The 55739-nt window shown below is 72.4% G+C and carries 53 protein-coding genes and 4 tRNA genes (1 of these 57 only partly in view); 34 read left to right on the top strand and 23 right to left on the bottom strand.

Annotated elements, in window-relative coordinates; all coding sequences use genetic code 11:
- Positions 1 to 771, bottom strand: partial view of a metallophosphoesterase family protein gene (locus RIN80_RS03495; RefSeq protein ID WP_309093967.1) — the 5' portion only. 795 nt of this gene lie to the left of the window's left edge; only the first 771 of its 1566 coding nucleotides appear in the window; the start codon lies at positions 769 to 771; the stop codon falls past the left edge of the window.
- Between the two features lie 186 nt (positions 772 to 957).
- Between RIN80_RS03495 and RIN80_RS03490 the strand changes: the two genes are divergently transcribed.
- Positions 958 to 1215: a hypothetical protein gene (locus tag RIN80_RS03490; protein ID WP_031130491.1), complete on the top strand. Its 258-nt coding sequence runs from the start codon at positions 958 to 960 to the stop codon at positions 1213 to 1215.
- A 12-nt stretch (positions 1216 to 1227) separates the two neighbouring features.
- A complete protein-coding gene (glmS, locus tag RIN80_RS03485) occupies positions 1228 to 3045 on the top strand; it encodes a glutamine--fructose-6-phosphate transaminase (isomerizing) (RefSeq protein ID WP_309093966.1) in 1818 nt (605 codons plus the stop codon).
- A gap of 156 nt (positions 3046 to 3201) precedes the next feature.
- Here glmS and RIN80_RS03480 read toward each other — a convergent pair whose 3' ends face one another.
- Both RIN80_RS03480 and RIN80_RS03475 read right to left on the bottom strand, forming a co-directional pair.
- Positions 3202 to 3762: a GPR1/FUN34/YaaH family transporter gene (locus RIN80_RS03480; RefSeq protein ID WP_309093965.1), complete on the bottom strand. Its 561-nt coding sequence runs from the start codon at positions 3760 to 3762 to the stop codon at positions 3202 to 3204.
- A gap of 120 nt (positions 3763 to 3882) precedes the next feature.
- Positions 3883 to 4410 (bottom strand): universal stress protein, encoded by a 528-nt coding sequence (locus tag RIN80_RS03475; protein WP_031114250.1) that lies wholly within the window; start codon positions 4408 to 4410, stop codon positions 3883 to 3885.
- A gap of 353 nt (positions 4411 to 4763) precedes the next feature.
- Here RIN80_RS03475 and RIN80_RS03470 point away from each other — a divergent pair, with 353 nt between their 5' ends.
- The 4 genes from RIN80_RS03470 to RIN80_RS03455 all read left to right on the top strand — a co-directional run bounded on the left by RIN80_RS03470 (position 4764) and on the right by RIN80_RS03455 (position 7885).
- The gene (locus RIN80_RS03470) at positions 4764 to 5096 is read left to right on the top strand and encodes a hypothetical protein (RefSeq protein ID WP_309093964.1); all 333 of its coding nucleotides are present in this window, start codon (positions 4764 to 4766) and stop codon (positions 5094 to 5096) included.
- A 377-nt stretch (positions 5097 to 5473) separates the two neighbouring features.
- Positions 5474 to 6718 carry a helix-turn-helix domain-containing protein gene (locus tag RIN80_RS03465; protein ID WP_309093963.1) on the top strand — a complete coding sequence of 415 codons (1245 nt, stop codon included), beginning with the start codon at positions 5474 to 5476 and terminating at the stop codon, positions 6716 to 6718.
- 376 nt (positions 6719 to 7094) lie between these two features.
- Positions 7095 to 7697, top strand: coding sequence for an oligoribonuclease (orn, locus tag RIN80_RS03460; protein ID WP_309093962.1), 603 nt, complete (start codon positions 7095 to 7097; stop codon positions 7695 to 7697).
- 115 nt (positions 7698 to 7812) lie between these two features.
- Positions 7813 to 7885, top strand: a tRNA-His gene (locus tag RIN80_RS03455).
- Positions 7886 to 7998: 113 nt separating this feature from the next.
- On the opposite strand, the gene RIN80_RS03450 is transcribed toward RIN80_RS03455, so the two are convergent.
- Positions 7999 to 9054, bottom strand: a complete 1056-nt coding sequence (locus RIN80_RS03450; protein ID WP_309093961.1) for a LacI family DNA-binding transcriptional regulator — start codon at positions 9052 to 9054, stop codon at positions 7999 to 8001.
- 411 nt (positions 9055 to 9465) lie between these two features.
- Between RIN80_RS03450 and RIN80_RS03445 the strand changes: the two genes are divergently transcribed.
- The 4 genes from RIN80_RS03445 (at position 9466) to RIN80_RS03430 (ending at position 14282) form a co-directional block, all read left to right on the top strand.
- Positions 9466 to 10788, top strand: coding sequence for an extracellular solute-binding protein (locus RIN80_RS03445; protein ID WP_309093960.1), 1323 nt, complete (start codon positions 9466 to 9468; stop codon positions 10786 to 10788).
- A 5-nt stretch (positions 10789 to 10793) separates the two neighbouring features.
- Positions 10794 to 11807, top strand: a complete 1014-nt coding sequence (locus RIN80_RS03440; RefSeq protein WP_309093959.1) for a sugar ABC transporter permease — start codon at positions 10794 to 10796, stop codon at positions 11805 to 11807.
- Between the two features lie 12 nt (positions 11808 to 11819).
- Positions 11820 to 12725 (top strand): carbohydrate ABC transporter permease, encoded by a 906-nt coding sequence (locus tag RIN80_RS03435; RefSeq protein ID WP_309093958.1) that lies wholly within the window; start codon positions 11820 to 11822, stop codon positions 12723 to 12725.
- Positions 12726 to 12845: 120 nt separating this feature from the next.
- A complete protein-coding gene (locus tag RIN80_RS03430; RefSeq protein WP_309093957.1) occupies positions 12846 to 14282 on the top strand; it encodes a GH1 family beta-glucosidase in 1437 nt (478 codons plus the stop codon).
- A 106-nt stretch (positions 14283 to 14388) separates the two neighbouring features.
- On the opposite strand, the gene RIN80_RS03425 is transcribed toward RIN80_RS03430, so the two are convergent.
- Positions 14389 to 15774, bottom strand: a complete 1386-nt coding sequence (locus tag RIN80_RS03425; protein WP_309093956.1) for a HAMP domain-containing sensor histidine kinase — start codon at positions 15772 to 15774, stop codon at positions 14389 to 14391.
- The gene (locus RIN80_RS03420; RefSeq protein WP_309093955.1) at positions 15771 to 16475 is read right to left on the bottom strand and encodes a response regulator transcription factor; all 705 of its coding nucleotides are present in this window, start codon (positions 16473 to 16475) and stop codon (positions 15771 to 15773) included. The genes RIN80_RS03425 and RIN80_RS03420 overlap by 4 nt, the downstream gene beginning before the upstream one ends.
- 133 nt (positions 16476 to 16608) lie before the next feature.
- On the opposite strand from RIN80_RS03420, the gene RIN80_RS03415 reads away from it, so the two are divergent.
- Positions 16609 to 17133 (top strand): hypothetical protein, encoded by a 525-nt coding sequence (locus tag RIN80_RS03415; RefSeq protein ID WP_309093954.1) that lies wholly within the window; start codon positions 16609 to 16611, stop codon positions 17131 to 17133.
- A gap of 15 nt (positions 17134 to 17148) precedes the next feature.
- On the opposite strand, the gene RIN80_RS03410 is transcribed toward RIN80_RS03415, so the two are convergent.
- Both RIN80_RS03410 and RIN80_RS03405 read right to left on the bottom strand, forming a co-directional pair.
- Entirely contained in the window at positions 17149 to 18018 is an 870-nt protein-coding gene (locus tag RIN80_RS03410) for a fused MFS/spermidine synthase (RefSeq protein ID WP_309093953.1), read from the bottom strand.
- A gap of 285 nt (positions 18019 to 18303) precedes the next feature.
- A complete protein-coding gene (locus RIN80_RS03405; RefSeq protein ID WP_309093952.1) occupies positions 18304 to 18699 on the bottom strand; it encodes a hypothetical protein in 396 nt (131 codons plus the stop codon).
- Between the two features lie 300 nt (positions 18700 to 18999).
- Here RIN80_RS03405 and RIN80_RS03400 point away from each other — a divergent pair, with 300 nt between their 5' ends.
- Positions 19000 to 20451: a hypothetical protein gene (locus RIN80_RS03400; RefSeq protein ID WP_309093951.1), complete on the top strand. Its 1452-nt coding sequence runs from the start codon at positions 19000 to 19002 to the stop codon at positions 20449 to 20451.
- 40 nt (positions 20452 to 20491) lie between these two features.
- On the opposite strand, the gene RIN80_RS03395 is transcribed toward RIN80_RS03400, so the two are convergent.
- A complete protein-coding gene (locus RIN80_RS03395; protein WP_309093950.1) occupies positions 20492 to 21085 on the bottom strand; it encodes a histidine phosphatase family protein in 594 nt (197 codons plus the stop codon).
- A gap of 189 nt (positions 21086 to 21274) precedes the next feature.
- Here RIN80_RS03395 and RIN80_RS03390 point away from each other — a divergent pair, with 189 nt between their 5' ends.
- The 7 genes from RIN80_RS03390 (at position 21275) to RIN80_RS03360 (ending at position 27489) form a co-directional block, all read left to right on the top strand.
- Entirely contained in the window at positions 21275 to 22228 is a 954-nt protein-coding gene (locus RIN80_RS03390; RefSeq protein ID WP_309093949.1) for a phosphatase PAP2 family protein, read from the top strand.
- Positions 22179 to 23300, top strand: a complete 1122-nt coding sequence (locus RIN80_RS03385) for a hypothetical protein (protein WP_309093948.1) — start codon at positions 22179 to 22181, stop codon at positions 23298 to 23300. The genes RIN80_RS03390 and RIN80_RS03385 overlap by 50 nt, the downstream gene beginning before the upstream one ends.
- Positions 23291 to 24883, top strand: coding sequence for a hypothetical protein (locus tag RIN80_RS03380; protein ID WP_309093947.1), 1593 nt, complete (start codon positions 23291 to 23293; stop codon positions 24881 to 24883). The genes RIN80_RS03385 and RIN80_RS03380 overlap by 10 nt, the downstream gene beginning before the upstream one ends.
- The gene (locus tag RIN80_RS03375) at positions 24880 to 26214 is read left to right on the top strand and encodes an AAA domain-containing protein (protein WP_309093946.1); all 1335 of its coding nucleotides are present in this window, start codon (positions 24880 to 24882) and stop codon (positions 26212 to 26214) included. Before RIN80_RS03380 ends, RIN80_RS03375 begins: the two co-directional genes overlap by 4 nt.
- A gap of 122 nt (positions 26215 to 26336) precedes the next feature.
- On the top strand, positions 26337 to 26687 hold the full coding sequence (locus tag RIN80_RS03370; RefSeq protein WP_309093945.1) for a hypothetical protein: 351 nt from the start codon (positions 26337 to 26339) through the stop codon (positions 26685 to 26687).
- Between the two features lie 141 nt (positions 26688 to 26828).
- On the top strand, positions 26829 to 27425 hold the full coding sequence (locus RIN80_RS03365) for a bifunctional DNA primase/polymerase (protein ID WP_309093944.1): 597 nt from the start codon (positions 26829 to 26831) through the stop codon (positions 27423 to 27425).
- Positions 27416 to 27489 (top strand) — tRNA-Lys (locus RIN80_RS03360). The genes RIN80_RS03365 and RIN80_RS03360 overlap by 10 nt, the downstream gene beginning before the upstream one ends.
- A gap of 68 nt (positions 27490 to 27557) precedes the next feature.
- Here the strand turns inward: RIN80_RS03360 and RIN80_RS03355 are convergent.
- Positions 27558 to 28823, bottom strand: a complete 1266-nt coding sequence (locus tag RIN80_RS03355) for a M6 family metalloprotease domain-containing protein (protein WP_309093943.1) — start codon at positions 28821 to 28823, stop codon at positions 27558 to 27560.
- A 307-nt stretch (positions 28824 to 29130) separates the two neighbouring features.
- Here RIN80_RS03355 and RIN80_RS03350 point away from each other — a divergent pair, with 307 nt between their 5' ends.
- Positions 29131 to 30996, top strand: coding sequence for an EAL domain-containing protein (locus RIN80_RS03350; protein ID WP_309093942.1), 1866 nt, complete (start codon positions 29131 to 29133; stop codon positions 30994 to 30996).
- Here the strand turns inward: RIN80_RS03350 and RIN80_RS03345 are convergent.
- Together RIN80_RS03345 and RIN80_RS03340 are read right to left on the bottom strand one after the other, a co-directional pair.
- On the bottom strand, positions 30966 to 32084 hold the full coding sequence (locus RIN80_RS03345; RefSeq protein ID WP_309093941.1) for an LLM class flavin-dependent oxidoreductase: 1119 nt from the start codon (positions 32082 to 32084) through the stop codon (positions 30966 to 30968). The two genes, RIN80_RS03350 and RIN80_RS03345, sit on opposite strands and share 31 nt — an antisense overlap.
- Positions 32085 to 32179: 95 nt before the next feature.
- Positions 32180 to 32449: a hypothetical protein gene (locus RIN80_RS03340; protein ID WP_309093940.1), complete on the bottom strand. Its 270-nt coding sequence runs from the start codon at positions 32447 to 32449 to the stop codon at positions 32180 to 32182.
- 266 nt (positions 32450 to 32715) lie between these two features.
- Between RIN80_RS03340 and RIN80_RS03335 the strand changes: the two genes are divergently transcribed.
- Both RIN80_RS03335 and RIN80_RS03330 read left to right on the top strand, forming a co-directional pair.
- Positions 32716 to 32910, top strand: coding sequence for a hypothetical protein (locus RIN80_RS03335; protein ID WP_309093939.1), 195 nt, complete (start codon positions 32716 to 32718; stop codon positions 32908 to 32910).
- The gene (locus RIN80_RS03330) at positions 32910 to 33179 is read left to right on the top strand and encodes a hypothetical protein (RefSeq protein WP_309093938.1); all 270 of its coding nucleotides are present in this window, start codon (positions 32910 to 32912) and stop codon (positions 33177 to 33179) included. The genes RIN80_RS03335 and RIN80_RS03330 overlap by 1 nt, the downstream gene beginning before the upstream one ends.
- A 24-nt stretch (positions 33180 to 33203) precedes the next feature.
- Here RIN80_RS03330 and RIN80_RS03325 read toward each other — a convergent pair whose 3' ends face one another.
- Positions 33204 to 33935 carry a decarboxylase gene (locus RIN80_RS03325; RefSeq protein WP_309093937.1) on the bottom strand — a complete coding sequence of 244 codons (732 nt, stop codon included), beginning with the start codon at positions 33933 to 33935 and terminating at the stop codon, positions 33204 to 33206.
- On the bottom strand, positions 33932 to 34417 hold the full coding sequence (locus RIN80_RS03320; RefSeq protein WP_309093978.1) for a hypothetical protein: 486 nt from the start codon (positions 34415 to 34417) through the stop codon (positions 33932 to 33934). The genes RIN80_RS03325 and RIN80_RS03320 overlap by 4 nt, the downstream gene beginning before the upstream one ends.
- Before the next feature lie 196 nt (positions 34418 to 34613).
- On the opposite strand from RIN80_RS03320, the gene RIN80_RS03315 reads away from it, so the two are divergent.
- From RIN80_RS03315 to RIN80_RS03280, 8 genes are all read left to right on the top strand, one after another.
- Entirely contained in the window at positions 34614 to 35561 is a 948-nt protein-coding gene (locus RIN80_RS03315) for a D-2-hydroxyacid dehydrogenase (protein WP_309093936.1), read from the top strand.
- A 26-nt stretch (positions 35562 to 35587) separates the two neighbouring features.
- Positions 35588 to 36991: an amidase gene (locus RIN80_RS03310; protein WP_309093977.1), complete on the top strand. Its 1404-nt coding sequence runs from the start codon at positions 35588 to 35590 to the stop codon at positions 36989 to 36991.
- Positions 36992 to 37096: 105 nt separating this feature from the next.
- On the top strand, positions 37097 to 38038 hold the full coding sequence (gene ehuB / locus RIN80_RS03305; protein ID WP_309093935.1) for an ectoine/hydroxyectoine ABC transporter substrate-binding protein EhuB: 942 nt from the start codon (positions 37097 to 37099) through the stop codon (positions 38036 to 38038).
- On the top strand, positions 38035 to 38736 hold the full coding sequence (gene ehuC / locus RIN80_RS03300; RefSeq protein ID WP_309093934.1) for an ectoine/hydroxyectoine ABC transporter permease subunit EhuC: 702 nt from the start codon (positions 38035 to 38037) through the stop codon (positions 38734 to 38736). Before ehuB ends, ehuC begins: the two co-directional genes overlap by 4 nt.
- A complete protein-coding gene (gene ehuD / locus RIN80_RS03295) occupies positions 38733 to 39383 on the top strand; it encodes an ectoine/hydroxyectoine ABC transporter permease subunit EhuD (protein ID WP_309093933.1) in 651 nt (216 codons plus the stop codon). The genes ehuC and ehuD overlap by 4 nt, the downstream gene beginning before the upstream one ends.
- Entirely contained in the window at positions 39373 to 40170 is a 798-nt protein-coding gene (gene ehuA, locus RIN80_RS03290) for an ectoine/hydroxyectoine ABC transporter ATP-binding protein EhuA (RefSeq protein ID WP_309093932.1), read from the top strand. Before ehuD ends, ehuA begins: the two co-directional genes overlap by 11 nt.
- A gap of 197 nt (positions 40171 to 40367) precedes the next feature.
- Positions 40368 to 41126 carry an IclR family transcriptional regulator C-terminal domain-containing protein gene (locus RIN80_RS03285; RefSeq protein WP_309093931.1) on the top strand — a complete coding sequence of 253 codons (759 nt, stop codon included), beginning with the start codon at positions 40368 to 40370 and terminating at the stop codon, positions 41124 to 41126.
- Positions 41127 to 41222: 96 nt separating this feature from the next.
- Positions 41223 to 41296: transfer RNA gene (locus RIN80_RS03280), tRNA-Lys, on the top strand.
- A 163-nt stretch (positions 41297 to 41459) separates the two neighbouring features.
- On the opposite strand, the gene RIN80_RS03275 is transcribed toward RIN80_RS03280, so the two are convergent.
- The 4 genes from RIN80_RS03275 to RIN80_RS03260 all read right to left on the bottom strand — a co-directional run bounded on the left by RIN80_RS03275 (position 41460) and on the right by RIN80_RS03260 (position 45348).
- Positions 41460 to 41921 (bottom strand): hypothetical protein, encoded by a 462-nt coding sequence (locus tag RIN80_RS03275; protein ID WP_309093930.1) that lies wholly within the window; start codon positions 41919 to 41921, stop codon positions 41460 to 41462.
- Between the two features lie 104 nt (positions 41922 to 42025).
- Complete coding sequence (locus RIN80_RS03270) at positions 42026 to 42631, bottom strand: lytic polysaccharide monooxygenase (protein ID WP_309093929.1); 606 nt, start codon at positions 42629 to 42631, stop codon at positions 42026 to 42028.
- Positions 42632 to 42732: 101 nt separating this feature from the next.
- Positions 42733 to 43854 (bottom strand): SPFH domain-containing protein, encoded by a 1122-nt coding sequence (locus tag RIN80_RS03265; protein WP_309093928.1) that lies wholly within the window; start codon positions 43852 to 43854, stop codon positions 42733 to 42735.
- Positions 43855 to 44040: 186 nt separating this feature from the next.
- Positions 44041 to 45348, bottom strand: coding sequence for a peptidoglycan-binding protein (locus RIN80_RS03260; RefSeq protein WP_309093927.1), 1308 nt, complete (start codon positions 45346 to 45348; stop codon positions 44041 to 44043).
- Between the two features lie 199 nt (positions 45349 to 45547).
- Here RIN80_RS03260 and RIN80_RS03255 point away from each other — a divergent pair.
- The 4 genes from RIN80_RS03255 to RIN80_RS03240 all read left to right on the top strand — a co-directional run bounded on the left by RIN80_RS03255 (position 45548) and on the right by RIN80_RS03240 (position 50732).
- Positions 45548 to 45621 (top strand) — tRNA-Lys (locus RIN80_RS03255).
- Positions 45622 to 45759: 138 nt separating this feature from the next.
- Positions 45760 to 46473 carry a FadR/GntR family transcriptional regulator gene (locus RIN80_RS03250; protein ID WP_309093926.1) on the top strand — a complete coding sequence of 238 codons (714 nt, stop codon included), beginning with the start codon at positions 45760 to 45762 and terminating at the stop codon, positions 46471 to 46473.
- Between the two features lie 324 nt (positions 46474 to 46797).
- Complete coding sequence (locus RIN80_RS03245) at positions 46798 to 48795, top strand: glycosyltransferase family 2 protein (RefSeq protein ID WP_309093925.1); 1998 nt, start codon at positions 46798 to 46800, stop codon at positions 48793 to 48795.
- On the top strand, positions 48792 to 50732 hold the full coding sequence (locus RIN80_RS03240) for a kelch motif-containing protein (RefSeq protein WP_309093924.1): 1941 nt from the start codon (positions 48792 to 48794) through the stop codon (positions 50730 to 50732). Before RIN80_RS03245 ends, RIN80_RS03240 begins: the two co-directional genes overlap by 4 nt.
- 79 nt (positions 50733 to 50811) lie before the next feature.
- Here the strand turns inward: RIN80_RS03240 and RIN80_RS03235 are convergent, their stop codons facing one another.
- The 5 genes from RIN80_RS03235 to RIN80_RS03215 form a co-directional block, all read right to left on the bottom strand.
- On the bottom strand, positions 50812 to 51852 hold the full coding sequence (locus tag RIN80_RS03235; protein ID WP_309093923.1) for a glycoside hydrolase family 6 protein: 1041 nt from the start codon (positions 51850 to 51852) through the stop codon (positions 50812 to 50814).
- A 331-nt stretch (positions 51853 to 52183) separates the two neighbouring features.
- Complete coding sequence (locus tag RIN80_RS03230) at positions 52184 to 52855, bottom strand: class F sortase (protein WP_309093922.1); 672 nt, start codon at positions 52853 to 52855, stop codon at positions 52184 to 52186.
- 2 nt (positions 52856 to 52857) lie between these two features.
- Positions 52858 to 53679: a hypothetical protein gene (locus RIN80_RS03225; protein ID WP_309093921.1), complete on the bottom strand. Its 822-nt coding sequence runs from the start codon at positions 53677 to 53679 to the stop codon at positions 52858 to 52860.
- A gap of 123 nt (positions 53680 to 53802) precedes the next feature.
- Positions 53803 to 54582, bottom strand: coding sequence for an HAD-IIA family hydrolase (locus tag RIN80_RS03220; protein WP_309093920.1), 780 nt, complete (start codon positions 54580 to 54582; stop codon positions 53803 to 53805).
- 134 nt (positions 54583 to 54716) lie between these two features.
- Positions 54717 to 55508, bottom strand: coding sequence for a hypothetical protein (locus RIN80_RS03215; RefSeq protein WP_309093919.1), 792 nt, complete (start codon positions 55506 to 55508; stop codon positions 54717 to 54719).
- Positions 55509 to 55739: the final 231 nt, after the last annotated feature.

Here is a 55739-nt window from a genome sequence, read left to right as displayed (position 1 = left end):
CACCGACTTGGCGACGGACTCGGTCTGGGCGAGGAACTGGTCCCACACCCGCGCGTCGAAGCCGGTGTCGTCGGCCCTGCCCTGCCCGGCCGGGTCGCCGTAGGCGATGTCGCCGGCGTGCAGGTGGAAGGCCGGGTTCTGGCCGAGCAGCAGGCTGTTGTTGGCCAGCGCGTGGTAGCTGACACCCTCGTCGCCGAAGGCCGTGAAGGTGAACGGCTTCTTGTGGGCGGGAGCGGTGGTGAAGGTGCCGAGGGTGCCCAGCAGGTGCGGCTCGGCCGGGTCGAAGCCCTGGTGGCCGACGCCGTAGTAGTAGGTCCGGCCCGGGCGCAGGTGGGTCAGCTTCGCGTGGACGTAGTACTGGGTGTGGTTCCCGCCGACGCCGACGCCGGCGGGGGTGAAGAGGGTGCGGACCTCGGCGTCGATCCTGCGGGAGAGGTCCGTGGGGTGGGTGCCGATCCGGATGAACGGCTTCCTCACTGCGACCGGGACCTGCCAGGAGACGGTCATCTCCGTGCGCGGGTCGGTGCCGTAGGCGAGGTGGCGGCCGAAGGGGGCGACGAGCGCTCCGTCGACGGCCTCGGTGGCGGGTGCGGTGCGGGCGGTCGGCACGGCGGCCCGGGCGGTGGCGCCGGGCACGAACGCGCCACCCGTGACGGCGCCGAGCGTCACGGCGCCGCCTGCGATCACCGTGCGCCGGGAGAACCGGGCGCGCAGGTACTCGTGCTGCTCGGCCATGGTCATGCGCTCGGCGAGCCGCTCGGGTACGCCCATACGAGGAGTGTCCATGGCGTCCAAAAATCGACGCCTCGGGCAACGGGGTGCGGGACGTCCGGTGGACGCCTCACGAACAGGCCCTCATGACCGGTTCAACGTTCTCCCAAAGAACCCCCACAGTCGCTTGCCCGAATCCGGGCAGAATTCTTGCGAAAGCGTCGCCGGTACCCCAGGATCTAGCGAGTGCACGACGAACTCGTAGATCATCTGACGCGGTCCACCGCCCTCAGCCGGGGCGAGGCGCTGCGCGTGATCCAGGACGTGCTCGCCTACTTCGACGAGACGACCGAGGAGTACGTCCGTCGCCGCCACCGCGAGCTCCAGGCCCAGGGCCTGGTCAACGCGGCGATCTTCGAGCGGATCGAGGCGGACCTCAAATACCGCGCGGTGGCCCCGCCGGAGCTCTCGCTCCGGCAGCTGCGGCGCATCGTCTACGGCTAGGAATACGTATACATGTGCGGAATCGTCGGTTACATCGGGAAGCGTGACGTCGCGCCCCTGCTCCTGGAGGGCCTGCAGCGCCTGGAGTACCGCGGCTACGACTCCGCGGGCATCGTCGTCACGTCCCCGAAGACGTCCGGCCTGAAGATGGTCAAGGCCAAGGGCCGCGTCCGCGACCTGGAGGCCAAGGTCCCGGCCCGCTTCAAGGGCACCACCGGCATCGCCCACACCCGCTGGGCCACCCACGGCGCCCCGTCCGACGTGAACGCCCACCCGCACCTGGACGCCGAGGGCAAGGTCGCCGTCGTCCACAACGGCATCATCGACAACGCCTCCGACCTGCGCCGCAAGCTGGAGGCGGACGGCGTCGAGTTCCTCTCCGAGACCGACACCGAGGTCCTGGTCCACCTCATCGCCCGCTCACAGGCGACCAAGCTGGAGGACAAGGTCCGCGAGACCCTCCGGCTCATCGAGGGCACGTACGGCATCGCCGTGATGCACGCCGACTTCCCCGACCGCATCGTCGTCGCCCGCAACGGCTCCCCGGTCGTCCTCGGCATCGGCGAGAAGGAGATGTTCGTCGCCTCCGACATCGCCGCGCTGGTCGCCCACACGCGGCAGATCGTCACCCTCGACGACGGCGAGATGGCCACCCTCAAGGCCGACGACTTCCGCACCTACACCACCGAGGGCACCCGCACCACCGCCGAGCCCACCACCGTCGAGTGGGAGGCCGCCTCCTACGACATGGGCGGCCACGACACCTACATGCACAAGGAGATCCACGAGCAGGCCGACGCCGTGGACCGCGTGCTGCGCGGCCGCATCGACGACCGCTTCTCCACCGTCCACCTGGGCGGCCTCAACCTGGACGCCCGCGAGGCCCGGCGCATCCGCCGCGTGAAGATCCTCGGCTGCGGCACCTCGTACCACGCGGGCATGATCGGCGCCCAGATGATCGAGGAGCTGGCCCGCATCCCCGCCGACGCCGAGCCCGCCTCCGAGTTCCGCTACCGCAACGCGGTCGTCGACCCCGACACCCTCTACGTCGCCGTCTCCCAGTCCGGCGAGACCTATGACGTGCTGGCCGCCGTGCAGGAGCTCAAGCGCAAGGGCGCCCGCGTCCTGGGCGTGGTGAACGTGGTCGGCTCGGCGATCGCCCGCGAGGCCGACGGCGGCATCTACGTGCACGCCGGCCCCGAGGTCTGCGTCGTCTCCACCAAGTGCTTCACCAACACCACGGTCGCCTTCGCCCTCCTCGCCCTGCACCTGGGCCGCACCCGCGACCTGTCGGTCCGCGACGGCAAGCGGATCATCGAGGGCCTGCGCAGGCTGCCCGCGCAGATCGCCGAGATCATGGAGCAGGAGGAGGACGTCAAGAAGCTGGCCCAGCAGTTCGCCGACGCCCGCTCGATGCTCTTCATCGGCCGCGTCCGGGGCTACCCGGTGGCCCGCGAAGCCTCCCTGAAGCTCAAGGAGGTCTCGTACATCCACGCCGAGGCCTACCCGGCCTCCGAGCTCAAGCACGGCCCCCTGGCCCTGATCGAGCCGGCCCTGCCCACGGTCGCCATCGTCCCCGACGACGATCTGCTGGAGAAGAACCGCGCCGCCATGGAGGAGATCAAGGCCCGCAGCGGCAAGATCCTCGCGGTCGCCCACCAGCACCAGGAGAAGGCCGACGAGACGATCGTCGTCCCGAAGAACGAGGACGAGCTGGACCCGATCCTGATGGGCATCCCGCTCCAGCTCCTCGCCTACCACACGGCGTTGGCCCTGGGCAGGGACATCGACAAGCCCCGCAACCTGGCCAAGTCGGTGACGGTGGAGTAACCGACCTGCCCCCCTGAAGGGGCGCGGGGAACTGCGCGATCGGCCCCTCCCGCACCAGCACAGGCCGGACAACAGGACGGACCCCCACGCGCCGCCAGGGTACGCGGGGGTCCGTTTTCATCGCCGGGGAGCCGCCCAACTCCCCGGCCGGCGCGGCTAACCGGTGGCCGTCACACCCCGGCCCGCAGCGCGTCGCGGAAGCGCCGTCGGCCAGTGCGCCAACGCCGCCGTCGCGGCGTACCAGGCCACCGCACCCGCGGCGACGGCGAACCAGCCCGAGACCTTCGCGAGCCCGTCGTTCTCCGCGAACGCGGCGACCGCGAGGAGCAGCAGCGACACGAAGAACAGCCCGTACACGCCCCGGCCGAGCCGATCCCCGCCCGCCAGTGTGAGGGACAGCGCCACCAGGGCGAACAACAGCAGGAACAGCCCCGCCTCGTTACCGGAGGCGACCTCGGTCACGGCCCAGGTGAACCACAGTGCCCCGAGTACGGAGAACGCCGTACCACCGGCGACGTCACCCTCGCGCAGGGCCACCAGTCCGGCGACGAAGAGGGCGACTCCGCCCACGTACTGGGCGACTGACGCCACGTCAGAGGCTGACACCCCGTCGATCACGGCGGTGTTCCCCAGCCCGAAGGCCAACAGGGTGATGGCGAGGGCGAGTCGACCGGCCACGGTCGTGATGCCGCTTCCCGCAAAGACGTCTTTGTCCACGGCGGGCTCCCTTCGTGCAGTGGTGCGGTGTCCCATATATGCCCTTCACAAGAGCACAAACACCTCTACGCGTGAGGAGATTCACGCGTCGCACAAGGGAGTTGGCCGACTGCGGCGAGATCAGGGGATGACGACCACGGGCCGCTGCGCCCGCTTGGCGAGCCGTCCGGCGACGGAGCCGAAGATGCGGCCCACGATGCCGTGCGTGGACCCGACGACGATCGCGTCGGCCTCGTACTCCCGCCCGACCTCTTCGAGTTCGTGGCAGATGTCGCCGCCGCGCTCGACGAGGATCCAGGGCACCTCGGCGAGGTAGTCCGCACAGGCGAGTTCCAGACCGAGCACCTCCGTGCGGTGGTCCGGGACGTCCACGAACACCGGCGGCTCGCAGCCGGCCCACACCGTGGTGGGCAGCCGGTTGGCGACGTGGACGATGATCAGGCCCGACCCGGAGCGATGAGCCATGCCGATCGCGTAGGCCAGGGCGCGCTCGCTGGAAGTGGAGCCGTCGAAGCCGACCACGACCCCGTGCTTGAAGGCGGGATCGCAGGAATGGCGTGGCTCTTCCGCCGCCAGGGGCTCGGCCGCCGTGGGATCGGCGACGGGCCGCTTGCGGTCCGCGGGTTCGAAGAATTCGTGACCGGCCATGGCTGTCTCGGCGTTGTGATCCTTTTATGGGTGGCCCGCGAGCGGAGCTCGCTGACGAGTGCAGCGGTGAGCGGCGGAGCTGTGTCCGGGAATGGTCTTCCCAAGCCCATACCCCCAAGGGTACGGCGGCACGCCTCCTTAGCCCAGATCCCGCCCGCCGTGCGTGCGGGTTCCAGGGAGCATGCACGAGCCGACGCCCGTAACGCAATGGTTGCTGCGCTGTACAGGCGGTTTGCACGGGATTCACTTACCCGCGGGGGTGATCCGGTACCCGCGGGGGTGATCCGGCCGCACAGTGACCGACGCCCCGGCCGCGCGTTGAACCCCATGAGCCACGCCACAGGGAGCCCACCATGTCCGGACCCCGTCCCGCCTCCGAGGCGGGCCGCGCGACCCCGCCGCCGCGGGACAGCGCCACGGAGGTGGTCCGCTGGGCGGCCTTCAGCTGCCTGCTCGTCCCGGTCGTGCTCCTCGCCTACGGCACCTCGCTCGCGGGCGCCGTCGGCACGGCCCTCGGGCTCGCCGCCGTCACGGGCGCCTGCCGCGTCCTGCTGCGCCAGTCCGAGCGCGGCGCCGCCCGTCTGGCCGCCGAGGACCGGGCGCCCCACCGGGGCCGGCACCACCGCACCGGCACGGGGTCGCACCGGGGCGGACGGCACACTGGAGGAGATACACCGGTCGGTTGACCGGTTTCCGTGCACGCGCGCGTCGGTTTTCAGCCAACTTCCGGCACCCCCGCATCCCCCTGCCGAAACACCCCCCATCCCCCGTTCGACCTGCACGGAAAGGGCCTCAAGGGCCCTGCGCACCCTACGTGGATTGGCCACCGCGACAAGGCGCACTTCCCTGCACGCCCCACGAGTGCAACGCTTCGTGATCGAATGCTTCACGCCAAGTTGCCAAGTCGACAATGTGCCGAGTGCCGAACCGGCCACTTCGGCACGACGGGACACAGTAGATTCGATCTTGACTGTCTACGGCGGGGGACTCGTGCAGGACCGAGGGGAAACGTGCAGGAGCGACACAACCGAGGAGCCGCGACCACCGAGGGGGGCTTAGCAGTATGAGCCACGACTCCACTGCCGCGCCGGAAACCGCGGCCCGGAAACTCTCCGGGCGACGCCGCAAGGAGATCGTCGCGGTGCTGCTGTTCAGCGGCGGCCCCATCTTCGAGAGTTCCATACCGTTGTCGGTGTTCGGGATTGACCGCCAGGACGCCGGCGTGCCGCGCTACCGACTGCTGGTGTGCGGCGGCGAGGACGGCCCACTGCGGACCACAGGGGGCCTGGAACTCACCGCACCGCATGGCCTGGAAGCGATCTCGCGCGCGGGCACGGTCGTCGTGCCGGCCTGGCGCTCGATCACTTCTCCGCCACCGGACGAGGCGCTCGACGCGCTGCGCCGCGCCCACGAGGAGGGTGCCCGCATCGTCGGGCTGTGCACCGGCGCCTTCGTCCTCGCGGCGGCGGGCCTGCTGGACGGCCGCCCGGCGACGACACACTGGATGTACGCGCCGACGCTGGCCAAGCGCTACCCGTCCGTGCACGTCGATCCACGGGAACTCTTCGTGGACGACGGCGACGTGCTCACGTCGGCGGGCACGGCGGCCGGAATCGATCTCTGTCTCCACATCGTGCGGACGGACCACGGCAACGAGGCGGCCGGGGCCCTGGCCCGCCGCCTGGTGGTCCCACCGCGCCGGTCCGGCGGGCAGGAGCGCTACCTCGACAGGTCTTTACCCGAGGAGATCGGCGCCGACCCGCTCGCCGAGGTCGTCGCCTGGGCGCTGGAGCACCTCCACGAGCAGTTCGACGTGGAGACCCTGGCGGCACGCGCGTACATGAGCCGGCGTACGTTCGACCGCCGCTTCCGCTCGCTGACCGGGAGCGCGCCGCTGCAGTGGCTGATCACGCAGCGGGTGCTCCAGGCGCAGCGCCTGCTGGAGACGTCGGACTACTCGGTGGACGAGGTGGCGGGCCGCTGCGGCTTCCGCTCACCGGTGGCTCTGCGCGGCCACTTCCGCCGTCAGCTGGGCTCGTCCCCGGCCGCGTACCGGGCGGCGTACCGCGCCCGGCGCCCGCAGGGCGAGCGGCCCCAGGACACCGAGGCCGCCCCGGGCGGCTCCGGGCCCGGCATGCAGGGCCACCCGGGGCACGGCGGGCACCCCGGCCAGTCCGGTCAGCCACCGGCGCCGCTGCATCCGGAGCACCCGGTCCCGCTCCAGTCCCGCCGCACGGCGGCCGCGAGCGCGGTCGGAGCGTCCCCGGCCCTGTCGGCCAGCCTCCCGGGCCAGCGCAGCGCGACGTGAACGGCCGATGGGGCCCGCGAGGAGCACACCTCCTCGCGGGCCCCGCGGCTTCTCCCTGCCCGGCTCCGCGCAGTCGCGGGCGGATCGCGGCGACGCACCTCTGCCGACACACGCCCACCGGACCTACCGGATCTCACGGCCCGCCCCCGCCCGGCCCCTCCCGCCGGCACCACCGCGCCACGCGGCCCCGCGCCGTTCCCGGCCGACCTTCCCGGCCGACCTTCCCGGCCCGGCCCCGCCCACGATCCCGGGCGGCCATTCCCGGCCCGGCCCGCACCCGCACCCGGCGCGGCCCGCCACACCGCCCCCACCACCCCCGCCCGTCATTCCCGCACGGCCGGTTCAGCCCGCGCCAGGGCGCCGTAAGGTTAGGGACATGAACGATCGCATGGTGTGGATCGACTGCGAGATGACCGGCCTCTCGCTGTCGGACGACGCGCTCATCGAGGTGGCCGCCCTCGTCACGGACTCCGAGCTGAACGTGCTCGGCGACGGCGTGGACATCGTCATCCGGCCGCCGGAGCGGGCGCTGGAGACGATGCCGGAGGTGGTGCGTCAGATGCACACCGCGTCCGGACTGCTCGACGAGCTGCCCAACGGCACGACGCTCGAGGACGCCGAGGAGCAGGTCCTGGCGTACGTGAGGGAGTTCGTCAAGGAGCCGGGCAAGGCCCCGCTGTGCGGCAACTCCGTCGGCACCGACCGCGGCTTCTTGCTGCGCGACATGCCCACGCTGGAGGACTACCTCCACTACCGGATCGTCGACGTGTCGTCGATCAAGGAGCTGGCCCGCCGCTGGTACCCGCGGGCGTATTTCAACAGTCCGCAGAAGAACGGCAACCACCGCGCGCTCGCCGACATCCGCGAGTCCATCGCCGAGTTGCGCTACTACCGCGAGGCCGTCTTCGTCCCGCAGCCCGGGCCCGACTCCGACACCGCGAAGACGATCGCGGCGAAGCACGTCCTGCCCGCTCAGTAGGTACGCGAGGGGCCCGTCGGGGGCCGCCCGGAAAGCCGGGCGCGAGCACCCCTTCGGACCCTGTACACTTTTTCTCGGCCGGTCGGGGAACACACTGATCTCCAAGCCGGTCATGGTGGGTGTAGCTCAGCTGGTAGAGCACCTGGTTGTGGTCCAGGATGCCGCGGGTTCGAGTCCCGTCACTCACCCTCGATGACGAAGGGGCCGACCCGGGAGACCGGGTCGGCCCCTTCGTCGTGTCCTCCCTGCGGCAACCCCGCCCGGTACAGGCGCCGTTGGCCCCACCGGCGGCGCGCCGGCCTCACGACGACGCCCGCGGCACCAGCTCCGTGGCCAGGACCAGCTGCCTGCGCTCCAGCCCCCGGGACGCGAGCGGGCGGCGGTCGGCGATCTCCGTGAGCAGCAGGTCGATCATCCGGCGCCCCATCTCCTCGATGGGCTGGCGGACGCTGGTCAGCGGCGGGTCCAGGTGGCGCGCTATGGCCGAGTCGTCGTAGCCGACGAGCGCCACGTCGTCCGGGATGCGGCGCCCCGCCTCGCGCAGCGCCTGGCGCGCACCGGCCGCGGTGACGTCCGAGGCCGCGAACACCGCGTCCACGTCCGGCCGGCGCTCCAGCAGCGCCGCCATCGCGCGGCGGCCGCCCTCCTCCGTGAAGTCGCCGCCCTCGATCAGCGACTCGTCCACCTCGTGTCCCGCGTCGCTCAGCGCCGCGCGGTAGCCGTCGACACGGCGCTGGGCACCGTAGACGTCCCGGCGGCCGGTGATGTGGGCTATCCGCCTCCGGCCGCGGGACAGCAGGTGCTCCACGGCCTGGCGGGCGCCCCCGTAGTTGTCCGAGTCGACCGACGGCAGGCTCTCCGCCGCCGAACGCGGGCCGCTGATCACCGCGGGGATCTCCAGCTGCGCCAGCAGGTCGGGCAGCGGATCGTCCGCGTGCACCGAGACCAGCAGGACGCCGTCCACCCGGTGGGCCGCCAGGTACTGCGCGAGACGCTGCCGCTCCCGGTCGCTGCCCGCGAAGATCAGCAGCAGCTGCATCTCCGTCTCGGACAGTTCCGAGCCGACGCCCTTGAGCATGTCGGAGAAGTACGGCTCGGCGAAGAACCGGGTCTCCGGCTCGGGCACGACCAGCGCGATCGCGTCCGTGCGGTTGGCGGCCAGGGCGCGCGCCGCGGTGTTGGGCACGTAGCCGAGCTCCGCGACCGCCGCCTCGACGGCCGCGCGCGTGGCGTCGCTGACCCGGGGCGAGCCGTTGATCACCCGGGAGACCGTGCCGCGGCCGACACCGGCGCGCGCCGCCACCTCTTCGAGGGTGGGCCGGCCACCGCTTCGGCCCCGCGCTCCGTGGCTTGCCATGGGCTCCGCCTTCCCGTACAGACCCGCACTCTGCGGCTGGCCTGGAATTTAACAGGCTCGTAGGCTCCGGTGACCCGTACCGGCGGCTTGCCGCCCCGGGCCTTCCGCTTCCGGCCCGCACACCGGTGCCCCCGACACCCCGACTGGCTCGATACTGCCGACCAGGCACCCAAAGGACCCCCGCCCCGGTCCAGTTAACGTCCCGATAACTGAACGCATCTCTCCCTGTCCGGTCCCTTGACACCCCCGCTCCGACCCGCGAACCTTCAACACATCACTGGTGGGAGCGCTCCCACAGTACCTGACACATACACAACCCGCACGTTCCCCGCCCGAGCCGCAGCGAGTCAAAACGGGTCCAACAATGCAGTTGGCCGGGGGGTCGGCACGTCAGGGCAACAGGAGGACGACATGCGAGCACGCATCCGAACCGCCCGCAAGGCGCTGGCCCTCGCGGCCGTCGCGTCGTTGGGCACCGGACTGCTGGCCGGCTGTGCCGACGACGGTGGAGACGACAGCTCCGGCTCGTCGTCCGGCGGCAAGGGCAAGACCACGATCACGCTGGGACTCTTCGGCACCATGGGCTTCAAGGAAGCCGGTCTCTACGCCGAGTACGAGAAGCTCAACCCGAAGATCAAGATCGCCGAGAACGTCGTCGAGCGCAACGAGAACTACTACCCGGCGCTGCTGAACCACCTGACCACCAACAGCGGCCTGCAGGACGTCCAGGCCGTCGAGGTCGGCAACATCGCCGAGATCGTCAACACCCAGTCCGCCAAGCTGGAGGACCTGTCCAAGGTCTCGGGCGTGAACAAGGCCGACTGGCTGGACTGGAAGTGGCAGCAGGCCACCACCAAGGACGGCCAGACGATCGGCCTCGGCACCGACATCGGCCCGATGGCGATCTGCTACCGCAAGGACCTGTTCGAGAAGGCCGGTCTGCCCAGCGACCGCGCGGAGGTCGGCAAGCTGTGGGCGGGCGACTGGAGCAAGTTCGTCGACGTCGGCGAGCGGTACAAGAAGAACGGCCCCGAGGGCACGACCTTCATGGACTCCCCCGGCGGTCTGATCAACGCGATCCTCAGCAGTGAGAAGGAGAAGTTCTACGACTCCTCCGGCAAGGTCATCTACAAGACCAACCCGGCCGTGAAGAACGCCTTCGACCTGACCGCCGAGGCCGCCGAGAAGGGCCTGGTCGGCGCGCAGACCCAGTTCCAGCCGGCCTGGGACCAGACGATCGCGAACAACAAGTTCGCCGCGATGGCCTGCCCGCCGTGGATGCTCGGCTACATCAAGGGCAAGTCGCAGCCCGACGCCAAGGGCAAGTGGGACGTGGCCGTGGCGCCCAAGTCCGGCAACTGGGGCGGCTCCTTCCTGTCCGTGCCGAAGAACGGCAAGAACGTCGAGGAGGCCAAGAAGCTGGTCGCCTGGCTGACCGCGCCGGAGCAGCAGGCGAAGCTGTTCAAGGTGCAGGGCAGCTTCCCGAGCGCGCAGGCCGCCTTCGACAGCCCCGAGGTCACGGGCGCCAAGAACGACATGACCGGCGACGCGCCGATCGGTGAGATCTTCGCCGAGGCCGCGAAGCAGATCCCGGTCCAGGTGATCGGCCCGAAGGACCAGATCATCCAGCAGGGTCTGACGGACAACGGCGTCATCCTCGTCACGAAGGGCAAGTCCGCCGAGGAGGCCTGGGAGACGGCGACGAAGACCATCGACAACAACCTGGACCAGTGACCCGCATGGCCACCCGTCACGACACCGCCGCGCCCCCCGCCAAGGAGGGGGGCGCGGCCCCGGGCCGCCCGCCCGCCGCCCCCGTCTCCGAGCAGGAGCAGCGCCACCGGGCCAAACTCTCCCGCCGCTGGCAGCGGGACGTGCGCTGGAGCCCGTACGCCTTCGTCTCGCCGTTCTTCCTGCTCTTCGTGGCCTTCGGCCTGTTCCCGCTGATCTACACGGGATGGGCCTCGCTGCACCAGGTGGAGCTGACCGCCCCCACCGACATGAACTGGGTGGGGCTGCGCAACTACACCCGGATCTTCGACGACGAGTTCTTCTGGAACGCGGCGAAGAACACCCTGACCATCGGCATCATCTCCACGGTCCCGCAGTTGCTGATGGCGATGGGCATCGCCCACATCCTCAACTACAAGCTGCGCGCCTCGACCTTCTACCGGGTCGCGATGCTCGCCCCGTACGCCACCTCGATCGCCGCCGCCTCCCTGGTGTTCGTGCTGCTCTTCGGGCGGGACTACGGCATGATCAACTGGGCGCTGGACTTCGTCGGCATCGACCCGGTCGACTGGCAGGGCGACAAGTGGCCCTCGCAGATCGCCGTCTCGACGATCATCATCTGGCGGTGGACCGGTTACAACGCGCTGATCTACCTGGCCGCGATGCAGGCGATCCCGCAGGACCTGTACGAGTCGGCGGCGCTGGACGGCGCCAGCCGCTGGCAGCAGTTCCTGCACGTCACCCTGCCGTCGCTGCGCCCGACGATCCTGTTCACGGCCGTGGTGTCGACGATCGGGGCCAGCCAGGTCTTCGGCGAGCCGCTGCTGTTCGACGCCAACAAGGGCGCCTCCGGCGGCGCGGAGCACCAGTTCCAGACGCTCGGCCTGTACCTGTACGAGCAGGGCTGGGTGAACCAGCACCTGGGCCGTGCCTCGGCGATCGCCTGGACGATGTTCCTGATCCTGATCGTCATCGGCATCGTCAACTACGTCATCTCGCGCCGGCTGCGCGCCAGTAGTTAAGGAGTTGTGGCCGTGACGACGACTGTGACGCCCCCCGAGACCACACCCGCCCGGCAGACCAGGCGTTCGCGCCTGCCGAAGTCGGCGCGGGCCGGCGGAACCCTGCACGGCGGTCCGATCGCGTACGCGATCCTGATCCTGTTCACCCTCGTGTCGCTGTTCCCGCTGGTGTGGACCGCGATCGCCGCCTCCCGTGACAACCAGCGCCTGGCGCAGACCCCGCCGCCGTTCTGGTTCGGCTCCAACCTGTTCAAGAACCTGGAGATCGCCTGGACGGACGCCAATCTCGGCGAGGCGTTCCTCAACACCACGATCGTGGCGGGCATCTCGGCGCTCACCATCGTCGTGCTGTCGACGATCGCCGGGTTCGCCTTCGCCAAGCTGCGCTTCAAGGGCCGCAACGCGCTGATGCTGATCGTCATCGGCACGATGATGGTGCCGCCGCAGCTGAGCGTGATCCCGCTGTACATGATGGTCGCCAAGCTGGACTGGACCGACCAGCTCCAGGCGGTGATCTTCCCGTCGCTGGTGAGCGCGTTCGGCGTGTTCTTCATGCGGCAGTACCTGCTGCAGGCGCTGCCGGACGAGATCATCGAGGCCGCCCGGGTGGACGGCGCGAGCAGCTGGCGGGTGGTGTGGCACGTGGTGTTCCCCGCCGCCCGGCCCGCGATGGCGGTGCTCGGCATGCTGATGTTCGTGCAGACCTGGAACGACTTCCTGTGGCCGTTCCTGGTGCTCACCCAGACCGGCAACCCGACCGTGCAGGTCGCCGTGGCCGGTCTCGGCCGCGGCTACACGCCCGACCAGTCCCTGATCATGGCGGGTGCGCTGCTGGGCACGCTGCCGCTGCTGCTGGTCTTCGCGATCTTCGGCAAGCAGATCGTGGGCGGCATCATGCAGGGCGCGGTCAAGGGCTGACGCCCTGGCTCCAGGGGCCGGGCCGACGCCGCTCCGGCCCCTCCTCTCCCTTCTCCTCCCCTCTTCCTCTTCTCCTCCCCCTCCACCGTCGGTCTCCACGACCCCAATGGGAGCGCTTCCATGCCTGACTCCGAGAACCCGGCCACTCCGGTGACCTTCCCTCCCGCCTTCCTCTGGGGCGCGGCGACCTCCGCGTACCAGATCGAGGGCGCGGTGCGGGAGGACGGCCGTACGCCGTCGATCTGGGACACCTTCAGCCATACGCCGGGCAAGACGGCCGGCGGTGACCACGGTGACATCGCTGTCGACCACTACCACCGCTACCGCGAGGACGTGGCGCTGATGGCGGAGCTGGGCCTGGGCGCCTACCGCTTCTCCGTCTCGTGGTCGCGGGTGCAGCCGACCGGCCGGGGCCCGGCCGTGCAGAAGGGCCTGGACTTCTACCGCCGGCTGGTGGACGAGCTGCTGTCCAAGGGCATCAAGCCGGCCGTCACCCTCTACCACTGGGACCTGCCGCAGGAGCTGGAGGACGCGGGCGGCTGGCCGGAGCGTGACACGGCGTACCGGTTCGCGGAGTACGCGCAGATCGTCGGCGAGGCGCTGGGCGACCGGGTGGAGCAGTGGATCACGCTCAACGAGCCGTGGTGCAGCGCGTTCCTGGGCTACGCCTCCGGGGTGCACGCGCCGGGCCGGACGGATCCGGCGGCGTCGCTGCGTGCCGCGCACCACCTGAACCTGGCGCACGGGCTGGGCGCCTCCGCGCTGCGGTCGGCCATGCCGGCCCGCAACTCGGTGGCCATCAGCCTCAACTCCTCGGTGGTGCGCCCGCTCTCGCAGGACCCGGCGGACCTGGCGGCGGCCCGCCGCATCGACGACCTGGCCAACGGCGTCTTCCACGGGCCGATCCTGCACGGTGCCTACCCGGAGACGCTGTACGCGGCGACGGCCGGCCTCACCGACTGGGACTACGTCCTGGACGGCGACCTGGCGCTGATCCGGCAGCCGCTGGACGCGCTGGGCCTCAACTACTACACGCCCGCCCTGGTGTCCGCGGCGGACGCGTCGGCGAAGGCGCCGCGGGCCGACGGGCACGGGTCGAGCGAGCACTCGCCGTGGCCGGCCGCGGACGACGTCGCCTTCCACCAGACGCCCGGCGACCGCACCGAGATGGGCTGGACGATCGACCCGACCGGCCTGCACGAGCTGATCATGCGCTACACCCGGGAGGCGCCGGGCCTGCCGCTGTACATCACCGAGAACGGCGCGGCCTACGACGACAAGATGGACTCCGACGGCCGGGTGCACGACCCGGAGCGGGTCGCCTACCTGCACGGCCACCTGGCGGCGGTCCACCGGGCGATCTCCGACGGCGCGGACGTCCGGGGCTACTTCCTGTGGTCCCTGATGGACAACTTCGAGTGGGCGTACGGCTACGGCAAGCGCTTCGGCGCGGTGTACGTCGACTACGCGACGCTGGAGCGCACCCCGAAGACCAGCGCCCACTGGTACGCGCAGGCGGCGCGGACGGGGACGCTGCCGGAGATCGACGCGGTCTGACCGGGAGGCCGGGGGCGCGGGTGCCGCGCCCCCGCCGAGGAGTCAGCCTCGGTCGTCAGTACCGTCGGCGGCTCGCTGCCCTGGGCGCACCGGTGGACGCCCGCCTTCAGGACTGTCTGGAGGCGGCCGGCCTGCCGCGCCGTCGGCGCCGCAGCTGCCGGTGGCCTCCGCCGGACGGGGCTCTCCCGTCCAGCTGGATCCAGATCCGCACCTCGGTCCCGCCGAGCACCGAGGAGCCGATGCGGACGTCCCCGCCGGTGGACTCCGCGAGCCGGCGCACGATGTCCAGCCCGAGCCCGGTCGAGCCGTCGCTGCCGGAGCCGCGGCCCCGCGCCATGGCGGCTTCGGGGTCGGGTATGCCCGGTCCCGCGTCGGACACGAGGACGATCACCGCGTCCTCGGCGTTGTGCACGTCGACCGCGAAGGCCGTGCCCTCCGGGGTGTGCCGGAAGACGTTGCCGAGCAGCGCGTCCAGCGCGGCGGCCAGGTCGGCGCGCGCCACGGGGATGCGCACCGGCCGGTCGGCCCCGGCCACCCGCCACTTGCGGCCCTCGTCCTCCGCGAGCGCGGACCAGAACGCCATCCGCTCCCGCACCACCTCGGCCGCGTCGCACCCCGCTCCCGGACCCGCCGCGGCCGTCTGGGGCTTGGCCTCCCGGGCCGTACGGATGATGGTGTCGACCTCGCGCTCCAGCTGCTCGACCGCGGTCCGGGTCTGCTCCGCGGCCGGCCCCTCGCCGAGCGAGGCGGTGTTGAGCCGCAGCACGGTCAGGGGCGTGCGCAGCCGGTGGGACAGGTCGGCCGCCAGCTCCCGCTCGTTGGCCAGGAGTTGGACGACCTGGTCGGCCATCGAGTTGAACGCGACCGCCGCGAGCCGCAGTTCGCTCGGACCCTCCTCCGGGACGCGGGCGCCGAGCTTGCCCTCGCCCAGCTCGCGCGCCCCCTCGACCAGGCTCCGGGCGGGCAGGACCATGCGCACCCCGAGCCGGTCGGCCACCGCGACGGAGCCGACGATCAGCGCGAGACCGACCCCGGCGAGCACCGCCCAGGCCGTGCCCACGCCGTTGGTGACCTCGGACTCCGGCACGTACACCTCGACGACCGCGATCTCGCCGGTGCTGAGCGCGACCGGCTGGAGCAGCGTGGAGCCGCCGGGGACGCCGGTGGTGGAGGCCCGGCCCAGTCTCCGCACGGCCGCGATGTCCTGGTCGGCGGCGCGTTGCCGCCCGAGTTCGAGGGCGCGCTGGCCGTCGCCCGCTGGGATGTGCACGGCCATCCCGGCGTCGGAGCCGACCGAGGCGACGACCCGCTCCAGCTGGTCGCGGTCGGTGGTGATGGACAGGGCGGGGGCGACGGCCGCGGCCTCCCGCTCGGCGTTGGAGAAGGCGCGGTCGCGGGCCATCTCGCGGATGACGAGCCCGAGCGGTACGGCGAAGGCGAGTACGACCATCGTGGTCACGGCCAGCGACACCTTGACCAGGGCCCACCTCATCGCGGCGCCTCCGCCCCCGGCGGTTCGAGCTTCACGCCGACGCCCCGAAGGGTGTGCAGATAGCGGGGGTTGGCGGCCGTCTCGCCCAGTTTCCGCCTGAGCCAGGACAGGTGGACGTCGATGGTCTGGTCGTCGCCGTAGGACTGCTGCCAGACCTCGGCGAGCAGCTCCTTGCGCGGGACCACGACTCCGGGGCGGCGGGCCAGGAAGGCGAGCAGGTCGAACTCGCGGCGGGTGAGGTCCAGCCGCGCGCCGTCCAACTCGGCCTGGCGGCGCAGCGGGTCGACGGTGAGGCCACCGACCCGGAGCACGGGGGACGGCTCGGCCTCCCCGGCGCCGGAGCGGGCGCGGCGCAGCACGGCGGCCATGCGGGCCGAGAGGTGTTCGACCGAGAAGGGCTTGGTGAGGTAGTCGTCCGCACCGGCGTTCAGCAGCCGGACGACCTCCGTCTCGTCGTCCCGGGCGGTGGCGATGATCACCGGTACGTCCGTGATACCGCGCAGCATCTTCAGGGCCTCGGACCCGTCGAGATCGGGCAGTCCGAGGTCCAGGATGACCACGTCGAAGCGGAAATGGGCGACCTCGCGCAGCGCTTCCAGCGCCGTCCCGACACTGCGCACGGTGTGCGAGGCGTCGGTCAGATGCCGGATGAGCGCCGAGCGTACGAACGGGTCGTCCTCGACCACGAGCACACTTGCCATGCGCCGCACCGTACGCCATCCCGAACAGCCGGGTGCGGGCCTGTGGACAACTTCCGTGGTGGGGACAACGAGTGCGCCCGCGGGGGCCCGTGTGTGGACAACGCGTGGGACCCGTGAGGCAGGATGGCCCGCGATGCGCAGAGGACTCGTTCACGTACTGGCCTGGCTGCTCGCCACGGGGGCGGCGGTCACGCTGTCGTGGTGGGGTGTCCACACGGTGATGGCGGGCACGGCCTACGATCCGCCGCGGGCCCTGCCCATCAGGGCCGCCGAGGGGGCGGCGCCAAAGTCGCGGCCGCCGTCCCCGCCGCCGCCCCCGCCGCGGGCACGGACCCCCGAGCCGAAGCGGACCCCCTCGAACCCACCGCCCACGACGCCGAAGCCGGCTCCCTCCCCCACCCGGGCACCCAGCCCCTCCCCCTCACCGGCGGCCACCGGCCGGGTCAGGAGCTACGACACCGACGGCGGCCGGGCGGTGTTCGACCTCGGGACGGCGTCCGCCTCCCTCGTCTCTGCGACCCCCGGCGCGGGCTGGTCGATGCAGGTGTGGAAGACGGAGTCGTGGATCCGCGTGGAGTTCTCCCGGGGCGCGGAGCGCGTGTCGGTGTTCTGCACCTGGCACGACGGGCCGCCGCGCGTGGAGATCGGGACCTACTGAGCGCCGCCTGCGCGGTCATCGGAACACCGAGGCGGGCGGGGCCGGGGACGCCACCGCCGCGGAGTCCGTCACGGGCACGGCCCCACCGGTGAAGTCGGTGAGCGTCCTGCCGTGCTCGACCCGGCCCGGATGCGGGTCGGAGGCGGCGCGGCGGGTCAGCTCGGGGATCGGCAGCGGCGCGTCGGAGGCGACCAGGACGGCGTTGCCGAAGCGTCTGCCGCGCAGCACCGTCGGGTCCGCGACCAGCGCGAGCTGCTCGAAGCGGGCGGCGGCGGTGGCGATCTGGCCGCGCAGGTGGGTCAGCGGCGGCCCGTCGGCCAGGTTGGCGGCGTGCACCCCGCCCGGCCTGAGGACCCTGCGGACGTCGTCGAGGAACTCGGTCGAGGTCAGGTGGGCCGGGGTCCGGGCCCCGCTGAACACGTCGGTGACGACGAGGTCGGCCCAGCCGTCGGGCACCTTGGCGAGTCCCTCCCGGGCGTCGGTGGAGCGCACCCGGATGCGTGCGGTGGGGTCCAGGGGAAGTTCGCGGCGCACGAGTTGGACCAGGGCCGCGTCGCGCTCGACGACCTGCTGGGTGGAGCGGGGGCGGGTGGCGGCGATGTAGCGGGCGAGGGTGAACGCGCCCCCGCCGAGGTGCACGGCGTGCACCGGCCGGCCCGGCGGGGCGACGAGGTCGATCACATGGCCGAGGCGGCGCTGGTACTCGAAGGACAGGTACGCCGGGTCGTCCAGGTCGACGTGCGACTGCGGGGCTCCGTCGATCACCAGGGTCCGGGCGCGGGGCCGGTCGCGGTCGGGGATCAGCTCGGCGAGCCCGCCGTCGACGTTCGCGACGACGGTCTCCGCGTCGGCCTGCCGGCGCCGGCCGCTCCTGGACTTTCCCATGGGGTCATTATCGGGGCGCCCCGATAAGCGGAACGTACGCCTGCCGGGCGGCGGCACGGCACGACACGGCGGTGGCAAGGGACACACGGCGACGACACCCCGGGCCCCACCGGCCGGCAGCCGCAGCCGCACCCCGCGACCCACCGCCCCGGCAGCAACACCCCGGCACCCACCCGGCCCGGCGGCAACACCCCGGAACTCACCGCCCCGGCAACGACAGCCGCACCCCGCGACCCACCGCCCCGGCCACGACACCCCCCGGCCCATCACCGGCCCGGGCGCCCCTCAGCGGCAGCTGTCGGCCGCCTCGATCGTGCGGGCGGCCTCCCCCAGGGCCCTGCGCAGCACCGCAGGGTCCGTCGCGAGGTCCGCCTCGCCCGGCGGCAGCAGCCAGTCCGAGCCCTCGACCGGGGGTTGGGGCGCGAGGGACAGCCCGCGTCCGTCGGTCCCCGTGCAGGTGCTCCCCGGCACGTCCCAGGCCGCGGCCGTCCCCGGCGGGACGAGGAAGCCGAGCGTGCCGCCCCCGTCGTCGTGCAGCACGGGCCCCACCGCCTCTCCCGGTCCGCGCCGCAGGATGTCGACCGCCTCCAACCCCTGCCGCGCCGGCACCGTCACCACATCGCAGCCCACCGCCGGTGTGCTCGGCGGCGTACGAGGATCGTTGATCCGGCTGGTCTCCATCCCGGCCTCCACCACGAAAACCCCTGCTTGGACGAGCGGTCGGGAGACGGGGGCCTCCTCCCGGTCCACAGGGTTCAACGCGGCGGCCCGTCAACGGCTACGGCACAAGTCAGCCGCAAAGGATGGCACTTCATGGCAGATCACGGATGGGATATCCGGTTTGTAGCCAAACCCGGCGTGAGGAGTCCGTCACAGCAGGTACGTTCTTGCCCGCCGGACACAGGGCCGACGATGCGGACGAACCATCCCGGGTCGCCCTGGTCCGGCATGGTTCGACGGTTCGCACGAGAGGACCCGGCCATGGCGTCGTCTGCGGTGACCTCGTCTCAACCCGACCGTCCGGCACGGCCGAATCTCGCCTTCCGGCGGCTGCGCGGGCAGCGCTCACCGGCCGAGTTCGCCGCGGCGATCCGCCGGGCCGCCCTGGAGATCGGGGAGCAGGTCAGCTGTGACGCGCGCTACATCGGCCGGGTCGAGGCGGGTGAGATCCGCTGCCCCAACTACGCATACGAACGGGTGTTCCTGCACATGTTCCCGGGCCGCGCCCTCACCGACCTGGGGTTCGCGCCCCGCTCGTCGGTACGCGGACGCCGGGCGCGCGACACCGACGACACGCCCTGGACACGCACCACGAACCCGGCGGACGCCACGCGTGAGACCAGCGGGGCGGGCGAGCCGTATGAAACGCAGAACCCCTACGACCCGCACCACCCGCACGACACCTACGAGGAGAGCGACGTGCTACGTCGCGCGTTCATGACCGGCGGGGGCGCCACGGTGGCCGCCGCCTCACTGGGGCCCGTCGGCCTCGCCCGCGACGCCTCGGCGGCACAGCGCCCCGTGCGCCGCGCCGGGGCGAGCGACGCGGGTGCCCTGGAAGAAGCCGTGCGCCGGATCCGGCTGCTCGACGACCGGCACGGTGCCGACGGCCTCTACCGCCGCGCGGCCGCCCCGCTGCGCGCCGCCTACGCCCTGCTGGACGCCGGGACGACCCGGCAGACGACGGCGGACCGGCTCTACTCGGGCGCCGGGGAACTGGCCATCTCGGTGGGCTGGCTGGCCCACGACTCGGGGCGCTTCGACGACGCCCGCTCCCACTACGCCGAGGCCCTGGCGACCGCCCGGATGACCGGCGACCCGGGCCTGGAGGCGCACGCCTTCTGCAACACGGCGTTCCTCGCGCGCGACGCGGGCCGGCCGCGCGAGGCGGTCCGGGCCGCCCAGGCCGCGCAGCGCGTCGCCCGGCCCGTGGGCTCGGCCCGGCTGATGTCGCTGCTCGCGCTGCGCGAGGCGGGCGGCTGGGCCGGCCTCGCCGACCGCGTCGCCTGCGAACAGGCCCTGGCCCGCGCCCAGGCCCTCTTCGAGCGGGGCCCCTCGGACGCGGATCCCGAGTGGATGAGCTTCTACGGCGAGGCCGAGCTGGAGGGACTGGAGGCGCAGTGCTGGTCCACGCTGGGCGACTGGCCCCGCGCGGCACGGCACGCGCGGCGGGCGGCGGAACTGCAGGACCCGCACTTCACGCGGAACATCGCGCTGTACACGGCGGAGCTGGCGGACGACCTCGCGCGCGGCGGGCGGCCGGACGAGGCCGCGACAGCGGGGATGCGGGTGCTGGACCTGCTGGAGGAGGTCCAGTCGTCCCGGATCCAGACGATGCTGGCGACCACGGCACGGGTGCTGCTGCCGCACCGGAGGGCTTCGGGGGTGTCGGCGTTCCTGGACCGGTACGCCTCCCCACCCCAAACGCCTTAGGCCGTGTCCGCGGGGCAGGAGGGACTTCCGCGGACCCGGCCTACGCCAGGTGCCCGAGGTCGTTCCAGCTCTCGATCGCGGGTTCGCCGTAGGCCCAGCCGAGCACCGAGAGGGACGTCGGGTTCAGCCGTATCCGGGCCGCGAAGTCGATGGGCAGGCCCAGCCAGCGCGCGCCGACGGACCGCAGGATGTGGCCGTGGGCGAAGATCAGGACGTCGCGGTCGGCCGAGCGCGCCCAGGCGACCACCTCGTCCGCCCGGGCCGTCATCCCGGCGAGGGTCTCGCCCTCGGGGACGCCGTCGCGCCAGATCAGCCAGCCGGGGCGGACGGCCTGGATGTCCGCCGGGGTCATGCCCTCGTACGCCCCGTAGTCCCACTCCAGCAGCGCGTCCCAGCTACGCGCGCGGTCGCCGAAACCGGCCAGCTCGCAGGTCTCACGCGCGCGTGCCAGCGGGCTGGTGCGCACCTCGGCCTCGGGCAGGCCCTCGTACGGTGCCCGGTGCAGGCGCTCCCCGAGCAGCTTCGCGCCCCGCCGGCCCTCCTCCAGGAGGGGTACGTCGGTCCTGCCGGTGTGCTTGCCGGACAGGGACCACTCGGTCTGTCCGTGGCGGGCCAGCAGGATGCGCGGAGCCATGGGGAACCTTTCCGGAGGAAGAACGCAAGCGGAACTCCTCCATCATCGCGCACCCTCTCCGCGGGCAACCCCGGGGGCGATCTCTGCGTCTTTGAGGGCCGGAGGGCGCCCCCAGGGCGAGCCCGTACGCCGTAAAGTGGCACGACCGGACGGCCGGGCGCCGCGTGAGAAGAAGGGGGAGGGCATCGGATGCCGCACACCGAGACACCGGGCACCGAGGCGGACCCCGCACCGCGGCTGCGCTGGTGGACGGAGCTTCCGCTGATCGTGCTGGTGTACGCGTGCTACTCGGCGGGCCGGCTCCTGGCCCGGGGCGACGTCGCCGGGGCGGTCGACCACGGTCTGGCCCTCCTGCGCGCCGAGAAGGCGCTGCATGTGAACTTCGAGCACCCGCTCAACCGCCTCTTCACGCGCGAACCCTGGATAGGCATACCCGCCGACTTCTGGTACGCGTCGCTGCACTACCTGGTGACCCCGGCCCTGCTGGTGTGGCTCTTCCGCTCCCGGGCCGTGCGCTACCGCGCCGCGCGCACCTGGCTGATGACGTCCACGCTCATCGGCCTGATCGGCTTCACGCTGCTGCCGACCTGCCCGCCCCGGCTCCTCGACGCGCGCCACGGCTTCGTGGACACGATGGCGCAGTACAGCTCCTACGGCTGGTGGGGAGGCGCGGCGAGCGCCCCGCGCGGCATGGGCGACATGACCAACCAGTACGCGGCGATGCCGAGCCTGCACGTGGGCTGGGCCCTGTGGTGCGGCGTGATCCTGTGGCGCCACGGCGGTACGCGCCTGACGAAGGCGGCCGGTGTCGCCTACCCGCTGATCACCACGATCGTCGTCATGGGCACCGCCAACCACTACTTCCTCGACGCGGTCGCGGGCGCGGCCGTCATGGGCGCCGGGCTGCTGCTGGCGCCGGTCGTGACGCGGACGGCCGACCGGGTCAAGGCGCGGTTCGTGCCGCGCTTCGCACCGGTCCCGGCGGACACTTCCGCCGCGGGTTCCTCGATTGTCAGTGCCGGATGCCAGACTTCCGCGGGTGAGCGAATTCCACGGCAGCGCGAGTCGCGGTTCGGAGCGGGAGCCGAGCCGAGTGCCTCCCCCAAGGACGCGGGGGACGGCGCTCCGGCAGCGGCTCGCTGAGCTGCGCGGCCCCGACGTCCCCGCGAAGGCACTGGACGCGCGCGCCCTGGCGGCGCTGGCCGCGAACCCCGGCTGCGCGCGGCGCGCGATCCTCGACGGCGCCGGGGTGAACAAGACGGCCCTGGCGAGCGCGCTGGGCGCCCCGTCGGCCTTCGGGCAGTCGCAGTTCGCGCTCACGCGGGGCAACGCCTTCGAGGCGAAGGTCAAGGCCGACGGCGGTGCGGAGCTGCTGCGGCTGGTGCACGAGAAGCTGGACCGCTCGGCCGAGCCGCCCGCCGGGGCGCGGGTGCCCGACCTGACCGCGACCGGCCCCCAGGGGCGTACGGCCCGTACGGCGCTGGAGCTGCGGGAGGCCGCCGCGCACCCCGGCGAGTGGACCCTGCTCGACCACCCGATGCTCGCGCTGGACGTCGCGGGCTCCCCCGCGTTCCTGGAGCCGGACGCGGTGGTGGTCCACCCGGACGGCAGTTGGACGGTCGTGGAGATCAAGTCCTTTCCCCTGCTGGACGGTTCGGCGGACCCGGCGAAGGTCGGGGCGGCGGCCCGGCAGGCCGCGGTGTACGTGCTGGCGCTGGAGGAGGTCGCGGCCCGGCTGGATCCGGCCCCGCGCGTGCGCCACCGGATCCTGCTGGTCTGCCCCCGGGACTTCTCCAACCTGCCGGCGGCGTCCGCGGTGGACGTCCGCAAGCAGCGCGCGGTGACGGCCCGCCAGCTGGCCCGGCTGACCCGCATCGAGGACATCGCCGACGCGCTCCCCGAGGGCACGTGCTTCTCCCCGGAGCTGCCCGCCGAGGAGCTGACCGCGGCCGTGGAGTCGGTCCCGGCGACGTACGCGCCCGAGTGCCTGTCCGCGTGCGAACTGGCCTTCCACTGCCGGTCCCGGGCCCGCGAGGCGGGGGCGGTGACCTCACTCGGCCGTGCGGTGCGGGCGGAGCTGGGCGGTCTGACGACCGTGGAGGACGTCCTGGCGGCGGCCCGCGGCGAGGCCGGCGATCCCGGTGACCCGGCGGTGGCGGCCCTGCGCCGCGCGGCCGCCCTGCGCGCCGAGGCCCTGGAGGCGGCGTGTCGCTGATCTCCACGCTGGCCCGCCTGGAAGCCGTCAGCACCGGCCGCGCCCAGCCCGCCGCCACCGTCCGGCACCGCCATCTGTCCGACCGTCCCCTGGTGTTCGTGCCGCTCATCACCGCCGGTGAGGCCGGGGCCCCGCTCGGCGCGCTGGTCGGCACCGACCGGGACGCGCCGCGGCTGCTGGTCGTCCCGCAGCCCCGCGACCGCGACCTCAGGTTCGCGTTCCTGGCCGACCTGGCCGACGTGGTCCTGCCGTACGTCGAGGCGTACGGCGAGGTGGTGGAGGCCGCCGAGCGCACCGAGACCGACCCGGAGACCGGCAAGCGGGTCAAGGTCGAGGTCGACCTGTGCGCGGACGCGCCGCAGCTTCTCGTGCCGAGCCGGGCGGGCATCGAGCTGGTCCGGCTGCTGGGGCGGTCCACGCGGTTCCGGCGCACGGCCGAGCAGGACCCGCAGACGCCCTACCCGGCGCCGCCGCGGGTGCCGCTGCTCGGGCGGTGGCTGACGCACTTCGGGGAGCGGGCCCGGGTGCCGGGCTCGTCGCTGCTGCTGGCGATGACCGACGTGCTCGGCCGGCACTGGGCGACCGGGCAGTCCACGCTGGAGGACCAGCACCTGGGGGCGCTGCTCGCCTGGATCGACCCGCCCGAGGGCGTCACCGGCGCCGTGGCGGCGCTGCGGGCCGAGCTGGAGCGGGACGCGCAGGGCCAGCTGGTCTGTCCCCCGGCCGGTCCGGCCACCGACCCGGCCTTCGACAACAAGCTCCTCGCCCCGGCCATCGAGCGCTACGACCGTGCCCGCACGGCCCTCGCGGCCGCCGAGGACGGCCTGGAGGCCGACGAGCGGCTGGGCGTGCTGACCGCCGCCGAGCGGGAGATCCGCGACCTGGTGCTCAGCCGCACCCGGCCCACCTGGGACGCGGTCTGGCGGGGCCTGGACCTGCTGCGCGCGCTGCCCCCGGGGGCGCATGTCGAGGAGCGCTGGACGCGCGACCGCTGGTCGTTCACCGGCCACCGCGACCGGGTCCTGGCCGGCGAGCCCCCGCAGCCCCGCCGCGACGACGCGGTCACCGCGGCGAACAAACTCGCCACCCGGGAGCGCGAACAGGCCCGGCTGGAGGCGCAGGAGGCCCTCGACGACCCGCTGGTGATGGCGGGCCGGCGGCTGTCCGGTGAGGCGTTCGCGGGCGAGGTCACCGAGGTGGTGATGGCGTACAGCGACGGCAAGCGCCCCAGCCCCCGCCCCCTGGTGACGGTCCGCACGGACGACCGGCCGCATCTCGGGGAGCGCGCGAAGGTGTACCGCTCGCTGGGCGGGAAGCCGCAGTCGGCGGAGTTCGTCACGGCCGAGGAGGACGGCGCGTACCTCGTGCTGCGGATCCTCGACAAGATGGGGCGCGGCAAGGAGCCCGAGCCGGGATCGGTGCCGGAGAAGGGCGACCGGGTCTGCTTCACGCTCTTCGAGCACGAGCAGCGCGGCGGCGCGAAGCTCCCCGACCCGGAGGAGACCCCGTGGACGCACGGCGGGCCGCCCGGTGAGGCGACCCTGGAGGCAGCCGATCCGGTGACCGAGGAGGATGTGCTGTGACCACGGTGTTCGACCCCTCGGCCGCTGCGGCCCAGGCCACCGACGCGATCCTCCACGACACGCTGCACGGCACCGCGCGCGGAGTCGTCGTGGACTCCCCGCCCGGCGCGGGCAAGTCGACCCTGGTCGTGCGCGCGGCTCTGGAGCTGGCCGGGGCCGGTCACCCGCTGATGGTGGTCGCGCAGACCAACGCCCAGGTCGACGACCTGGTCCTGCGGCTGGCCGGGAAGGACCCCGAGCTGCCCGTGGGGCGGCTGCACAGCAGTGACGCCGACCCCTACGACAAGGCGCTCGACGGCCTGGACAACGTCCGCAAGTCGGCGAAGGCGGCCGACCTCGCCGGGCTGGCCGTGGTGATCTCCACGGCGGCGAAGTGGGCGCACGTGAAGACCGACGAGCCCTGGCGGTACGCGATCGTCGACGAGGCCTACCAGATGCGCTCGGACGCCCTGCTCGCGGTGGCCGGGCTGTTCGAGCGGGCGCTGTTCGTGGGCGACCCGGGGCAGCTGGACCCGTTCTCGATCGTGGGCAGTGAGCAGTGGGCGGGCCTCGCCTACGACCCGTCGGCCTCGGCGGTGACGACCCTGCTCGCGCACAACCCGGACCTGCCCCAGCACCGGCTGCCGGTGTCCTGGCGGCTCCCGGCCTCGGCGGCGCCCCTGGTCTCGGACGCCTTCTACCCGTACACGCCGTTCCGCAGCGGCACCGGACCCGGCGACCGCGCCCTGGCCTTCGCGGTGCCGTCGGACGGCTCGGGCCCGGACCGGGTGATCGACGAGGCGGCGGCGTCGGGCTGGGGCCTGCTGGAGCTGCCCGCGCGGCACACCCCGCGCACGGACCCGGAGGCGGTGCGGGCGGTGGCGGCGGTGGTGCGCCGCCTGCTGGACCGCGGCGGTGCGGCGACCTCGGAAGCCTCGCCCGACCCGTCCCCGCTCACGGCCGACCGGATCGCCGTGGGCACGGCACACCGGGACCAGGCGGCCGCGGTCCGCGCGGCCCTGGCCGAGCTGGGCGTCACCGACGTGGTCGTGGACACGGCGAACCGGCTGCAGGGCCGTGAGTACGACGTCACGGTGGTCCTCCACCCCCTGTCCGGCCGCCCCGACGCCACCGCCTTCCATCTGGAGACGGGCCGTCTGTGCGTCCTGACCTCGCGCCACCGGCACGCCTGCATCGTGGTGTGCCGGGCGGGGGTGACCGGACTGCTGGACGACTATCCGTCGACGGAGCCGGTGCAGCTGGGGACGGTGGTGAAGTTCCCGGACGGCTGGGAGGCCAACCACGCGGTGCTGGCGCACCTGGCCGAACATCGCGTGTCCTGGCGGCCGTAGCGAACACGCGGTGGTGGTGCGGCCGTATCCACGACACCGATGCCCACTTGCGCGCCCGCGAGACAATGGACGGTGGCCCGCTCCACCTGACGGGTCAGCGCGACGTACGAGGAGGAGAAGACATGGCGGAGCCCACGCCGCGTCGGAACGAACCGCGGCTACGCCCCGCGCCCCTGCTCTTCGAGCCCGCGGAGGCGGCCTCGGACCCTGAGCACTTCTTCGACCTCGAGTCGATCGACGACCCACGGGCCCTGCTGGCCCGGGCCACGGAGCTGACGCTGGCCTTCCGGGCCGCGGCGGACCGGGCGGTGGAGTTCCAGGCGATGGCGGCGGCGCAGCTGGCCGATCCGCGGCGGTTCGACCGGCTGACGACGGCGGACATCGCCGAGCGGGCCGAGTGGACCGAGGACTACGCCAAGAAGATGGTCGAGTTCGGACGGGACCTGATGCGGGGCGACGCCGAGAGCCGGTGACCCCCGCCCCGGTCCCGGCGGTGGCTCCGCCCGATCACCCGGCATATGCCAGGCGGGCAAGATACCCCCACCCACCCGCTCCTGTCCCGGTTTCCCGCAACCCTCGGGAACCGCACGCTCACGCCCGGTACACCTGGAGGCATGAGCAGCGCATGGAACGCCTCCCACGTCACCCCGGACGGAGCCGCCTGGCTCGCCTCGGCAGGAACGTATCCGCGAAGCACGCTCGCCCTCTGGGAGGAGCGGCCGGACGCGCCGGTCGTGCTGCCCTGCGGGGCGGTCTTCGACGTGGTGAGCGCGCCCGCGGTGTTCGGCCGGCGGATGCTCGACCGGCTGTGGGACGACGGGCCCGGCTCGGGTCCGGTGGCGGAGTACCGCGGCCGGACGCTGCTGTTCGCCGCGCCCGGCACGGCCCAGCGGCTGCCGGCGCTGCTGGAGTGGGAGGAGTGGGGCGCCCACGACCGGGACGGCCGGGGCGCCCGGCAGGGCTGCCGCACGGACGCCGTGCCGCCGCTGCTGTGCCACGGCACCGGGGACGCCGTGACCGTCCCCGCCCCCACGGGAGGCGTCTCCCGCTCCCGCTGGCTCGTCGCCCCCGACACCCGGCAGCCCTGGCTCCCCGGCCCCGAGGTCCTGCTGTGGGCGGCGGTGCGGGCGGCCCGGTCCGCCGTGCGGATTTCGATTTTTCCTCCCGCCGACCAGGGTGCTAAGGTCTACGACGTCAGCAGGCGCCGCTAGCTCAGTTGGTTAGAGCAGCTGACTCTTAATCAGCGGGTCCGGGGTTCGAGTCCCTGGCGGCGCACGACAGTGAAAGGCCCCTCGTGAGAGCGAGGGGCCTTTGGCGTGCTGCGGGACGGCGTCCGTACGGCGTCAGTGGCCGACCCCGATCTTCACGATCCACGCCCCCGAGGCCGTCCGCCCCTCCACCTCCACCCGTACGCCCTCCCCCGGCACCGTGAAGCTCTCGCCCAGGGCGATCGGGGCGTCCGCGAGGGGCGGGTAGACCGAGTTCTCCCAGCAGGCCTCGGTGCGCGGGTGGGCGTCGATCACCTCGATCGGTCCGCCCCCGGACTGCGCCCCGCCCCGCACCCGGTACACCAGCACGCCCTGCCGGCACGCGGCGGCGTCGTTGCCCGCCGGTCCCCGCGCCTCGAAGGCGAGCACGCTGTCCCGCCCCGTGCGCACCACCGCGAGCTTGGTGCCCCGCCCGAGCCCGAAGGCCGGCGACCCGGCGGCGCCCGCCACCGGTACGCCCGGCCCGGCGGCGAGCGGCTCCAGGGTCAGCCGGGCGGGCGCGGCGTCCTGGACGCAGCGCACCTGCCGCGAGTCCAGCCAGCCCAGCTTCCACTTGTGCCAGCCGAACAGATCCGGGGCGAGCCCGAACTGGCTGCCCATCAGGTCCCAGTCGCCGACGTGCGTGTCCCAGTCGCCCTTGCCGTCGGCGGGGCGGTGGTACAGATCGGGCAGGTCGAACACATGGCCGGTCTCGTGGGCGAGAACCAGCCGGTCCGGTGGGTGCTGCTCGAACACCGTGACGATCCGGCGCAGATCGGTGCCGTCGGCCCGCAGCGGGCTCGTGAGGTTCACCACCTTGGTCGCGTCGGAGTCCACGCCGGGCGCGTCCGGGTCGGCGACGAAGTACACGACGTCGTAGCGCGAGAAGTCGACCTGCGGGTCGGCGACGGCGAGGGCGTCGCGCAGGTAGGCGGACCGGTGCTCGGGGCTCCAGTCGCGTTGTATGGCGTACGCCGTGGACGGCTGCGGCATCTGGATCCAGTGCCCTAGCGGGTGCGGGCGCAGGGTGAAGCGGCCGTAGGAAGCGCGTTCGAAGAAGCGGGTGGTCGCCGGGAAGTGGTCGGCGGTCAGCTCCTGCGGCGTGGTCAGCGGATGGGCGTCCGGGAACGACAGGAAGACCATCACCGCGTCCAGGGCCCGGGCCGGGCGCGGATAGGCCGCGTTCCAGGTGTCCAGGCCCTCCGAGTGGTGGGCGTCGGTGCGCGTCAGGGCGCAGGGCGCGGCCGGGTCGGTCTCGGCGGCCGAGGGGCCGGTGCCGAGGGAGGTCGCGGCCAGGGCCGACATGGTGGTGAACACGGCCGCGGTACTGCGCAGTCGGGCGCGCGGAAACGGACGCGGCACGGGTACCTCCGGGTACGGTTCGCGGGACACCGCACCCAGCCTGTGGGCATTTGTCATACTGCGCCCTGTTTGCCTGCACCACTTGGGTGAAGGGCCCGAAAGAATGCGGAAGCCGACATCCCCGAAGCACTCACGGAACGTCACAACTGGTCGGGGGCTTGAAGAAGCCGTCCAGGTGCGAGCAGAAACGATCTGGCAGAAGGGCCGATTGGTCGGGGAGACTGGACACCGGCTGGAAGGCCCTGGGGCCAGCCTCTATGATCGGCACACTTTCCTGACCTTTCCTGCACGGACAGAGATCGAATACATGCGGGAGCGAGCGGTGAGCGGAACCTCCGAAGGGCCGGCGCCCGCGGCGAACCTCGACCGGGCGGTCGTCACAGAGAGTGAGATCGATACGTCTTCCCGTACCGAGCCCCTGCCACGGCCGCCCTACCGTGCCGTCTTCACGGCCGCCCCCCTCGCCATGGCCGTGGTCGACCGCGAGGGCCTGGTCGTGAGCGCCAACGAGGCGCTCGCCGCGCTGCTCGGCAGCGCCCCGGAGGGGCTGGCCGGATCCGTCGCCGCCGACCTGGTCGACCTCACCTCCGACGCCCGCAGCCGGCACGCCTACCGCGAGGTGCTGCGCGGCCGGCAGTCCCGGCTGCGCTGCACCCGCCGCCTGAAGCACCCCGACGGGCACTCGCTGTGGGTGCAGGTGACGGTCGCCCCGCTGCCCGGGGAGGACAGCGCCGTGCTGCTGTCCGTCGCCGACGTCAGCGCCCGCCGGGAACTCCAGGCCCGGCTGCGGCACTTGCAGATGCACGACCCGGTGACCCGGCTGCCCAACCGCACGCTGTTCTTCGAACGGCTGTCGGCCGCGCTGGAGGCGGAGTCGTACGAGCAGAGCGGCACGGGCCGGATCGGGCTGTGCTACCTGGACCTGGACGGCTTCAAGGCCATCAACGACACCCTCGGCCACCGCGTGGGCGACCGGCTGCTGGCCGCCGTCGCCGAGCGGCTCACGCGCTGCGCGGACGAGGCCGGCCGGTCCCGCGCCAGCGTCCCGCTGGTGGCCCGGCTCGGCGGGGACGAGTTCGCGCTCCTCGTCGAGGACTCCACGGGCACCGAACAACTGGCCGAGCTGGCCGAAGCGGTACTGCGGGCCGTGCAGGACCCGTTCGACCTCTCCGGCCGGCGGCTGTCGGTGTCGGCGTCGATCGGGGTCGTCGAGCGGCACGCGGCCGGCACGACCCCCACCGCCCTGATGCAGGCCGCCGACACGACGCTCTACTGGGCGAAGGCCGACGGCAAGGCCCGGTGGACGCTGTTCGACCCGGAGCGCAACGCCCATCGCATGACCCGCCAGGCCCTCGCCTCCACGCTCCGGCCGGCCATCGACCGGGACGAGTTCCGGCTGGAGTACCAGCCGCTGGTCGGCATGGAGGACGACCGCCTGCACGGGGTCGAGGCGCTGGTCCGCTGGAACCATCCGCAGTTCGGCGTACTGACGCCGAATCGGTTCATCGGACTTGCCGAGGAGGACGGCTCGATCGTCCCGCTGGGCCGCTGGGTGCTGCGCACGGCCTGCGAGCAGGCCCGCCGCTGGCAGCTGGACCACCCAGACGAGCCGCCGATCTTCGTCAGCGTGAACGTGGCGGTGCGGCAGATCTGGGACTCCGACCTGGTGGCGGACGTGGCTCAGATCCTGGCGGAGACGGAGCTAGCGCCACACCTGCTCCAGCTGGAGCTGACCGAGTCCGCGGTGATGGGCTCGGCGGGCCGTCCGCTGCAGACGCTGAAGGCGCTCAGCGACATGGGCGTGCGCATCGCCATCGACGACTTCGGCACGGGCTACTCGAACCTGGCGTACCTGAGCAGGCTGCCGGTGTCGGCGCTGAAGCTCGACGGGTCCTTCGTCCGCGGCTTCCAGTACGACGACCGGGACGCGGCGACCCGGGCGAACCCGGCCGACGAGGTCGTCGTCGAGGCGATGATCCAGCTCGCGCACCGGCTCGGGCTGACCGTCACGGCCGAGTGCGTGGAGACCTCGGCGCAGGCGACCCGGCTGCGGCGCATCGGCTGCGACACCGGACAGGGCTGGCTGTACTCCCGCCCGGTGTCGCCGGACCGCATCTCCGAGCTGCTCGGCACGCCGGACGTTCAGGCGGAGGCGGGCGTCGCCAATCCGTAGGCGTCGGCGATGAGTTCGTAGCTGCGGACGCGGACGTCGCCGCCGTGCGCGTTGGCCGTGATCATCAGCTCGTCGGCGCCGGTGCGCTTGGCGAGGTCGTCCAGGCCGGAGCGGACCTCGTCCGGGGTGCCGTGGATGACGTTGGCGTTCCAGGAGTCGACGAAGTCGCGTTCCATGGGGCTGAACGCGTAGGCCTCCGCCTCCTGCGGGGTGGGCACCAGGCCGGGGCGGCCGGTGCGCAGCCGGACCATGCTGAGGGCCGCGGCCAGCACCTGGCGGCGGGCCTCCTTCTCCTCGTCGGCGGCGAGCGCGGAGACGCCGATGAGGGCGTACGGCCGGTCGAGCACGGCGGACGGCTGGAAGGACTCGCGGTACAGGTCCAGGGCCGGGAGGGTGTTCTGCGCCGAGAAGTGGTGGGCGAAGGCGAACGGCAGGCCGAGCGACCCGGCCAGGCGGGCGCTGAAGCCGGAGGAGCCGAGCAGCCAGATCGGCGGGCGGTGCGGGGACTGCACGCCGCCGGGGGACGTGGCCTGCACCGGGCCCGGGACGGCGTGGATGCGGCGGTAGCGGTGGCCGTCGGGGAAGTCGTCGTCGAGGAACCGGGTCAGCTCGGCGAGCTGCAGCGGGAAGTCGTCGGCGCCCTCGGCCAGCCGGTCGGTGCGGCGCAGGGCGGCGGCGGTGGCGCCGTCCGTGCCGGGCGCGCGGCCGAGGCCGAGGTCGATCCGGCCCGGGGCCATGGCCTCCAGCGTCCCGAACTGCTCGGCGATGACCAGTGGGGCGTGGTTGGGCAGCATCACGCCGCCCGAGCCGAGGCGGATGCGGTCGGTGTGGGCGGCGAGGTGGGCGAGGATCACGGCCGGGGAGGAGGAGGCCACGCCGGGCATGGAGTGGTGCTCGGCGACCCAGTAGCGGTGGAAGCCGCGCCGCTCCGCGAGGCGGGCCAGCTCGACGCTGGTGCGCAGCGCGTCGGTGGCGGTGCGGCCGGCCCCCACGGTGACCAGGTCCAGTACGGAGAGGGGGACGGGGGCGCTGCCCTGCGCCGTGCCGCGAATCTCGTCTGCCGCGCCGCGTGTGTCGTCTGCCGCCACGGTGGGGTGCCTCCTGCTGTGGGCCGTGTGCTGTCGTCCCGGACCACAACAGGGGACTGTCTCCGCTTATTCCCGGCCGCGGCGTCCCGGGGCGGTCAGGCGGCCTGTTCCCAGTCGTCGCGTGCGCAGCCGGGCGGCGGCGGGGGGCCGGTCTTCTCGCGGGCCCGCAGGACGGTCCAGGTGAGCGCTGCGGCGGCGAAGATCCACCACGGCAGGGGCCACACGGCACCCCACCAGCCGGCGCGCGGCTGCCCGAGGGCGTCCACGGCGGCGCTGACCATGGCCGCGGCCAGGCTCCAGCACAGCAGGCGGGCGGAGAGCCGGACAGCGCTTGCGGAGGATCTGAACGGGCCCGGTGCGGCCATCGGGGGGCATCCTTCACGGCACGACTGGCTGCGGACGTGGACAGTGTGCACGCGATGGACGCCGGACGGGGAACGCGCTTTCGGTCAACTCAAGGGCCCTGTGGTGCGGCGGAGTTGAGCATTCCTCAGCTTCCGGGTGGGGCACGGGAGCACATGTGCCCCGCTTTGCCCCGAATAAGCGGCAGGGCCGATTCCGGCCCGCATGGCAGGCCCGTCCGAGGGCACCGGCCCCTTCGGTCGGTTGCCGGGAGGGTGCCTTGGACTTCATGACGCGGCGTGCGGTGAGATGCCTGAAGGTGATGTTCACGGTCGCCGTGAGCCTGAATCTCGTCGAGGCCGTCGGAGATCCGAGCGGGGCGGTGTGGACGGCGGTCCGGCTGGCGGCAACCGCGGCCTTCACCCTGGCTCTGGCCGCCTGCGCCGTGCTGTGGGTGCTGCGGTGGCGCCGCGCGGGGGACTGATGGGCGGGCGGACGCACAGCGCCGGTTCGCTCGACCGTCGGCGCGGCGCCCGGGCGGCGGGCGTCTTCGGGGCCGTGGTCGCCGGGCCGCAGGAACTGCTCGACTCCGGTGTCGGCTGGGACTTTCTCCTGTCCGCGGCGGTCGGGGCCGCCGCGGGCGCGGTCGTCGGCCTCGCCTTTCCCTCCGTCCTGTCCCGGCGGCGCCGGGAACGGCCCGCCGTCCCGCCGCCGCCGCATCCCCCGCCCCCGCCGCCCGAGCAGAGGACCTGAGGCCGCCCCACAGCCAGGCGGGGCTCATGCCTGCACGATCGGCTCCCGCGTGAACAGCGCGCCCAGCTCCGGGGCGTTGACCCGGCGGTCGGCCAGCCGGAGGGCCTCCCAGACCGTGACCTGGTTGGCGGTGAGGACCGGCTTGCCCAGTTCCTTCTCCAGAGCCGGGATGTGGGCCGCCGTGTGCAGGGCCGTGTCGGGCAGGAGGAGCGCCTCGGCGTCGGGGTGGTCGGAGTTCCGCGCCAGGGCGAGGACTTCCGGCTCGCCCCACGTGGCCACCTCGGCCGCCGCGATGACGCCCGAGCTGCTGACCGACACGATGTCGACGCCGTCCGAGCGCAGGAACTGCGCGAAGAGCTGCGCCACGTCCTCCGGGTACGTCGCGCCGATCGCGACCCGCCGCACCCCCAGTTCCCGTACCGCGTGCACGAACGCGAAGGACGTCGAGGAGGCGGGCATGCCGGCCGCCACGGCGAGCGTGCGGACCTGCTCCTGGGCGCCGTCCCAGCCGTGCACGAAGCTGCCGCTGGTGCACGCCCAGACGACCGCCTCCGCGCCGGCGTGCCGCAGTTCCTGCACGCCCGTCGCCAGCCGTCCCGCGGAGCCCGTCTCCAGCAGCGCGTCCGCCCGGTGCGCGTCCTCACCGAGGTCGGTGTGCACCAGGTCCACCCGGATGTCGCTGCCCAGCAACTGCTCGATGCGGGGATAGTCGTCCTCGGCGGAGTGGCCCGGGTAGAGGAATCCCAGTGCTGTCATGTCCAGCCTTCCTGCTGCTGCTCTTCTTCCGGCACTACGGGACCGGGGTCCGCCCCCGGCGGTACGGGACCGGAACGCGCCGCCGGATCGACCGGCGCTTGGTACGGTCCCACCGCACGGGTACCCAGTCGGCGCAGCGCCGCCCACATCGTCACTTGGTTGGCCGAGATCACCGTGTACGGCGTCACCGGCGCCACCCGGCGTACGTCCAGCTCGGCCAAGGCCTCCAGCAGCGCCCCGGAGGTGGTGATCGCGGGGACGGCCCCGGCCCGGCCCATCGCCTCGCACAGCGTCTCGTGCTCGCTGACCAGGCGGGCGAGATCGTCGCTCACCTCGACCGGCCCGTAGGGCGTGCGCGTCACGCGCAGACAGAGGCCGTACGGGACCCGGCGCCACAGCTCGCGGTCGAGGGCGAAGCCGAAGGGGGCGACGACGCCGACCCCGCGCCGCGGGCCGGGTCCGCGGAGAAGGGAGACGTCCATGGCGGGCACCGGTTTCACGCTGGGCGACAGGCAGGCGACTCGGCGCGGGAACGCCCCGTGTTGACGCCGGTAGGTTCGGGTGCGAGCGTGGTCAATCCGCCCGGATCACCCCTCGGCCGACCCCGGGTGTACTCGTCGTCACCGGCGGCCCCGCGCGGTCCCCGGCCCCGCCGAACGGCTGGAGAAACGGCTGCTCATGCCCACTCCCACCCTGCTCGTCCTGGACGCCGACCCCCTCCCCCGCCTCGGCCGCCTCACCGGCCGCGCGCGTATCGAACACACCGACGCGGCGGGGCTCGCGGAGCGCCTCCCGCGCGCGGATGTGCTCCTGGTGTGGGATTTCACCTCGCGCGCCGTCCGGGACGCCTGGCCGGGCGCGGGTCCGCGCCCGCGCTGGGTGCACACCGCGAGCGCCGGGGTGGACCATCTGATGTGTCCGGAACTGGCCGCCTCCGACACGGTCGTGACCAACGCCCGCGGCGTCTTCGATGAGCCGATCGCCGAGTACGTCGCCGCACTCGTGCTGGCCATGGCCAAGGACCTGCCGCGCACGCTGGAGCTCCAGCGGGAGCGGACCTGGCGGCACCGCGAGACGCGCAGGGTGGCCGGGAGCCGGGCCGTCGTGGTCGGGTCCGGGCCGATCGGCCGGGCGATCGTGCGCACGCTGAAGGCGCTGGGCATCACCACCGCGCTGGTCGGCCGGGCCGCGCGCTCCGGCGTGCACGGCCCGGAGGACCTGGACCGGCTGCTGTCGCGCGCCGACTGGGTGATCGCCGCCGCGCCGCTCACCGAGCAGACGCGCGGGATGTTCGACGCCCGCCGCTTCGGCGTGATGCAGCCGTCCGCCCGGTTCGTCAACATCGGCCGCGGGGCGCTCGTCGTCGAGGACGCCCTCGCCGAGGCCCTGCACAAGCGCTGGATCGCGGGTGCCGCCCTGGACGTCTTCGAGACCGAACCCCTGCCCGCGGACAGCCCGCTCTGGCGGGCCCCGGGCCTGATCGTGTCCCCGCACATGAGCGGCGACACCGTCGGCTGGCGCGACGAACTCGGCGCCCAGTTCGTGGAGCTGTACGAACTCTGGTCGTCCGGCGAGCCGTTGCGGAACGTGGTCGACAAGCGGCGTGGGTACGTACCCGGACACTGACGTTCCTGGGAGGGTGGATGACCGAGCTGACCGAGCTGACCGAGCTGACGGCCGTACGACTGCTCGACGGGTACCGCACGGGCGAGTTCAGTCCCGTGGAGGCGGCCCGGGCGGCGCTGCAGCGGGCCGAGTCGATCCAGCCGGAGGTGAACGCCTTCGTCCGGCTGACCGCCGAGGACGCGCTGGAGCGGGCCCGGGAGTCGCAGGAGCGCTGGCGGCGCGGTGAGCCACGGGGGCTGCTGGACGGGGTGCCCGTCACGGTGAAGGACATCCTGCTGCTGCGCGGGGCACCGACCCTGCGCGGCTCGACGGCGGTGGATCCGGCGGGGCGCTGGGACGAGGACGCCCCGTCCGTGGCCCGGCTGCGGGAGCACGGGGCGGTGTTCCTCGGCAAGACGACGACCCCCGAGTACGGCTGGAAGGGAGTGACGGACTCGCCGCTGAGCGGTGTGACCCGCAACCCCCACGACCCCTCGCGCACGGCGGGCGGTTCGAGCGGCGGCAGCGCGGCGGCCGTGGCGCTGGGCGCGGGGCCGCTGTCGCTGGGCACGGACGGCGGGGGCAGCGTCCGCATCCCGGCCTCCTTCTGCGGCATCTTCGCGCTGAAGCCGACCTACGGACGCGTGCCGCTGTACCCGGCGAGCGCCTTCGGCACGCTGGCGCACGTGGGGCCGATGACCCGGGACGCGGCGGACGCGGCCCTGCTGCTGGACGTCATCGGGCACCCGGACTCGCGCGACTGGTCGGCGCTCGCCCCGCCGCCCGGCTCGTACGCGGAGGGCCTGGCCGGCGGGGTGCGCGGGCTGCGGGTGGCGTACTCGCCGACGCTGGGCGGGCAGGTGGCGGTGCGGCCGGCGGTGGCGGCGGCGGTGCGGCGGGCGGTGGAGCGGCTGGCGGAGCTCGGCGCGTACGTCACGGAGACCGACCCGGACCTCACCGACCCCGTGGAGGCCTTCCACACCCTGTGGTTCAGCGGGGCCGCGCGGGTCACCCAGCGCCTCGCGCCGCACCAGCGGGAGCTGCTCGACCCGGGCCTGCGGGAGATCAGCGCGCGGGGCGCGAGGTACTCGGCGCTGGACTATCTGGCCGCGGTGGACGTCCGGATGGACCTCGGTCGGCGCATGGGCCGTTTCCACGACACCTACGACCTGCTCGTCACGCCGACCCTGCCGATCACGGCGTTCGAGGCGGGCGCCGAGGTGCCGAAGGGGTCCGGCCACCGGCGCTGGACGGGCTGGACGCCGTTCACGTACCCGTTCAACATGACGCAGCAGCCCGCCGCGAGCGTGCCGGTCGGCTTCGACGGGGACGGGCTGCCGGTCGGTCTGCAGCTCGTGGCCGCCCGGCACCGGGACGCATTGGTGCTGCGGGCGGCCCACGCGCTGTACGAGGCCGGGGCGGCACCGGGCAGCCGGCCTGCGCCCTCCTGAAGCTCAGCGTCTCCCCCGCCGTCCCCGGTCAAGGGCAGCCGGAGGGGAGGTGGGGGACTTGCGAAGAGCGGCATGACCAGAAGGCGCTCGGGTAGCCGCGCGCCCATGGCTCCACCAGAGAGAAGCCCACACAAAAGCCCACACAGAAGTCCGGAACACCTGTCCCGGCCCGGCTCCGGACCCACCCGCCGGTCGCTGCTCGCGGGGGTCGCGGCGCTCGGCACGCTGGGCGCGGCCGGATGCAGCCGGGTCGCGACCGCCTCGGACGTCGAGGGCGGCGACCTCCTCGACCGCCTCCGGGCGGCGGGCGTCGTCCGTCTCGGCATCGCCGGCGAGATCCCGTTCGGCTTCATCGACGAGAACGGCGAGCTGACCGGGGAGGCACCGGAACTGGCCGAGGTGATCTTCAAGCGCCTCGGCGTCGCCCGGGTCCAGCCCGTACCGACCGAGTTCGGCTCGCTCATCCCGGGCCTGAACTCCCAGCAGTTCGACGTCGTCGCCGCCGGGATGTACGTCAACCCCGAGCGCTGCGCACAGGTCATCTTCGCCGACCCGGACTACCAGATGCTCGACGCGTTCATCGTCCGCAAGGGCAACCCCAAGGGACTGCGCTCCTACCAGGACGTCGTCGAGAAGAAGGCGAAGTTCGCCACCGGGACCGGCTACGCCGAGATCCAGTACGCCGTCGAGGCGGGCTACGAGGAGGGCGACATCCTCATCGTCCCGGACCAGGTGGCGGGACTGAACGCCGTCGAGGCCGGGCGCGTGGACGTGTTCGCCGGCACGGCGCTCACCGTGCGCGAGGTGGTGAAGAAGTCCGCCAGGGCGCAGGCCACGGAGCCGTTCAAGCCGATCGTGGGCGGCAAGCCGCACGTCGACGGGGGCGCCTTCGCCTTCCGGCCGACCGAGACGAAGCTGCGCGACGCCTTCAACGCGGAGCTGCGCAAGCTCAAGAGGAGCGGTGAACTCCTCCGCGTCCTCCGGCCGTTCGGTTTCACGGAGGCCGAGATGACGGATCTGACCGCGAAGGAGCTGTGCGGCGGATGACCTCGGGACTCTGGGAACTGGTACTCAAGGGCGTCTGGGTCACGATCCAGCTGCTCGTCTGCAGCGCGCTGCTGGCCGCGGCGGTGTCCTTCGTCGTCGGCGTCGCGCGCACCCACCGGCTGTGGATCGTCCGTTTCCTCGCGGGCTTCTACACCGAGGTGTTCCGCGGGACCTCGGCACTGGTGATGATCTTCTGGGTGTTCTTCGTGCTGCCCCCGGCCTTCGGCTGGCAGCTGGTGCCGCTGTGGGCGGGCACGCTGGCCCTCGGCCTGACCTACGGGGCCTACGGCTCGGAGATCGTGCGCGGCGCGCTGACCGCGGTCGACCCGGCGCAGCAGGAGGGCGGGATCGCGCTCAGCTTCACGCCCTGGCAGCGGATGCGGCTGATCCTGCTGCCGCAGGCGGTGCCGGAGATGATCCCGCCGTTCTCCAACCTGCTGATCGAGCTGCTCAAGGGCACCGCCCTGGTGTCGGTCATGGGCATGGGCGACCTGGCGTTCAGCGGCAACCTGGTGCGTCTGGCGCTGCAGGAGAGCGCGGAGATCTACACGTACGTCCTGCTCCTCTACTTCGTGATCGCCTTCCTGCTCACCCGGGTCATGCGCTCCCTGGAGAAGAAGCTCAAAGCGGGCGTCGGCACGGCGCCCGCCGACAAGACCAGGGCTGCCGAGCCGGTCGTGGTGGAGGCGGTCCGATGAACTGGGACTGGAGCGCGGTCTCCGACTTCATGCCCGACTTCTGGGAAGGCCTGCTGGTCACCCTGCAGATCCTGGTGCTCGGCTCGCTGATCTCGTTCGTGCTGGGCCTGGTCTGGGCGCTGCTGACGCGGGTGCCGACGCGCTGGGTGGCCTGGCCGGTGGGGGCGGTGACGGAGTTCGTCCGCAACACCCCGCTGCTGGTGCAGCTGTTCTTCCTCTTCTACGTGCTGCCCGAGTGGGGCCTGACCTTCTCGGCGTTGGCCACCGGTGTCTTCGCCATCGGGCTGCACTACTCGACGTACACCATGCAGGTCTACCGGGCCGGCATCGAGGCCGTGCCGGCCGGCCAGTGGGAGGCGGCGACGGCGCTGAACCTGCCGCTGCGCCGGACGTGGACCGCGGTGATCCTGCCGCAGGCGGTGCGCCGGGTGGTGCCCGCGCTCGGCAACTACGTCATCGCCATGCTCAAGGACACGCCGCTGCTGATGGCGATCACCGTCCTGGAGATGCTCGGTCACGCGCGCCTGTTCTCCCAGGAGCACTTCCGGTTCACCGAGCCGCTGACGGTGATCGGCGTGGCCTTCATCGTCATTTCCTATCTGGCCTCCCTTGCCCTGCGAGCCCTGGAGCGACGCCTTGTCCACTGACACCCTCCCCGAACCCGGCACGAACCCCGGGAAGAACCCGGCCGGGAGCGGCGGCGAGCTGATCCGGCTGGAGCAGGTCACCAAGCGCTTCGGCGACCACACGGTCCTGGACCACCTGGACTTCTCCGTGGACGCCGGCAAGCACGTGACGCTGATCGGCCCGTCCGGTTCCGGCAAGACCACGATCCTGCGGCTGCTGATGACGCTGACCAAGCCCGACGAGGGCGTGATCACCGTGGACGGGGAGCGGCTGTTCCCGGCGCCCGAGAAGCAGGTCCGCGAGGTCCGCAAGAAGATCGGGATGGTGTTCCAGCAGTTCAACCTGTTCCCGAACATGACGGTCCTGCGCAACATCACCGAGGCGCCGGTCACGGTCCTCGGCCTGTCCAAGGACGCCGCCGAGGAGCGGGCGCGCGAGCTGCTGGAGCTGGTCGGGCTGACCGACCACCTCGACAAGCACCCGGCGCAGCTGTCCGGCGGCCAGCAGCAGCGGGTCGCGATCGCCCGGGCGCTGGCGATGCGCCCGAAGGTGCTGCTCCTGGACGAGGTGACCTCCGCACTCGACCCGGAGCTGGTCGCGGGCGTGCTCGACGTGCTCAGGGACATCGCCCGCTCCACGGACATCACGATGCTCTGCGTGACCCATGAGATGCATTTCGCCCGGGACATCTCCGATCAGGTGCTGATGTTCGATTCAGGCCGGATCATCGAGGCCGGACCACCGGAGAGGATCTTCAGTGAGCCGGAGAGGAACCGCACCCGGGAATTCCTCAGCGCAGTGCTCTGACTACGACCCGTGAACAGGCAGAACGCCGAGCCGCCGGACTGGGGCATGCGTCTGGCATATGCCAGAGTGCCATTGCCCCAGTTCGGATGCCCGGGAATCCTGTCAACCCCCGCTCCCCGCAGCGGCTTTGCCGGTTAACCTGGACACGGTTCACTGACCGGATTACGGCCCTACAGCAAGCGCAGGGGGAGACCACCGTGGCGCTGAAGCACGAGCCGACCACCCCGCACCACTCGGCCCAGGAAGCGCTGCGCGTCCTGGAGACGGTGGCGCGAAACAGTTCGGGCGTCACCGACGCCGAGCTCGCCCGGCGCACCGGCATCGGCCAGGAGCGACTGACCACGCTCCTGCGCATGCTGCGCCGCGAGGGCTACGTCGAGCAGATCACCGACGGCGCCTACGTCACCGGCGAGACCCTGGCCCGTCTCACCTCCGCCCGCCGGCGCGAGCAGGCCCTGCGCGACAAGCTCCAGCAGACCCTGGACCGGCTGCGCGACTCGGTCGGCGCCGCCGTCTACATGAGCCGCTACGTCGACGGCGAGATCAGCGTCACCCAGTACGCCGACAGCCCGGCCACCCCCAAGGTCAACGAGTGGGTCGACTTCCGCTCCTCGGCCCACGCCACCGCCATCGGCAAGAGCCTGCTCACCCAGCTCGACCACGCGGGCCGCCGCGACCACCTCGCCCGGCACAAGATGGCCCGCCTCACCTCGCGGACCATCACCAGCGACCGGCTGCTGCTGTCCCGGCTGGAGGCCCAGCCGCCGACCGTGCCCGTGCTGGACCTCCAGGAGTACGCGGTCGGCACGGTCTGCGCGGCCGTCCCGATCACGGCCGGCTCCTCCGTCGGCTGCCTGGCCCTGTCCCTGCCCATCGAGCACGCCCACCGCCTGCGCCAGGCCGCGGACACCCTCAACCGCAACGCCGCGCCCCTCCTGCTGTCCATGGCGATCTAGGGCCTGGCCGGGCGGTCCGGAGCACCCCTTCGGACCGGGTAGTATTTTCTGCGTCGCCCGCCGCGGAACACGGTTCCAGCGGTTGGCGGGAGTCATGCGCCGCTAGCTCAGTTGGTTAGAGCAGCTGACTCTTAATCAGCGGGTCCGGGGTTCGAGTCCCTGGCGGCGCACGGTGACGATGGCGAGGCGTGTTCGCAGAAAAGCGCGAACCACCTCGCCATCTCTGTCATTGCGCGGCTTCGCCGCGCGGTGTGGGGGCTCCGCCACCCACACCCCCTGCCGAAGGGCCTCTCGTGGGAGCGAGGGGCCCTTCGACGTGTTCGGGACCAGGGGTCAGGGCGGCACGGACGTCCCCTGGTCGACACCGGAGACGAGGTCGGCGTACGGGCCCGTGGCCTGGGCGTAGACGGTGACGAGACTGGCGCAGAACACGACGACCACGGCGAGGAACGCGAGGACGCCGACCGCGGTCATCGCCCGCCTCGCCCGGCTCGGCACCAGGGCCGTGGCCACGACCCGGCGGCCGCTGGTGTAGCGGACCATGACGTAATCGCCCTCGACGGTCGCCGCGGGGCCGCCGTCCTCCTCGAAGCGGATCACCCGGCCGTCACGCGCGATGAACTCGTACACGTGGTGGAGCCCACCCCGCCCCGCCGGATACACCCCGAGGCACCGGCCCTCGGCCGTCAGCCCGCTGTTCCAGGCGCCCCGCAGCCGCAGCCAGCGCCGCACCGCGCGGCAGGCCATGCAGACCGGCGGCAGCATGACCAGGGCGGGCACGACGTAGCGGATCACGTCCAGCGCGCACCCCCGAGACCGGTGCGCCGGCCCCGAGCGGCCGGCGTGGGAGGAACCTACCCACGCCGGCCGCGGCGGTGACTCAAGAGAACCTCAGAGGTTCAGAAGGTGACGTCCGAGCAGGCGTAGAACGCGTTGGCCGTGTCGGCGATCGTCCACACCGCGACGATGACGTGCCGGCCGCTGAGCCCGGACGGCAGCCTGCCCGTGTGGGAGAGGGTCTGCGGGGGCCGCTGCCCGTTGTACGGCACCGTGAAGAACGGCGTGAGGTTCAGGTCGGACCGGGACAGGTTGTGGTTCTGGTTCCAGCCCGGCTTGGTGATGTAGTACTTGAAGTCGGTCGTGGCGTGCATGGCCGTGAACTGCCAGCGGAACGTGTAGTTCTGACCACCCGTCACCTGCGTGGCGGGCCACGCGCCGCCCGACGGCGTACGGGGTGCGCTGAGCTGGCTGAAGTGACTGACGCCGCCGTTGCATATCTGCCCGTCGGCCGGTCCGGAGGCCGGGAAGCCCTTCGGCCCCTCGACGCTCTGCGGCTCCCACTGGATGGAACCGCAGTTGGTCACGGTGCCGTTCTGACAGAGCTTCTGCCGGCTGATGGGGAGGTCGGTGTAGCCGTGGCCACTGGCACCGCCGGAGGAGAGTACGAGGGCTCCGGTCGTGGCCAGTCCCACCGCGAGTGCGGACAACTTGGTCCTTGTGCGCATGCTGCCGCTCCTGGAGAACGTGGGGGAGTTTCACTGAGGCGTGCAGGTAGGTCTAGACCAAGTCTGAGAGTATGACCGTGAGTTGAACATGTCCATACCAATCACGGAGTTGTTTCCCCGCGGCCCGCGCAGAACGCCACCGTCAGGTCCTTCACCAGCACCTTGCGCTCGTAGTCGTCGAGTTCGACCAGCCCCCGCATGGTCAGCCGGGTCACCGTGTCCTCCACCGAGTCCACGACCGAGGTGAGCACGCTCGCCCGGTGCCGGGCGTCCAGGGCGGCGATCCGGCGGCGGTGCATCGCGGCCGCGACCTCGGGTGCGTACTCCACGCGGAGCGGCTGCACGGAGAACACCTCAAGGCCGACCGGGGCGGCGTCCGACGCCACCAGCCGGGTCAGGGCCTCGGCCGCCGCGTCGCCCGACCCCTTCGCCCCGCCCGGCGTCTCCACCGGCACCCGGGCCAGGGCGGCCTCCACGCACTCGCGCAGATACGACTCGTGATCCTCGACACCCAGCGTGGCCCGCGCGGTGTCCCGCACCCGCCACACCACCTGGACGACCACCCGCAGCGCGACCCCGCTCCCGTCGGCGGCCGGCAGCGGCTCACCGCGCCAGTGCCGCAGCCGTACGTCCACCCGGCGGCGCAGCAGCAGCGGGTTGACCCACAGCAGTCCGGAACGCCGGACGGTCCCCCGGTAGCGGCCGAACAGATCCAGCACCCAGGCCCGGCCGGTTCGGCCCCGGGCCAGACCGCCGAAGCCGAACAGGCCGAGCGCGCCGGCAGCCGCGTACGCCGCCCACTGCGCGGGGCCGAGCCCGGCCCCGGCCTGCGCGGGCAGCCGCAGCGCCTCCACGACGAGTGGCGGCAGCAGCCCGGCCCACCAGGAGGCGGCCGCACACCCGGCCGCCCCGCACGTCCCGGCCAGCACGCCGACCGCCCCGGGCAGCACCCGCGCGGGCCGCTCCGCCAGGTCGGGGTCGAGCTGCGGCACGGGCCGCGGCGCCGCGGTGGCCGCGCGCCGCGGCCGGGGCTGCTCGCCCGTGCCCTGCCTGCGGCCGACCACCGCGGGCCGCAGCGCCACCGTGGCCGGGTCGGGGTCGTCGCGGAACAGCAGGTGGACGGGGATCTCGGTGGTGGCCTCGTTCTGGATGAGCCGGGCGGGCCTGACCGGACCCTCGGCGGGTCCGTCGGGTCCGGACGGGTGGGACGTGGTCGTACTCATGCGTGCCTCCAGCCTCCGCGCCAGATGCGTCACAACGGGTGGTCCCCGGTGCCGGGCGGGCCCGGCGGGTGCGGGCCTCACGGACCGGCCGGGGGTCGGATCCGGCCAGGTCGGCCGGGGTGGGGGCCGCGACCGGCGTTCGAGGCCGGCCGGGTCGGCCCGGGTGTGCGGGGCCCCTCCGCCGGCCTACGAGAAGAGGCGCCGCCAGGTCTCCGGCCCCGGGTAGCCGTCGGCCGCGCCGCCCCGCCAGCCCTGGGTGCGCTGGAACGCCTCCACGGCCCGCCGGTCCGCCTCGCTCCAGCGCGGCCCCGGCCCGACCGCGTAGAACCTGCCGAACCCCTTCCGCACCAGCTGCCTGCCGAGTCGGGTGACGTACACGTTGTCGGCGCCGGGCCGGAACGCCGCCCGCCCCGGGTAGCCCGGGACGCCGTGGGAGGACGGCGGCGGCCCCACCACCCCGCCTCTGACGTCCTTGCCCTCGCCGGTGACCAGCAGTTCCCAGGTACGCGGGCCGGGCAGCCCGTCCGCGTCGGCGCCCGTCCAGCCCTGCGCCAGCTGAAAGGCCCGGGTCGCCCGCCGGTCCGCGTCCGTCCAGCGCGGCCCCGGGCCCGAGGCGTAGGAGGCCCCGGCTCCACGCGCGACGAGCATGCGGCCGAGCAGCGTCACGTACTTGTTGTGCGCGCCGGGGCCGAAATACGCCGCCCCCGGGAACGGCGTGGCCGCCGGGGCGCCCGGCTTGCCGCCGCCCGGCTCCGGGGCCGGCTCCCCGGCCGTGACGCCCTTGTACCGGTAGGGGACGTACCGGTCGGAGTCGCTCCAGTAGGCGTACGGGGTGGACTGCCGGCGGGTGTGCGGGCGGGTCTGCTCGTAGGCCGTGTAGTGGCGGTGCGTGTCGTCCGTCCAGCCGCCGAAGATCGTGACGTGCGACCCGCTCTCGGGGGCGGCCGCGTTGTGGAACAGCAGAATGTCGCCCGGCTGGAGTTCCTCCTTGGAAATGGGATCCGCGTACTGGGCGAGGCTGCCCGTCCATTCGTTCCCGGGCAGTTTCCAGGCCATGGAGACATAACCCGAGCAGTCCTGCCGGTAACCGTCGGACCAGTAGGCGGTCATGCTGTACGGCACCTTCGCGGCGACCCAGGTCTCCGCCCGGTCGATGATCTCCGCGCGGGTGATGGCCGAGGGTTTGCGCGGCAGTGCCGGACGGCCGGCCGGGCCGTGCAGCGGAGCCCTGTCCCCCTGGGGAGTGTCGGGCTCCTCACCTGCGGGAACACCCGGCCGGTGGGGGGCGTGCGGCGGGGCGGCCGCAGCCGGTGCGGCGTGTCCCGCGCCGAGCGCGGCGGACGCCACGGCCGCGAGGGCGAGGGCCCGGTGGGCGGCCGGGTGGGCGGTTCCCCGGCCGGCCCGGGAATGCGGAAGGACGCGGCGCCAGTGGACACAGCCGGGGCAGTCGCAGTCGCTCGCGGGGTCGAATTCCTCGAATACCGGAGACTCCATGCGATTCCCCTCACACTTCCGGCGGAAAATGCGGTGCCCGTGGACGTCCGGGCGCGCGTCGCCAGTTTCGCAACTGTCTTCCGCACGCGCATGCTGACGGTCCGAATGATGTACGCGCCCCCCTCCCCGGAGACCCCGCGGGCCCGGCGGAGTGGTCCGGAGCACCTCGGCGCGTCCTGTAGAGTTACGACGTCAGCGCGCGCCGCTAGCTCAGTTGGTTAGAGCAGCTGACTCTTAATCAGCGGGTCCGGGGTTCGAGTCCCTGGCGGCGCACCGACCAGGAAGGCCCCTCGGAGACGAGGGGCCTTCCTGCGTGTCCGGACAGCCGTGCGTCCGGGGTTCCCCCCTGGCCGGAACTTTTCTCTGGCCGGAACCGGGGCCACCGCACGTTTGGCCGGATACCCTCTCGCCATGGCAGCGCGTGACCTCCAGGAGCGGATCAAGAAGCTCATCATCGACCGCCGGCTGGCCTCCGGGGCCCCGCTGCCGACCGAGCCCGAGCTGATGGAGTACCTCGGCGCGAGCCGGAACTCGGTCCGCGAGGCACTGAAGGCGCTCCAGGCGATGGGCATCGTCGAGATCCGGCACGGCTTCGGCACCTACGTCGGCCCGATGTCCCTGGCCCCGATGATCGAGGGCCTCGCCTTCCGCACGGTCGCCGGGCACTACCGGGGCGAGGACTCGCTGCTCCAGCTGCTCGAACTGCGCGAGGCCGTGGAGACCGGTCTGGCCTCCCGGCTCGCGGGGCGGATCCCGCAGGACGACCTCGTTGAACTGGACGCGCTGGTCGGCCGTATGGAAGAGCAGGCCGCGCAGGGAGCCGGCCTCGCCGAGACCGACCGCGCGTTCCACGCCACCCTCTACCGGGGGCTGGACAACGTGCTGCTGAGCGAGGTGCTGGAGGCGTTCTGGGACGCCTTCCACCGGGTCAGGACGGACCTCGGGGGCGTGCCCCAGGACCCGAAGGTGACCTGCCGGCAGCACCGGGAGATCCTGGACGCGGTGCGGTCCGGCGACGCGATGCGGGCGGAGGAGGCCATAAGGGAGCACTTCGGCAACATCCGTGCCCGCCTGTCCACAACGACTCCACAGGGTCCCCACAAGCGCCACAATGAACACGTATGACCGGTAAACACCGCGTTTCGCGTCTTGCGATCATGACGAACGCCGTAGAACCCTGGATTTCTGGTTTTTCAAGATGCTGCGGTTTCGTGGCAGTTGGGGGGATGTGATACCGGTTGCGGACCGGGCGGGGGTAGGGGCCCCGTTCGTGAAGCGATGCCGTGGGGGGCATCATGCAACCGGAAGGTCGCGTTGCCATGTCTATAGGGTGTGGATGACGTGGTGACTGCGACCCACCACTGATACGTCTGTGAAGGTCGAGGGGGACCGCAGCAGACGGTAGGAAGCGACGAAACACGCGGCGATCCGCGTGTGGGGGGATGACTCATGACGTCGAGGCCCACGGGTGCCCGGCAGGACCACGACCCGTCACAGACCACCCAGCTGAGGGTGCCGTCTCACCGGATGAGCACCACGGGGACGTTCCGGCGGATCAAGAAGACGCTGCCGAGATACGACTACGAGCACTACAGCCGGCTCGCGGGACCCCTCACCCAGCCCGATCCGAGCAAGCCGTACAAGGTGCAGTACCGCTCGCTCATCTCACAGGAGCCGCACCGCATCCGGGTCGCCCTGATGCTGGCGGCGGCCCCGGTGCTGTCGCTGGTGCTGCTGTTCTGGCTGCTCCAGCCCGAGCACTGGACCGAGCGCGACTACCCGGCCTTCGACTGGCTGCCGGCGCTCGACATGGTGATGCTCGTCTCGATCGGCCTGATCGAGTTCTTCCGCTGCATGAACGTGCTGTCCAACGCGCACGCCACGCTGGTCGCCCGCGACCCGATCCCGGTGGTGCCCGAGGTCGGTACGAGAGTGGCCTTCCTCACCTCCTTCGTGCCCGGCAAGGAGCCGCTGGAGATGGTGACGAAGACCCTGGAGGCGGCGGTGAAGATCCGCCACCGGGGGCTGATGCACGTCTGGCTGCTGGACGAGGGCGACGACCCCGAGGTGAAGGCGGTCTGCGAGCGCCTCGGCGTGCACCACTTCTCCCGCAAGGGCGTCGCGAAGTGGAACCAGGCCAAGGGCCCGCACCGCGCCAAGACCAAGCACGGCAACTACAACGCCTGGCTGGAGGCGCACGGCGACGACTACGACTTCTTCGCCTCGGTCGACACCGACCACGTGCCGCTGCCCAACTACCTGGAGCGGATGCTCGGCTTCTTCCGCGACCCGGACGTCGGCTTCGTCATCGGCCCGCAGGTCTACGGCAACTACGACTCGTTCGTCACCAAGGCCGCCGAGTCGCAGCAGTTCCTCTTCCACGCGCTGATCCAGCGCGCGGGCAACCGCTACGGCGCCCCGATGTTCGTCGGCACGTCCAACGCGGTGCGCATCAAGGCGCTCAAGCAGATCGGCGGCCTGTACGACTCGATCACCGAGGACATGGCCACCGGCTTCGAGATCCACCGCCACAAGAACCCGGCGACGGGCAACAAGTGGCGCTCGGTGTACACCCCGGACGTGCTCGCCGTCGGCGAGGGCCCCAGCGCCTGGACGGACTTCTTCACCCAGCAGATGCGCTGGTCGCGCGGGACGTACGAGACGATCCTCAAGCAGTACTGGAAGGGCTGGTACTCGCTGCCGCCGAGCAAGCTCTTCAACTACACGATGATGATCATCTTCTACCCGATGTCCGCCCTGAACTGGATCCTGGCGGCGCTGAGCTGCTGCCTGTTCCTGGGCCTGGGCGCCTCGGGTGTGAACATCGACCCGGCCGTGTGGCTGATGCTCTACGGCAACGCCTCCGCCCTGCAGATCGGCCTGTACGTCTGGAACCGCCGCCACAACGTCTCGCCGCACGAGCCGGAGGGCTCCGGCGGTGTGGCCGGCATGGTGATGTCGGCACTGTCGGCGCCGTTGTACGCGAAGGCGCTGATCGACTCCGCGCTGCGCCGCAAGAGCAAGTTCGTGGTCACGCCCAAGGGCGACTCCGCGAGCCCCGACCGCTGGTTCGGGACGTTCCGCTACCACTGGTACTTCATCCTGATCTTCGGCGGGTCGATCGCGGCCGGCCTCGTCTTCGGCCACTCGCACCCCGCGATGATCATCTGGGCGACCTTCGCGATGCTGATCACGGCCACGCCGATCTTCGCCTGGCGCTGGCAGCTGAGGCAGGACGCGAAGAAGCCCGCCGCTCCCTCCGGGGAGCCGCCGCAGGACTCTGCGGGCCCGCACCGGACGCAGCCGCTGCCCGTCCCGCAGCAGCCCGCGCCGCACGCCCCGCAGCACAGGCCCGGTTGGGCCGCCCCCGGCGCGAACGGGGAGGTCGGGGGGACCGACCAGACCATGCAGATCGCCCTTGGTGGACTTGGGGGACGTAAGGAATGAACGACCGTGCAGGCCGCCGCCGGGCCCGTCGACTCGCGATCGGCACGGCGGTGGTACTCGCGCTGGCCGGGATGAACGGGCCGTGGCTCTACCGCTTCAGCACCGAGAAATACCACCAGTACACAATCAACAAGCCGGAGTACAAGGCCGCCAACGGCAAGTGGGAGATCATCGAGTTTCCCGAGGAGTACCGGCAGAACACCATCCACGCGGCGCTGCTGCGCACCGGCAAGGTGCTGCTCGTCGCGGGGTCGGGCAACAACCAGGACAACTTCGACGCGAAGAAGTTCGACACGCGGATCTGGGACCCGCTCAAGGGCACCATCAAGAAGGTCCCCACGCCCGCCGACCTGTTCTGCACCGGCCACACGCAGCTCGCCAACGGCAACCTGCTGATCGCGGGCGGCACCAAGCGGTACGAGAAGCTCAAGGGTGACGTCACCAAGGCCGGTGGCCTGATGATCGTCCACAACGAGAACCCGGACAAGCCGATCACGCTGCCCGCCGGCACGAAGTTCACGGGCAAGGAGAACGGCAAGACGTTCGTCTCCAAGGACCCGGTGCTGGTGCCGCGCGCCAAGAAGGTCTTCGACAAGGCGACCGGCAGGTTCCTGCGCAACGACCCGGGCCTCGGCCGGATCTACGTCGAGGCGCAGAAGCGGGGCAAGAAGTTCGAGACGGGCACGCAGGACAACTACCGCGTGCACGGCCTGAAGGGCGCCGACGCCAAGAACACCTACGGCATCGCGCAGAAACTCGCCCTGGACAAGAAGGACTTCCAGGGCATCCGGGACGCCTTCGAGTTCGACCCCGTCGCCGAGAAGTACATCAAGGTCGACCCGATGAAGGAGGCCCGCTGGTACCCGACGCTCACCACCCTGAGCGACGGGAAGATCCTCAGCGTCTCCGGCCTGGACGACATCGGCCAGCTGGTCCCGGGCAAGAACGAGGTCTTCGACCCGAAGACCAAGAAGTGGACCTACACGGACACGGTCCGGCAGTTCCCGACCTACCCGGCGCTGTTCCTCATGCAGAACGGCAAGGTCTTCTACTCGGGCTCCAACGCGGGCTACGGGCCGGACAACGTGGGCCGTGACCCGGGCGTGTGGGACGTGGACACCAACAAGTTCACGAAGATTCCCGGCCTGAGCGACCCCAAGCTGATGGAGACGTCGGGCACGGTGCTGCTGCCGCCGGCGCAGGACGAGAAGTACATGGTGATCGGCGGCGGTGGCGTCGGCGAGTCCCAGCGCTCCAGCGAGAAGACCCGGATCGTCGACCTGAAGAAGCCCGACCCGCGCTTCGTGGACGGCCCGTCCCTGGACAAGGGAACCCGCTACCCGAACGCCTCGATCCTGCCGGACGACAGCGTGCTGATCTCCGGCGGCTCGGAGGACTACCGGGGCCGCGGCGACTCCAACATCTTCGAGGCGCGGCTGTACGACACGGAGAAGAACGAGCTCAGGCGGGTCGCCGACCCGCTGGTGGGCCGCAACTACCACTCCGGTTCGATCCTGCTGCCCGACGGCCGCGTGATGTTCTTCGGCTCGGACTCGCTCTACGCCGACAAGGCCAACACCAAGCCGGGCAAGTTCGAGCAGCGCATCGAGATCTACACCCCGCCCTACCTCTACGGCGACGCCGACCGGCCCTCGCTGTCGGGCGGGCCGCAGACCATCGAGCGCGGCGGCACGGGGACGTTCACCTCGTCGGACGCGTCGAGGATCGACAAGGTCCGGCTGATCCGGCCGAGCGCCGCCACGCACGTCACGGACGTCGACCAGCGCTCCATAGCCCTGGACTTCAAGGCGTCCGGCGACAAGCTGACGGTGACCGTGCCGAAGAACCGGAACCTGGTCCAGGCGGGCTGGTACATGCTGTTCGTGACGGACGCCGAGGGCACGCCCAGCAAGGCGCAGTGGGTCAGGGTGCCGTAGCGGAAACGGCCGCGGAACGGCTGAAAGGGGCGCCCCCCGGTCAGGAGGGCGCCCCTTTCGCATGGCCGTGCGGGGTGTGTCAGCCGGTGGCCTTCGCCAGCTTCAGGGCGTAGTCCGCCCACCACTGGCCGGCCTTCGGGCCGCCCTTGCACTCGCCGTCCGACTCGCCGGGCCGCTTGACCCACAGGTACGCGTCGACCAGCGGGTCCGCCGTCTTGGTGGTCGGCGTCTCGCCCAGCGCGCGGCCGGGCGGGTTGCACCAGCGCTCGTCCGGGTTGCCCTCGGTGTACGGGCCCTTGCCGTTGCGGCTGGTGTCGATGACGAAGTGCTTGCCGCCCACCTTGGCGGAGAGCTGCTTGCCGTAGGCGATGGAGTCCTCGGTGGAGTAGAAGTTGGAGACGTTGACCGAGAAGCCGTCGGCCTGCTCGATGCCCGCGCGCTGCAGCGGTTCGAAGATCTGGTCGGGGTTCTGCCAGCCGGCGTTGCCCGCGTCCAGGTAGACCCTGGTCTTCTTCAGGGCCTTCAGCTTGGCGACGGCGCCCTTGAGGAGGTCGTAGCGCTCCTCGTGGAACTGCTCCGGGGTGCAGCCGTCCACGAGGTGGAGCAGGGCGTCCGGTTCCAGGACGACCGTGGCCGGGCGGTCTCCGATGCCCGCCGCCACGCCGTCGAGCCACGCCCGGTAGGCGTCGCCGTCGGCGGCGCCGCCCTGGGAGTACTGGCCGCAGTCGCGGTGCGGGATGTTGTAGAGGACGAGCAGGGCCGTACGGCCGGCCTTGTCTGCGGCCTCGGTGAAGCCCCGGGTCTGCTCCTCGGGGTTGTCCGGGCCGACCCACTCGGCGACCGGCTGCTCGGCGATCTTGCGGATCTGCTCGGCGTCCTGCTTCTTGCCGGCCTTCTCCAGCGCGGCGACCTGCCGGGCCGCCGTACCGTTCGGGTTGACCCAGAACGGGGCGGTCTCCTTCGGCTGCTGGGTGATGCCGGCGCCCGCGTCGGCGCCCTGCTCCGGGCCCTCGTCACCCCCGTCGCCGCCCGAACATCCCGCGATCAGCAGTGCCGCCCCCAGCACCACCGCGGACACCCGCCTCCCCGCGCGTGCCCCGACCCCCCTGCTGCCGTACATCCAGCTCCCCCTTGGGTGCAGCGTTGTGAGGCTCAATCCTGACATACGTCCCGCAGCGCCCACGAGGCCAGACCCGACCTGCGCGGATGACGCAGCGCCACCGCACCGGGACTTGGCGTCATCCAACCTCTAGGCCCGGGCGGTCCTTTGGTTCTAGAGTCTTCCCTGCAGGGCCCGGCCTCCGGCCGGAGATTCACCCACCGTGTCTCCCGTGACCTCCCGCGCAGCTCGCCGGGTTACTCCCGCAGCCCGTGCGCGCGGTCGAGGCCGGCCCGGCCGGCGGCTTCAGGGGGAGCGGGCCGCCGGCCGGGTTGGGTGGCACCGCCGGCCGTCACAGGCCGGTTCCGGTCAGGTACGCCGAGACGACCACGTTCGCCGTGTAACTGCGTGCCGTACGGTCGAAGCTGCCGCCGCAGGTGACCAGCCGCAGCTCGGCCCGCCCCGACTCGCGGGGTCCGTAGGCCTGATGGGCGTCGAAGCGGTCGCGGGTGAGGACCTGGACCGACTCCACGGTGAACTCGGCGACCTTCGCGTCCGCCCGGATCACCCGGATCGTCTGGCCCGGCCGCATGGCGCTGACCTTGTAGAAGACGGCCGGCCGGGTGTCGGTGTCGACGTGTCCGACCAGCAGCGCGGTGCCGGGTGCCCCGGGCGCCGCCCCGCCGGCGTACCAGCCGACCACGCCCGGCTGGTCGTAGGGCGGCGGGTCGAGCGCCCCGCGCGCGTCCAGGCCGCGTGCCACGACGGGGGCCTGTACGCCGAGCCCGGGGATGTCGACGCGCTGCGGCAGCGCGTCGGTCAGGGGCTGGTGGGCCGGGGGCAGCTTGACGTCCGGGGGCCGGCCGGCCGCCGCCATGTCGCCCGTGGTGGGGGCGGATATGCCGTGCCGCACGTCGGTGACCTCGCGGCCCCACAGCCACAGGCCGAGCAGCAGCACCACCCAGGCCATACCGGCCAGCAGCCGGCCGGTGCCCGCCGAGTGCCTCCGTTCCTGGTCGGACATGGTCAGCCCGTTCCACGGCTCCGGCGGAACCCGCCCAGCGCGACGACCACGGCGGCCACGCCGGCGAGCACCAGACCGGTCACACCCTGCGCGGTACCGGGTCCGGCCCCGCGCTCCTCGGCGGCGACGAGGTCGGCGGCACCGCCCCCGCCGGCCCGGACGGGCGCGACGGGCGAGGCGGGCGCACCGGGCCGGTGCCCGGCGGACCCCGGCTCGTCGCCCTCGGCGCCGGGATCAGGGGGCGCGGACCGCCCGCCACGGGGGACGGACGGCGGCCCACCGGTCCCGGGGGTGAGGGGCTGGCCGTCGGCACCGGGGGTGACGGGCTGACCGTCGGTGCCGGTCGCGAGGGACCGGTCGCCGGTGCCGGGGGCGGGCGCCTGCCCCGCGCTCGCGGGGCCCGGCTGCTGCCCGTCCTCCCCGGGTGCGGGCGGTCGCGGGGCCGGGCGCCCGTCGGCGGTGCCCTTCCGGACGGTGAACGTGCCGGTGCGTTCCGTCTCCCCGCACGGGACCCGCACGGTGTACGTGCCCGCTGCGAGCGTGGAGCGGACGCGGCTCTCGCCGGTGAGTTCGCGCGCGGCGTCCGCGACGGTGAGCCGCGCGTCCGTGACGAAGGCGGGCGAGACGGCGACGGCCGTGCGGTGGGGGCAGCCGGTCACGCGGAGCGTGACGTCCGTGCCGGGCGCGGGGGTCGCCGGGGACACCGACACGCTGCCCGCTCTCCCCCTCACCCCCTTCTCCCCCGTGTCCGCCGCGTACGCCGTCGGCGACAGGGCGGCCGCGGCCAGGACACCCGTACAGACCGTGACTCTCAGGGAACCCATCGTGAACCTCCAGATGCCTGGAGCCTCTCCCGCGCGGCCGGTCACCGCATCCGCAGCGACGCGGTGACTGCTCCGTACGGGTGGCGACGGGTTTGAGGGCGGCGGAGCGCCCGCCGGAAGGGGTCAGACCCGTTCGACGAGGTCCGCGATCGAGTCCACGACCTGCGACGGACGGTACGGGAAGCCCTCGACCTGGTCGGGCCGGGTCAGGCCGGTGAGCACCAGGAACGTCTGCATCCCGGCCTCGATGCCGGCCAGCACGTCGGTGTCCATGCGGTCGCCGATCATCGCGCTGGTCTCGGAGTGCGCCCCGATGGCGTTCAGCCCGGTGCGCATCATCAGCGGGTTGGGCTTGCCCGCGAAGTACGGCTTCTTGCCGGTGGCCTGGGTGATCAGCGCGGCCACCGCGCCGGTCGCGGGCAGCGGGCCCTCGGTGGAGGGGCCGGTCTCGTCGGGGTTGGTGGCGATGAACCGCGCGCCGCCGAGGATCAGCCGGACCGCCTTCGTCATGGCCTCGAAGGAGTACGTGCGGGTCTCGCCGAGGACGACGTAGTCCGGCTCGTGGTCGGTGAGGATGTAGCCGATGTCGTGCAGGGCGGTGGTCAGGCCGGCCTCGCCGATGACGTACGCCGAGCCGCCCGGCCGCTGGTCGTCCAGGAACTGGGCGGTGGCCAGCGCCGAGGTCCAGATGCTCTCGATCGGCACGTCCAGGCCCATGCGCTTCAGCCGGGCGTGCAGGTCGCGCGGGGTGTACATCGAGTTGTTGGTGAGCACCAGGAAGGGCCTGCCGGACTCGCGCAGCTTCTTGAGGAAGGCGTCGGCGCCGGGGATCGGTACGCCCTCGTGGATGAGCACACCGTCCATGTCGGTGAGCCACGACTCGATGGGCTTGCGGTCTGCCATGTGCGGGATCTCCTGCCGTACGCGGTCCAGCGTGCGACCCAGCCTAAACAGTGGCGGGATCTTGCGGAATGGGCCGCCGGCCGCGTCCCGACAGGCGGGACGCGGCGTCCCCGTCCCTCCTGCCGGGGGGTGCGTCAGGGGCGTCTGCGGACGAGGAGCAGGATCCCGCCCCCGATGAGCAGCCCGGCAGCGGTGGCCGCGGCGATCTGGACGCCGGTACCGGTGCGGGCCAGTTCCTCGGCGAAGGGGAAGCGGTCCGTCCGGGGCGGGACGGAGGCGTCGGGGTCGGGATCGGGGTCGGCGTCGGAGCGCGGCTCGGTGCCGGTGTCGGGGTCGGCGTCGGTGTCGGTGCGCGGCTCGTCGTCCTCGATGCGGAAGCGGTAGTCGTTGGACTGTCCGACCCAGTCACCGTCGTCGTCGTGCCGCTGCACGACCGCGGCGTTGGCGGTCACGTCGTTGGGTGCGGCGTCGGAGGTGACCGCGAGCCTGACCTTCACGGTGACGGTCCTGCCCGGGCCGACGGTGAACCCGCCGAAGCGGTCCTCCTCGCCGGTGAACGCCCCGACGAGTTCGTCCTCGCCGGTCTTCTCGAACCGCACGGGGTGGGCGCGGGTCCCTTCGAAGAACTCCAGCCGGGGCTGGGACGGTTCCAGGGCGCGCCGGTCGTCGACGAGCACGACGACGGGGTGGATGGCGGAGCAGGTCCGGTCGGTGGTGTTGGTCAGGTCGAGGTACCAGGTCCCGAACCCGCCCCCGGCCGTGTAGGCGTCCGGCCCGCCGCGCAGGCGGGTGGTGAGCGGGAAGGTGTGGTCGTCGGGCGCGGCACAGGCGGGTGCCGGGTCCTCGGCGTACGCCGGGGGAGCACCCGTGAGCAGGGCGGCGGCTGCCGCCGCCAGGCAGAGACGAGCGGGCGTGCAGAGTCGCATGATGATGTGACATAGCCGGAAAACGGCGAAGGGAAGACGGCCGGGCCGGGAAGCACCCCGAACGGCGGCGCGGATCCGCCCGGTCGGCGGACGGCTCCGGGGCCGGCGGGAGCCGGCCTTCACCCGTCTTACCCGCCCTCCTCCCGAACACCGGTCCCAGCACAGCACCCAGCCGCGCCGCCCCGGCCGCCAGGGCTCACCCCGCGCATCCCCCGCTCCGGCGGACAGGCC

Origin of the sequence: Streptomyces sp., assembly GCF_031181705.1 — a bacterium.
GTDB lineage: Bacteria > Actinomycetota > Actinomycetes > Streptomycetales > Streptomycetaceae > Streptomyces.
This window is presented reverse-complemented; position numbering and strand designations above follow the sequence as displayed.

Excerpts from the sequence above, each read along its gene's own strand:
- RIN80_RS03405 (WP_309093952.1), bottom strand. The coding sequence starts at position 18,699 with ATGGAGACCAGCCGGATCAACGATCCTCGTACGCCGCCGAGCACACCG.
- RIN80_RS03265 (WP_309093928.1), bottom strand. The coding sequence starts at position 43,854 with ATGAGTACGACCACGTCCCACCCGTCCGGACCCGACGGACCCGCCGAG.
- RIN80_RS03350 (WP_309093942.1), top strand. The coding sequence starts at position 29,131 with ATGCGGGAGCGAGCGGTGAGCGGAACCTCCGAAGGGCCGGCGCCCGCG.
- RIN80_RS03215 (WP_309093919.1), bottom strand. The coding sequence starts at position 55,508 with ATGCGACTCTGCACGCCCGCTCGTCTCTGCCTGGCGGCGGCAGCCGCC.
- orn (WP_309093962.1), top strand. The coding sequence starts at position 7,095 with ATGAACGATCGCATGGTGTGGATCGACTGCGAGATGACCGGCCTCTCG.
- RIN80_RS03410 (WP_309093953.1), bottom strand. The coding sequence starts at position 18,018 with ATGGGAAAGTCCAGGAGCGGCCGGCGCCGGCAGGCCGACGCGGAGACC.
- RIN80_RS03445 (WP_309093960.1), top strand. The coding sequence starts at position 9,466 with ATGCGAGCACGCATCCGAACCGCCCGCAAGGCGCTGGCCCTCGCGGCC.
- glmS (WP_309093966.1), top strand. The coding sequence starts at position 1,228 with ATGTGCGGAATCGTCGGTTACATCGGGAAGCGTGACGTCGCGCCCCTG.
- RIN80_RS03240 (WP_309093924.1), top strand. The coding sequence starts at position 48,792 with ATGAACGACCGTGCAGGCCGCCGCCGGGCCCGTCGACTCGCGATCGGC.
- RIN80_RS03475 (WP_031114250.1), bottom strand. The coding sequence starts at position 4,410 with ATGGCCGGTCACGAATTCTTCGAACCCGCGGACCGCAAGCGGCCCGTC.
- RIN80_RS03400 (WP_309093951.1), top strand. The coding sequence starts at position 19,000 with ATGGCGTCGTCTGCGGTGACCTCGTCTCAACCCGACCGTCCGGCACGG.
- RIN80_RS03430 (WP_309093957.1), top strand. The coding sequence starts at position 12,846 with ATGCCTGACTCCGAGAACCCGGCCACTCCGGTGACCTTCCCTCCCGCC.
- RIN80_RS03420 (WP_309093955.1), bottom strand. The coding sequence starts at position 16,475 with ATGGCAAGTGTGCTCGTGGTCGAGGACGACCCGTTCGTACGCTCGGCG.
- RIN80_RS03425 (WP_309093956.1), bottom strand. The coding sequence starts at position 15,774 with ATGAGGTGGGCCCTGGTCAAGGTGTCGCTGGCCGTGACCACGATGGTC.
- RIN80_RS03395 (WP_309093950.1), bottom strand. The coding sequence starts at position 21,085 with ATGGCTCCGCGCATCCTGCTGGCCCGCCACGGACAGACCGAGTGGTCC.
- RIN80_RS03465 (WP_309093963.1), top strand. The coding sequence starts at position 5,474 with ATGAGCCACGACTCCACTGCCGCGCCGGAAACCGCGGCCCGGAAACTC.
- RIN80_RS03220 (WP_309093920.1), bottom strand. The coding sequence starts at position 54,582 with ATGGCAGACCGCAAGCCCATCGAGTCGTGGCTCACCGACATGGACGGT.
- RIN80_RS03390 (WP_309093949.1), top strand. The coding sequence starts at position 21,275 with ATGCCGCACACCGAGACACCGGGCACCGAGGCGGACCCCGCACCGCGG.
- RIN80_RS03340 (WP_309093940.1), bottom strand. The coding sequence starts at position 32,449 with ATGGCCGCACCGGGCCCGTTCAGATCCTCCGCAAGCGCTGTCCGGCTC.
- RIN80_RS03250 (WP_309093926.1), top strand. The coding sequence starts at position 45,760 with ATGGCAGCGCGTGACCTCCAGGAGCGGATCAAGAAGCTCATCATCGAC.
- RIN80_RS03470 (WP_309093964.1), top strand. The coding sequence starts at position 4,764 with ATGTCCGGACCCCGTCCCGCCTCCGAGGCGGGCCGCGCGACCCCGCCG.
- RIN80_RS03325 (WP_309093937.1), bottom strand. The coding sequence starts at position 33,935 with ATGACAGCACTGGGATTCCTCTACCCGGGCCACTCCGCCGAGGACGAC.
- ehuB (WP_309093935.1), top strand. The coding sequence starts at position 37,097 with ATGGCTCCACCAGAGAGAAGCCCACACAAAAGCCCACACAGAAGTCCG.
- RIN80_RS03225 (WP_309093921.1), bottom strand. The coding sequence starts at position 53,679 with ATGGGTTCCCTGAGAGTCACGGTCTGTACGGGTGTCCTGGCCGCGGCC.
- RIN80_RS03260 (WP_309093927.1), bottom strand. The coding sequence starts at position 45,348 with ATGGAGTCTCCGGTATTCGAGGAATTCGACCCCGCGAGCGACTGCGAC.
- RIN80_RS03320 (WP_309093978.1), bottom strand. The coding sequence starts at position 34,417 with ATGGACGTCTCCCTTCTCCGCGGACCCGGCCCGCGGCGCGGGGTCGGC.
- RIN80_RS03230 (WP_309093922.1), bottom strand. The coding sequence starts at position 52,855 with ATGTCCGACCAGGAACGGAGGCACTCGGCGGGCACCGGCCGGCTGCTG.
- ehuD (WP_309093933.1), top strand. The coding sequence starts at position 38,733 with ATGAACTGGGACTGGAGCGCGGTCTCCGACTTCATGCCCGACTTCTGG.
- RIN80_RS03370 (WP_309093945.1), top strand. The coding sequence starts at position 26,337 with ATGGCGGAGCCCACGCCGCGTCGGAACGAACCGCGGCTACGCCCCGCG.
- RIN80_RS03450 (WP_309093961.1), bottom strand. The coding sequence starts at position 9,054 with ATGGCAAGCCACGGAGCGCGGGGCCGAAGCGGTGGCCGGCCCACCCTC.
- RIN80_RS03270 (WP_309093929.1), bottom strand. The coding sequence starts at position 42,631 with ATGCGCACAAGGACCAAGTTGTCCGCACTCGCGGTGGGACTGGCCACG.
- RIN80_RS03315 (WP_309093936.1), top strand. The coding sequence starts at position 34,614 with ATGCCCACTCCCACCCTGCTCGTCCTGGACGCCGACCCCCTCCCCCGC.
- RIN80_RS03245 (WP_309093925.1), top strand. The coding sequence starts at position 46,798 with ATGACGTCGAGGCCCACGGGTGCCCGGCAGGACCACGACCCGTCACAG.
- RIN80_RS03235 (WP_309093923.1), bottom strand. The coding sequence starts at position 51,852 with ATGTACGGCAGCAGGGGGGTCGGGGCACGCGCGGGGAGGCGGGTGTCC.
- RIN80_RS03415 (WP_309093954.1), top strand. The coding sequence starts at position 16,609 with ATGCGCAGAGGACTCGTTCACGTACTGGCCTGGCTGCTCGCCACGGGG.
- RIN80_RS03330 (WP_309093938.1), top strand. The coding sequence starts at position 32,910 with ATGGGCGGGCGGACGCACAGCGCCGGTTCGCTCGACCGTCGGCGCGGC.
- RIN80_RS03365 (WP_309093944.1), top strand. The coding sequence starts at position 26,829 with ATGAGCAGCGCATGGAACGCCTCCCACGTCACCCCGGACGGAGCCGCC.
- RIN80_RS03335 (WP_309093939.1), top strand. The coding sequence starts at position 32,716 with ATGACGCGGCGTGCGGTGAGATGCCTGAAGGTGATGTTCACGGTCGCC.
- ehuC (WP_309093934.1), top strand. The coding sequence starts at position 38,035 with ATGACCTCGGGACTCTGGGAACTGGTACTCAAGGGCGTCTGGGTCACG.
- RIN80_RS03440 (WP_309093959.1), top strand. The coding sequence starts at position 10,794 with ATGGCCACCCGTCACGACACCGCCGCGCCCCCCGCCAAGGAGGGGGGC.